We start from the raw sequence: 56,857 nt of genomic DNA, 5'->3' as shown, positions 1-56,857 counted from the left end.
GATGGCGAGCGGCAGCCCGTCCAGACGGCGGCAGATCTCCGCCACGGCCTCGGTGTCGGCGAGCACCGCGTCGGCGTCGGGTCGGACGGCCTTCGCACGCTCGGCGAACAGGCGGTGCGCCTGCTCCGGGACGAGGGGCTCGACCGGGCGCACCGACTCACCGGGGACGCCCAGGGGTTCACGGCTGGTCGCGAGGATCGTGAGCCCCGGGCAGTGGGTGAGGAGGGTCTCGGCGAGGGCGGCGGCCGCGCCGATGACATGTTCACAGTTGTCAAGGACCAGGAGCTCGCTGCGCGGGGCGCAGTGCTCGATCAGCAGGGCGACCGGGTCGGCCTGCGGGGTCGCCAGCTCGTTGGTCAGCAGCACGGTCTCGCGCAGACCGAGGGCGCTGACCACCGCGCCGGGCACCGCCTCCGGACGGTCGAGCGGTGCCAGCTCGACCAGCCATGCCTGCGGAAGCCCTGCGGCGGCCTCCTCGGCGAGGCGGGTCTTTCCGGAGCCGCCCGGTCCGGTGAGCGTGACCAGGCGGGCCCTGTGTACATCGGAACGAATGGCTTCGAGTTCGGGTTCCCGGCCGACGAAGGACGTCAGACGGGGGCGGATGTTGCCGGTGCGCTCGGGGGGTTGAGCGGGGGTGGTCCGCACTCTGGGGGGCGCCGGTGCCTGCTGGGCCAGCAACGACCCGTGCAGGGCTCTGAGTTCCGGGCCCGGATCCGTGCCGAGGGTGTCGGCGAGGGTCCGGCGGGCGGACTCGTACGCGGCGAGGGCGTCGGCGGGGCGGCCGGTGTCGCGCAGGGCGCGGATGAGGAGGGCGTGCAGGGGTTCGTCCAGCGGGTGGGCCGCGGTGAGTTCCGTCAGCTCCGGTACGACGTCCTGGGCGCGGCCGAGGTCGAGGGCGGCGGCGGCCCGGGCGCGGGTCGCCGCCAGGCGCAGGGCGTCCGGACGGGCGGCCGCGGTGTGGTCCGGAAGGTCGGCGAGGGCGGGGCCGTGCCAGAGGGCGAGGGCCTCGGTGAGGGTGCGGTGGGCGGTGGTCGGGTCGCCGGCGGTGAGGGCCTTGGTGCCGGCGTCGACGAGGTGCTCGAAGACGTACAGGTCCACGTCCTCCTCGGTCGCCTCCAGGCGGTAGCCGCCGGGGGTGGAGCCGACGGCCTGCTTGCCGAGGGCGCGGCGGAGGCGGCCGATCAGGGCCTGGAGGGCGGCGGGGGCGTCGTGCGGTGGGTCGTCCGCCCAGATCTCCTCGATCAGGGCCTCGGGGGTGGTGGTGCGGCCTGGGCGGAGGGCCAGGGCGGTGAGGAGCGTGCGGAGGCGCCGGCCGCCGATGGGTACGGGGGTGCCCTGGTCGTCCGCTGCTTGGGTTACGCCCAGGATTCTGTACCGCACCTGGTCATTGTCGCGGGGGGTGCGGGGTGGGGCGACGGGGTTTCGGTGAGCGGTGCTGGATCGTTGCCCTGTGCCGCGGCGGGGGCAGCTGCGGTGGTGCGACTCCCTGGGGGCGCGGGGAACTGCACGACCAGCCACAGCGGCCCCGCGGACGGCAGCGGCGAATTCGCACCCTCGCGTCCCCGCTCAAGCGCCGGAGGCCAGCGCTCCGCGCCTCGGCTGGATCCCGGAGGGCACCGCGCGGGCGCGGGCCGGGGTCCCCGTCCAGCAGGTGCCCCGGCGGGAGAGGAGGCGGTGGAGCCAGAGTTCGAGGGAGACGAGGTCGGCCAGGCCGTCCAGGGGGAGGGGGTCGCCGGCGGCGGCGCCGTGCAGCGCCTTGCGGATGACATGCGCCTCCACCAGGCCGGCGTCGGCCAGCAGGGGCGTGGAGAAGAGGTCCAGCAGGGGGCCGGCCGCCACCCTCAGGCCCGCGCGTGCGGCTGCCGCCGAGGAGGCGTGCGAGGGGGCGCCCCAGCCGGGCGGGAGGTCGGTGACGCCGGCGCCCTCCAGGACCGTACGGAGGATGGCGGCGCGGGCGCCGGGCTGGACGCGCAGGGCTTCGGGCAGGGCGCGGCAGGCGCGGACGACCTGGTTGTCGAGGAACGGCGCGTGCAGGCGCTGGGAGCGGATCTCGGCGGCCTGTTCCAGGACGCGCAGGTCGGCGGCGTGGCGGGCGAGGGCGGCACGCGCGCGGTAGTCGCCGGGACGCTGGACGCCGGTTGCCGAGCGGTCCGCCTCCGACTGGAGAAGAACCGATACTTCGGCCAGTGCCTCCCCCGTCAGCCAGCGGGCCGCCGGTCCGGCTCCGGCCCAGGCCAGCTGGGCGAGGGAGGCGCCGACCGCCCCCTTGGGCTCGTCGAAGCGGCGCCGCATCAGCCGCTCGGCCAGCACCTCCAGGCCGGTCCGGTAGGGCGTGCGGGCGAGGCGGCGGGCGGCGCCGTACACGCGCGCGGGGACCATCACCGAGCCGTCGGCCTTGGCGAGCGCGGCGACCGGGCGGACCAGGTGGCGCCGTTTGCGGTCCATGAGGAGGTCGGCGAGGCGGGCGGGGTGGGCGTCCAGGACCTGCCGGGCGCCGTGGCCGGTGAAGTGGTCGGCGCTGCCGGCGGCGAGCCGGGCGCGGTGCCGGGCGGCCATGACCAGCGAGGGGCCCGGTTCGTCGGTGAGGGGGCCGTCGAGGTCGGCGTACGGCAGGGTCTCCTCGGCGCCGGTGACCACCATGTGGTGCAGGCGGGGGTTGGCGGCGAGGGCTCCGGCGCGTTCGAGTTCGGCCTCGCGGCCGGCCACGGTCAGGTCGTTGAAGGTGACGGCGACGAGCCGTTCGCCCGCGCCGGTGCCGTGGCCGAGGAGCGTGCCGGGTCTGCCGGGCAGCCCGGCGGCCAGCAGCGCGAGGGTGCCCGAGGCGGGGCCGCCGGACAGGTCGGCGCCGATGCCGGGCCCGGGCATCCCGCGCCGGGCCCGCCGCTCGGCCGGGCCCATGCCGGGCACCGGCCCGGGGTCGAGGCCGGGTGCGTGCCGCGGTGCCGACAGCCGGGTGCGGACCGCCTCCACGAGGGCGTCGCGTACGGCGTCCACGGCGCGCTCGGGGTCGGCGGGCGCGGCGGCCACGGCGAGGGAGGCGACCGGCTCGTACCCGGCGATCTCACGCGCCCCGGCGCGCAGCACGAGCGCGTGCCCCGGCGGAACGCGCCGCACGCCCTCGTACGGGGTGCTGTCGCGCACCGCGGCCGGTACCTCGGGGGCGGCGAGCAGGGCGGCCAGATGGGTGAAGTCGAGGTTGGCCTCGATGAGGTCGGCGAGGGGGAGCGCGGCGGTGGCGTAGGCGGTGCCGCCGGCCCACGGGGTGTGGAACACCGGCCGGGCGCCCGCGAGATCGCCGCAGACGGTGATGCGGCGGCCGACCTTGACGACCGCGGTGTAACTGCCCGGCCAGGCCGTCAGATGGCGCAGTGCGCCCCCGCGCGCGGTGAACAGGCCGCGTCTGAGCTCCTCGTCGGTGGCGCCGCAGAGGCCGAGGACGGCGATGTGGCTGTCCGCGTCGGCCCGCACCACGCGCACCTCGTCCGGGCGCCAGTCGCCGACGGCCCACAGCGGATCCGGGTCGCCCCACAGGAGGTGGGAGCCGACCGGGTGCAGGGTCTCGCCGTCGTAACCGGTGGCGCCCGCGGTGCCGGTCCCGGTGACGCCCGCGGCGGTGCTGCTCCAACCCACCAACCACCGCATCGACGCCTCCACAGGCTGTGGACAACAGTGCCCCGTACGAACCGGATCCCCATGCTGCCACGAAGGGCGCGCTGTGGAGGGGCGGCGGCACCGGCTTCGATCGAGGGACTCGCATGGGCGGCCGAGACGGGTGCGACTCGAATGCGCCCCCTGCACGCTCCCCCAAGACGCCCTTCGCGCCGTCAAGTTGCGTGGTCGGAGCGGATGTCCACCGCGAGAGACAGGGGTGATTTTCAGCCAAATACGCAGAGCGAAGCGGGAGATGCGCACGCTCCGTACAGGACTGCGCGGCATGCGGCGGCGCGGACACGCGCACAGTCCGGGAGGCGGGCATCGCCTCCCGGACCGGTCCGCCACCCGCGGGGATGAAGGTGGCGGTGTCCCCCAGCCCACTGGATCCAGTACAGCGGGCCGACCCACGCAAGAGCCATGGAACCGCTCCCCCGGTGGCCGGAGAAGAGCGCACGGACGGGCGCACGGCCACACGTGCGGGGGCACGGGGCGACAGGCCGTGCACGGTGCGTACAGGGCCGTACTTCCGTACGGACCACAATCCCGCCATCCGGAACAATGCCCCTTAACGCTTGGGATGCGGCGAACTACGCTGGGTTTACGAATGCCGCATGGTTATGCCAGCGCGGCAGCCGTCTGTGTCGAGGGGTGGCGCATGTCCAGGGAGCAACGCGGGCCGAACGAAAAGCTCGGCACCGTTCTCGCCCTCGCGGGAATCAGCAACGCAGGACTCGCACGACGCGTCAACGACCTTGGCGCCCAACGCGGGTTGACTCTTCGCTACGACAAGACCTCCGTGGCGCGCTGGGTGTCGAAGGGGATGGTGCCGCAGGGTGCGGCGCCGCACCTCATCGCGGCCGCCATCGGACAGAAGCTCGGCCGCCCGGTGCCGCTCCACGAGATCGGCCTGGCGGACGCGGATCCCGCGCCCGAAGTGGGCCTCGCCTTCCCCAGAGACGTAGGACAGGCGGTGAAGTCGGCGACGGAGCTGTACCGTCTCGACCTCGCCGGACGCCGGGCCGGCTCGGGCGGCATCTGGCAGTCCCTCGCCGGATCGTTCGCAGTGAGCGCATACGCAACGCCCGCCTCACGATGGCTGATAACCCCCGCCGACAGCTCGGTCGCGCGGGAGGCGGGCTCCGCCGAGGGCTCCGGCGCACCGATCAAAGTCGGCCACAGCGATGTGCGCAAGCTGCGGGAGGCCGCCGAGGACGCCAGGCGGTGGGACTCCAAGTACGGCGGCGGGGACTGGCGTTCGTCGATGGTGCCGGAGTGCCTGCGGGTGGAGGCGGCGCCGCTGCTGCTCGGCTCCTACTCCGACGAGGTGGGCCGCGCCCTGTTCGGCGCCTCCGCCGAACTCACCCGGCTCGCCGGGTGGATGGCCTTCGACACCGGCCAGCAGGAGGCCGCGCAGCGGTACTACATCCAGGCACTGCGGCTCGCGCGCGCGGCGGCGGACGTCCCCCTGGGGGGCTACGTCCTGGCCTCCATGTCGCTGCAGGCGACGTACCGCGGCTTCGGCGACGAGGGGGTCGATCTGGCGCAGGCCGCGCTGGAGCGGAACCGGGGCCTGGCGACCGCCCGCACGATGAGCTTCTTCCGGCTGGTGGAAGCGCGGGCACACGCGCGTGCGGGAGACGCGCAGGCGGCCGGCGCGGCGCTCAAGGCGGCGGAGGGATGGCTTGAACGGTCCCGCGAGGGCGACAACGATCCTTCTTGGCTCGGTTTCTATGGCTATGACCGGTTCGCCGCCGATGCCGCGGAGTGCTACCGGGATCTGAAGGCGCCCCGGCAGGTGCGGCGGTTCACCGAACAGGCGCTGTCGAAGCCGACGGAGGAGTTCGTACGGTCGCACGGGCTGCGGCTGGTGGTGTCGGCCGTCGCCGAGCTGGAGTCCGGGAACCTCGACGCCGCCTGTGAGCAGGGGGTGCGGGCCGTGGAGGTGGCCGGGCGGATCTCGTCGGCCCGGACCACCGAGTATGTGAAGGACCTGCTGCACCGGCTGGAGCCGTACGGGGACGAGCCGCGGGTGGTGGAGCTGCGGGAGAGGGCCCGGCCGCTGCTGATGGCACCAGCATGACAACCGTCACCACCTGCGTTTGAAGGCATTGTCAGTGGCGCAGTGCACTATCGGGAGTGGAGGTGGTGCTCGGTGCCAGTCGGGGCGTACGACTGTGATGTGCTCGTGGTCGGTGGGGGGATCGTCGGGCTGTCCACCGCGTATGCGATCACCCGGGCCGCGCCGGGCACGCGGGTCACCGTGCTGGAGAAGGAGCCGGGTCCGGCCCGGCACCAGACGGGGCGCAACAGCGGGGTCATCCACAGCGGGATCTACTACCGCCCCGGCTCGCTCAAGGCGCGGTACGCGGTGCGGGGCGCCGCCGAGATGGTGAAGTTCTGCGCCGAGTACGGCATCGCGCACGCCGTCACCGGCAAGCTGATCGTCGCCACGGAGCGGGAGGAGCTGCCCCGGCTGCACGCGCTCGTGCAGCGAGGGCGCGAGAACGGGATCCCGGTGCGGGAGCTGGGCGCCGCCCAGATCGGGGAGTACGAGCCCGAGGTGCGGGGCCTGGCCGCCATACACGTCGGGACCACCGGCGTGTGCGACTTCGTCGGGGTCGCCCGGCAGCTCGCGCGGGCCTCAGGGGCCGAGATCCGGTACGGCGCGCGGGTCGTACGGGTCGACCGGCGGCCGGAACGCGGTGTGGCCGTGCTCACCTCGGCCGGGGATGTCGTACGCGCGCGTGTGCTGGTGAACTGCGCCGGGCTGTACTGCGACGAGGTGGCCCGGCTGACCGGGGACGAGCCCGAGGTGCGGATCGTGCCGTTCCGCGGGGAGTACTACGAGCTGGCGCGGCCGGAGCTGGTGCGGGGGCTGGTGTATCCGGTGCCGGATCCGGCGTTCCCGTTCCTCGGGGTGCATCTGACCCGCGGGATCGACGGAAGTGTCCACATCGGTCCCAACGCGGTGCCGGCGCTGGCCCGGGAGGGGTACGGCTGGGGAGTCGTACGGCCCCGGGAGCTGGCCGGGACGGTCGCGTGGCCGGGGTCGTGGGCGATCGCCCGGCGGCACTGGAGATACGGCGCGGGGGAGCTGCGCCGCTCGCTGTCGAAGGGGGCGTTCCTGGAGGCGGTGCGCAGGTTGCTGCCCGGGGTGGAGGCGGACGACCTGGTGCGGGCCCCCGCCGGGGTGCGGGCGCAGGCGGTGCTGCGGGACGGGACGCTGGTGGACGACTTCCTCATCCGGGAGGGAAGCCGGGCGGTGCACGTGCTGAACGCCCCGTCTCCGGCGGCCACCGCTTCTCTGCCGATCGGGCGGGAGGTCGGGCGCCGGGTGCTGGACATGCTCGGGAGGGCGACCTCGTAGGCCCCGTAAAATCGGAAGCACTGTGTCTGACTCGCTGAACCTCCCCGAAGCCCCCTCGCCGGCCCCCCACACCCCCGGCGTCTCCGTCCGGCATACCCGGGGCAAGGGGGAGCCGCGGTTTCCGGACGGGCCCAAGGCCGATCCCGCCGGGTCGCACTTCGAGCGGCGGATCCGGAGTTTCCAGCCGCGGCGCAGCCGGGTGACCGCCGGGCAGGCGGACGCGCTGCAGCGGCTGTGGCCCAAGTGGGGGCTCGACATCGACGGGCAGCAGGTCATCGACCTCGGCGAGCTGTTCGGGAACGACCATCCCGTGGTGCTGGAGATCGGGTTCGGGATGGGCGAGGCCACCGCGCAGATGGCCGCCGCCGACCCGGACACCAACATCCTCGCCGTCGACGTGCACACCCCGGGGCAGGGCAATCTGCTGGGCCTCGCCGACCGGAACGGCCTGTCCAACGTCCGGGTGGGCAACGGGGACGCGATCATCCTGCTCAGGGAGATGCTCGCCGCCGACGCGCTCGACGGGCTGCGGGTGTACTTCCCGGACCCCTGGCCCAAGAAGCGGCACCACAAGCGGCGGCTCATCCAGCCCGAGTTCCTGACGCTCGCCGCGACCCGGCTCAGGCCCGGTGCGATCGTGCACTGCGCGACCGACTGGGAGCCGTACGCCGAGCAGATGCTGGAGGTGCTCACCGCGCACCCCGCCTTCGAGAACACGCGGGCGGACGGCGGTTTCGCACCGCGCCCCGGGTACCGGCCGCTGACCCGTTTCGAGGGACAGGGACTGGACAAGGGACATGTCGTGAACGATCTGCTCTTCCGGCGCGTACCGCACGGCCAGGACCGCTAGCGCGTACCGCACCGGGGCCGGTAAACGCTCCAGCCCCTCGCCCCGCCACCGTTAGGGTCGATGCCGTGGCCACCAGTCCTCCGTTTCCCACGTATCCCCCGGGCCCCGACGGCCTTGTGCTCCGCCATCCGCACTGGTGGCAGCGCAGGTGGGTGCGGTACGGGGCACTGATCACCCTGCTGGCGCTGTCCGGGCTGGTCATCCTCGCGCTGGTGCGCAGACAGACCGGCACGGAGGGGTTTCTCGTCGGGCTGGGACTGGCCGTGCTGCCCGTGCCGTGGCTCGTGGCCGCCTTCCGGTGGCTGGACCGGGTGGCGCCGGGGCCCTGGCGGAACCTGGTCTTCGCCTTCGCCTGGGGGGCCTGCGCGGCGGCGCTGATAGCCATCGTCGCCAACAGCTTCGCGACCAGGTGGATAGCCACCGCCACCGCCGATCCCGCCAGTGCCGACACCCTGGGCGCCACCGTGATAGCGCCCATCGTGGAGGAGTCCGCCAAGGCCGCCGCCGTACTGCTCGTCTTCCTCTTCCGCAGACGTGACTTCACCGGGATCGTGGACGGGGTGGTGATAGCCGGGATCACCGCCACCGGGTTCGCGTTCACCGAGAACATCCTCTACCTGGGTACGGCCTTCGGGACCGACCAGCTCAGCGGCGGTCGCGGCATCGCCTCCGTCACCGCCGCCACCTTCTTCGTGCGCATCGTGATGTCCCCGTTCGCGCACCCCCTGTTCACCACCCTCACCGGCATCGGCTTCGGCGCCGCCGCGCTCTCCGCGGAGCGCCAGCACGCCCGGCGGGTGCTGACGCCGCTCGGCGGTCTGCTGCTCGCGATGAGCATGCACGCCTTCTGGAACGGCTCCTCCACCTTCGGCGAGTTCGGGTTCTTCGCCGTCTACGGCGGCTTCATGGTGCCCGTGTTCGGGTTGCTGACCTGGCTGGCGATCTGGACGCGGCAGCGGGAGCTGCGGACCGTGCGGGCGGAGCTGCCGGCGTATGTGCTGGCCGGGTGGCTGGGGCCCGCCGAGCCGTTCGCGCTCGGGTCGATGCGGGCGCGGCGGGCGGCCCGTGACTACGCCCGCCACCACGCCGGGCGGCCCGCGGCGCAGGCCGTGGCGCAGTACGAGGCGTACGCGACGTCGCTGGCGTCGCTGCGGCACCGGGGGCGCAAGGGGAAGGGCGGGGCCGACTTCGTCGTACGGGAGCGGGAGCTGCTGGACGAACTGTGGAAGCGCAGGGAGTCGGCCCGGCCGGCTCTGGAGTACGCGGCGAGGGCGACTGCTCCGGCGCCGGTCCACTGGGCTCCGCAGTTCGGTTATCCGGCGGTGCCGTATCCCGCGTACCACCCGTACCGGTCGTAGACCTTCGGGTGGCGGAGGGTTCGGCACCGCCGTGGGAGCTATGCCGACGCTTCCGTCAGCTTCGTCAGCTCCGCGTCCGTCAGCTTCAGGTCCGCCACCCCCAGCAGCGCCGGGAGCTGCTCCACCGTGCGGGCCGAGGCGATCGGGGCCGTGATCGTCGGCTGGGCGGCCAGCCAGGCGAGGGCGACCGTGGCGACGGGGGCCGCGTGGGCGGCGGCGACCTCGTCCAGGGCCGCCAGGACCTTCTGGCCGTGCTCGGAGTCGGCGTACTGCTGGGCGCGGCCGGCGCGGGCGCTGTCGACCTTGGTGCCGGGGCGGTACTTGCCGGTCAGGAAGCCCGAGGCGAGGGAGTAGTACGGCACCGCGGACAGCCCCTGCTTGGCTGCCAGGTCCTGCAGCGGGCCCTCGTACGTGTCGCGGGAGACGAGGTTGTAGTGCGGCTGGAGGGCGACATAGCGGGCCAGGCCCTCGCGGTCGGAGAAGTCCAGGGAGGCCTGCAGCCGTTCGGGACTGATGTTGGAGGCGGCGATGTGCCGGACCTTGCCCGCCCTCACCAGTTCGTCCAGCGCGCCGATGATCTCCTCGACCGGCACCTCGGGCTTGTCGTAGTGGGTGTAGTAGAGGTCGATGTAGTCGGTGTCCAGGCGGCGCAGGGAGGCGTCGGCGGCGGCCTTGATGGTGGCCGCGGACAGTCCCTGGTACTCGGGGTGCTGGCTGACCTTGGTGGCGATGACGACGTCGGCGCGGTTGCCGCGGGCCTTGGTCCACTTGCCGATGATCGTCTCGGACTCGCCGCCCTTGTTGCCCTCGATCCAGGCGGAGTAGACGTCGGCGGTGTCGATGAAGTTGCCGCCGGCGGCCGTGTAGGCGTCGAGGACGGCGAAGGAGGTCTTCTCGTCGGCGGTCCAGCCGAAGACGTTGCCGCCCAGGGAGAGCGGGAAGACCTCAAGGTCGGAGGAACCGAGTGTGCGCAGAGAAGTCATGCTCTACGTCAACACCGGCGGTGGGTGATCGCATTCCGCCGCCGGTGTCCAGGATCCCGCGAAAGGAGAGGTCAGGGGTTGAGGCCCTTGTCCCGCAGCCACGGCGCCGGGTCGATGCCGGCGGCCTGGCCGTCCGGGTGGACCTCCAGGTGCAGGTGCGGGCCGGTGACGTTGCCGGTGGCGCCGATGCGGCCGATGACCTCGCCGGTGGAGACCTTCTGGCCGACCCTGACGTTGATCGAGGACTGGTGGCAGAACCACAGCTCGGTGCCGTCGTCCAGGGTGAGGACCGTGCGGTAGCCGTAGGCGCCGGCCCAGCCGGCCTGGGTGATCGTGCCGCCGTGGATGGCCTTGATGAGGGTGCCGGTGGGGGCGGCGAAGTCGAGGCCGGTGTGGTAGCCGGAGGACCACATGGCGCCGGGCTGGCCGAAGGTGCCGGTGATCGTGTACGAGACGACGGGCAGCTGGTACTGCTTGGCCAGCTCGGCCAGGCGCTTGGCCTCGGCCGCCTTCTTGGCGTCGGCCTCCGCCTTCTCCTTGGCCGCGGCGGCCTTGGCGGCGGCGTCCTGCTCCGCCTTGGCCGCGGCGTCGGCGGTCTGCTTCTCGGCGGCGGCGAGCGCGGCGACGGTGGCCTTGCTGTCGGCCTTGCTCTGCTGCTGCTCGGCCTGGGCCATGATCCGGTTGCGCAGCGCCTCGCCCGCGTCGGAGTCCTTGCCGTCGGCCGAGGTCACGCCGACGTTGCTGAGCGCGGAGGGGTCCGTCCGGGGCGCGTCGGAGGAGTCGTCGCCGAAGAGGTGGCCGACGGAGTCCAGGTCCGGCAGGGATATGGAGACCGGCGGCTTGCCGGTGTTGGCGCTGGCCATGCCGCCCGCGCCGACCGCGGCCAGCACGCCGACGCCGAGGACGGTGGAGCTGCGCGCGAAGCCGCCGCGCTGCTTGGCGACACGGTGCCGGCCGCGGACCGGGGCGACGGAGTCCTCGGTGGGGTTCCACTCCTCCCAGGGGCCCTCTTCGGCACGGTGGGCGCCGTAGCCGAAGGTCTCGGGCTCGGTCGGCGCGGGTGTGAACGGGGCTTCTGGGGCAGGCCGGTTGGACGCCACGGGGGCGTGCTCCTTTCCTTCCTCCGCCTACCGGGTTAGCTGACGGGTTCGGAGCAGGAAGGTCTCCTACGCGCGTATACCGGCTGCGGCATTCGCACGATTCACCCCAAAGTGGTGGTTCCCCGGTTCCCTCGCGGGATTCGGCGCGTGCGCACGGAGCCGTCTCTTGTGACGGCTGGGACGACCGCGCTGCGTTATCGAACGTTAATAGACCTGCTGGTCACTTTCCAAGCCATCCGGCTTGATCATTAACGATTTCGGCCGTGGACTTACCGGTCAGGAGCGCCGCGAAACGGGCGAGTTGACCGGTGTTCAGGAGTCTCGGCGTTTTTGATGGTGACTCAGATGTTATGCGGAGGGCTGCCATCCGGTCACCGTCCGTGCAGATGATCAACGGACCCGGAAACGCGGTGTGCGCACCACCCCGCGCATGGGGTACTCTGGAGTCACAACGACGCGGGGTGGAGCAGCTCGGTAGCTCGCTGGGCTCATAACCCAGAGGTCGCAGGTTCAAATCCTGTCCCCGCTACTGAAGGCCCAGGGCCGGAATCCAGTGGATTCCGGCCCTGGGTGTTTTCAGCGCCCCAGCAGATGCGCGTTCGGCGCCTGGGCGGGTCCCGCCAGCTCCGGCAGTACGACCACCTGTGCACCCGCCTCGACGAGGACCCCCGTACCGTCGGCCGACGAAACGAACGTGTCCGGCTCCCGCCACGCGGTGACCACCCTGCGCACCCCCGCCCGCAGAATGAGCTCGGCGCAGGGCGCCGGCCGGGAGGACCGCCGGGCACAGGGTTCCAGGCTGCTGTAGACCGTTGCGCCGGCCAGCCGCGGATCCGCCGGGTCGACCTTCGCCAGCGCCGCCTCCTCCGCGTGGACCACGGGGTCGGCACCCTCCCGGGAATGGCCCCGCGCCAGCTCCGTACCGTCGGCGGCGACCACGACCGCGCCGACGCTGAACGCCGTCTCCGAGGGCGGGCACAGCGCGGCCAGGTCGCAGGCGGTGCGCAGCCAGTGGCGGTCGGCGGCGGCGGGGACCGGGCCGGTGCCGGGGGCCGTGGGCTCGTAGCGCATGAGGACCACGTCCTCGATGCGGCGGGTCTCGGTGAGGCGCAGCCGGCCGGGCTGGTAGGCGCCCGGGCCGAACAGGCGGGGAGCGGCCGGGTCGCCGACGAACAGCGGCGCGAGGACCAGCTGGAGTTCGTCCGCGAGGCCCAGCTGCAGCAGCTGGGTGTGGACCGTGCCGCCGCCCTCCACCATCAGGCGGCGTACGCCGCGCACGTCGTGCAGATGGGCCAGCAGGGCGTGCCAGTCGAGGCCGGGGCCGAGCGGGACGACGCCGGCGGTGCCGCCGAGGAGGCGGGCGGCGCGTTCGGCGCCCTGGTCGGTCGTGTAGACGAGTTTGTCGCCGCCGGTGTGCCAGAAGCGGGCGTCGGGGTCGAGGTCGCCGGTGGCGGTGACGGTGACCTTCAGCGGGTACTCCGGCCTGCCCCCGGCCACCCGGGCCGCGCGGCGCTCGGCGGAGTTGACCAGCAGCCGCGGGTTGTCGGCGCGGATCGTGCCGGCGCCGACCAGGATCGCGTCGACGGAGGCCCGGACGGCGTCGACCCGGTCGAAGTCGGCCGGACTGGACAGCAGGAGCCGGTCGGGGCCGGTGTCGTCCAGGTAGCCGTCGAGGGAGACGGCGGCGGACAGCAGCACATAGGGGTACGACATCGGCGCGCTCTCCCTGCGAAGTGGCTCTTGGTTCAAGTTTGAAACAAACTTACACTGGCGGCATGACGACCCGCTGGCTCACTCCCGAGGAGCAGCGCGCCTGGCGCGCCTACCTGGCCGCCGCCCGGCTCCTGGACGACGCGATCGACCGGAACCTGCAGCAGACGGCCGGCATGCCGCATCTGTTCTACTCCGTGCTGGCCAACCTCTCCGAGGCGCCCGAGCGGCGGCTGCGCATGACCGATCTCGCCGCGACACTGAAGATCACGCGCAGTCGGCTGACCTATGCGGTGAGCCGCCTTGAGCGGGACGGGCTGGTGCGCCGCGAGGACTGCCCCTGGGACCGGCGAAGCAGCATCGCCGTGCTGACGGACGAGGGGCTGGCCGTGCTGGAGCGTACGGCGCCCGGACACGTGGAGACGGTGCGCGCCACCCTGTTCGACCGGCTCACGCCGGAGCAGGTGGGGCAGCTGGAGGAGATCTGCGCCGGGATCGCGCGCGGGCTGCAGGGCGACGACACCGAGCCCGGGGCGGCGGAGGACGTGCCCTGGCGGCGCCGGTCGTCCTGTTCCTCGTCGACCCCGCCGGCATCCTCCGGGTCCCGTCCGGCACCCGGAAACTGATTGCTTTAAGTTTTAAGCATGAGGTAGGGTCCCCGCACGTACCGCTGCTTCAAATCTGAAGCACCTGCCCCGGAGGGATCCGCATGCCCGACCCCACCGCCGCCACGCCGCGCGCCCGCGTCCGGGTACCGCTGCGCTTCCACGACGGCTACAGCGTCGACGCCGAACTCGTCACCTTCCACGGCCTGGCCGACGGCCAGGAGCATGTCGCCGTCGTCCTCGGCGACCCCGGCCCGGTCCCGCTGGTGCGCCTGCACTCCGAGTGCCTGACCGGCGACGTCTTCGGCTCGGCCCGCTGCGACTGCGGACCCCAGCTGCGCGAGGCGGTCGAGCGCATCGCCGCCACCGGTGGCGTCCTGCTCTACCTCCGCCAGGAGGGCCGCGGCATCGGCCTCTACAACAAGCTCGACGCGTACGCGCTGCAGGACCAGGGCCTGGACACCTACGAGGCGAACGCCGCGCTCGGCCTGCCGGAGGACGCCCGCGACTACACCGCCGCCGCGCAGATGCTCACCGCCCTCGGCATCGGCGAACTGGACCTGCTCTCCAACAACCCCGACAAGGCCGAGCAGTTGCGCGCGCTGGGTGTCCTCGTACGGGACCGGGTGCCGACCGGTGTCTTCACCACGGCCCACAACGTCCGCTACCTGCGCGCGAAGGTCCTCCAGACCCGCCACACCCTGCCCCTGGCCGAACTGACGGAGCTGACGGCGGGCTGACGCTCAGCTCCGGCGGCGGCCCGGGAGGCGGAGGGCCGGCAGGGCCGCCAGGGCCAGCAGGGCCGCCGCGACGGTGTACGCGGTGCGGAAGCCGGCCGGGTGCAGGCCCGCCGCGCCCAGCACCACCGACAGCACCGCCGTGCCGACGGAGGCGCCCAGCTGGGAGTTGATGCTCAGCGCGGTGCTCGCCGCGGGCAGCCGCTCCCCGGGCAGCTCCCGGCTCGCGGTGGTCATCGCCGGCATCAGCACCATGCCGGTGCCGACGCCCATCACCATGGACGACGTGACCATCCGCCAGGACGCGACCCCGGGTATCCCGGACTGCCAGGCCAGCAGCGCCATCCCGAGGGCGGCCACCGCGATGCCGGCCGGGATCAGCCGGCGCGGCGCCACCCGGTCGATCCGGCGTGCCGCGATCTGCATCGTCGTACCGACGACGAGGCCGACCGGCATGCCGAGCAGTCCGGTCGACGTGGCGCTCAGGCCCCGCTCCTGCTGCCAGTACAGCGGGCCGAGCAGCATCGACCCGAAGTAGCCGCAGGTGAAGAGCGCGAGCGTGCCGGCGCCGGCGGCGAAGGTGCGGTCGCGCAGCAGCCGCAGGTCCAGCAGCGGTGCGGAGGCGGTGAGCGACCGCCGTACGAAGGCCGCCGCGAGGGCCGCGCCGGTGAGCGTCGGCACGAGGACGCCGGGCGCGGTGAAGTCGCCGCGCTCACCGCCCCGGGCCAGGCCGTACAGGAGCAGGGCGAGGCCGGGCGAGAGCATCAGCAGGCCGGGGAGGTCGAGACGGGCGGCGGTCCTCGCGGGCCCGGGCGCCGGCGCGTCCGACGGCAGCAGGCGCAGCGCGAGGGCCAGGGCCAGGGCGCCCACGGGCAGGTTCACCAGGAAGATCCAGTGCCAGGAGGCGGTGTCGACCAGCCAGCCGCCGAGCACCGGCCCGGCCACCGGCCCGACCAGGATGGGCAGCCCGCCCACGGCCATCGCGCGGCCGAGCCGGCTGCGGTCGGCGGCGCGCATCACCATCGTCATGCCGACCGGCTGCAGCAGCCCGCCGCCGAGCCCCTGCACCGCCCGGAAGGCGATGAGGCTGCCCGCGTCCCAGGCGCACGCGGCGAGCAGCGAACCGAGCGTGAAGAGGGTGAGCGCGGTCAGGTAGGTGCGCTTGGCGCCGATCCGGGCCATGGCCCAGGCGGCGGCCGGGATGACGGCGGCCAGCGCGAGCGTGTACGCGGTGGCGGCCCACTGGATGGTCTGCAGCGAGGCGCCGAAGGACTGTGAGAGCCGGCGCAGCGCGACGTTGACGATCGTCATGTCGAGCACCGCCATCACGGAGCCGATGACGGTGACGGCCAGGGTGCGGTTCAGGGCCGTGGCCGGGTCCGGTACCGGACGGGCCGGTGCCACGGCGGGCGCGGTCGTACGCATCTCCCCCACCTCTCTTCCCGGCCGCCGTCAGCCCGCGTACGGGCGCTCGGCCCGCGCGGCCCGCAACGCCCGCCCCCACCAGGTGAGTTGGCCGAGCATGCCCTTGGCGGCACCGGCGCACACGGCCGCGTCCCGCGGGGTGCCGTCCGCCCCGAGCCCGGACCAGGGACCGTGCAGGCTGACCGAGTCGCGCACGGTGGTCGCGTGCAGTTCGGCGAAGACCAGCCGGAGTTGCTCGACCGCGCGCAGCCCGCCGCCGAGGCCGCCGTACGAGACGAAGCCCACCGGCTTGGCGTGCCACTGGCTGTGGTGCCAGTCGACGAAGTTCTTCAGGGACGCCGGGAAGCTGTGGTTGTACTCGGGCGTGACGACGACGAACGCGTCGGCGGCGGCGAGCCGTGGTGAGACCTCCCGCAGCGCGGCGGCGGCCTCGGGACTCGGCCTGCCGCCCCAGTCGGGCAGCACCAGCGGCAGCTCGACCTCGGCGAGGTCGATGACGTCGAAGTGCAGGCCCTCGTCGCCGGCGGCGAGGCCGAGGAACCAGTCGGCGACGGCCCGGCCCTGCCGGCCCTCCCGGACACTGCCCACGACGACGGCGACGCGCAGCGGTGCCTCGTGGTCGGTGACGGACGCTTCGGCGACAGACGCTTCGGTGACAGACACAGGTATCCCCCTTATCCGGTGGCGGTCGCCCGGTGCGACCTCCCCGGACAGCAAAGTACAACGCACGTTGTAGAAAGTGCAACGCTCGTTGTAGTTCCGGTAGGGTGACTGGTCTGAGGAGGCTGGTGTGGGCGAAACGAACGAGTCCTGGACGGCGCAGGCGCGGCGCGAGGTCTCACCGCGCAAGCTGGCGAAGCAGATGGCGATCGCGGGCGCGTCCTGCACGCTCTTCGGCCGCGAGGGCTACGCACGCGCCTCGGTCGACGCGCTGGCCGCCGAGGCCGGCGTCTCCACGCGCACGCTCTACAACCACTTCCCCGGCGGCAAGGCACAGCTCTTCCAGGCCGTGGTCACCTGGACGTCCAACGAGGTCCGCGACGCCCAACTGGCCCGCCTGCGCGCCGTACTGGACCCGGAGCGGCCGCCGCGCGCCGAGGACCTCGAACGCGACCTGGTCGCCCTGGCCCGCGCGTTCGCCGACCTCATGACCGACTACCCGAACCACTTCGCGCTGGTCCGCCACATCCACGCCGAGGCCGACCATGTGCCACCGGAGGTCCTCAAGGCCTGGTACGAGGCGGGCCCGGCACCGGTCGGCCGGGCCGTCGCCGACGCGATGACCCAGCTCGCGGACGCCGGCCTGCTCGACCTGCACGGCGACGCGGCGATGGGCGCCGGGCACTTCATGTCCCTGACCACCCATACGATCGTCCAGTTCACCCACTACGGCGTCCACCCTCTCCCGCCGGCGGAGACGGACCGTCTGATCAGGGGCGGGGTGGCGGCGTTCCTTCGGGCCTACCGTGCGTGACGCGACCGGTCGGCCCCGCGACACGCGCGATTCACCCTGACGGACGCGTGGCGGCCCGGACAGGCCGGCCGTGACGGCGAGCCCGTCGGCGGCCGGATCCGTTCGCTTTATATTCACGGCACGAAATTTCCCGGGTACTCGCATTTTCGCCAATTGCTGTCATCGGACCCGACGGATACTGCTTCCGGGCCACAAAAACACCCGAATGCCGCACACCCCCGCCACCCGAGGAGCTCGTTAGGCGGTCGTGACACTGACTGAGAGGCTCGCGGCCGGGAATCTTCGCTCGGCGCTCACACTTCAGGCGGAACACGACGAAGGGGAGGGGTACTTTGACGGATGTTCGGATCTTCTCGATGAGTTCCTGAGGAGAATCACCCAGCTGGAAACCGAGTATCTGCAGGCGATGGTGGGGCTATAGGACTTACCTCATGGACAGGATTCAGGACGAAGACATCTTCAGCGACTCCGAGTTCAGCACGATCGAGATAGAGTGGGACCCGGTCGAAGAGCTGGCCCAGATGCTGTCCGCGGCGTCCGGCGCGAATCCCGAGCCGAGCCCGCCGCACGAACGGTCCAGCCACAGACGGAACCGGCGGCGGATCCGCACGGAAACCCGCTCGCCCGAGAACAATCGCAGCGCTCACGTCACCCTCTTGATCGCGACGATCTCGGTGTGCGCAATCTGCATGTTGGGCTGGTCGTTTTCCTATTCATACACCCAGCTCCGCGCCACCGCTTCTTCCGTACTGCCGATGAGACTGGCCCAGTGGTGGCCGCTGACGGTGTACGGGCCGTGGCTCGTGGCGGCCCTGTCCATTCTGCGGGCCACCGTGCAGAGTCGGAGTGCGCGCAGATCGTGGGGTGTGCTGCTCGGCGCCTCCGCCATGGCCGTCGCCCTGTGCGTCAGTCATTCATCACATTCACCGCTTTCACTGATCATCTTCGGAATTCCACCGATCACCGCGCTGGTGTGTTTCTGGGAGATCGTCGGACAGGTCTCGTCCAAGGTGTCCAAGCCCCGGCACGCCGCACACAGTCGGCGGAACTCCAAGCCGCAAGGGCCGACGTTCGACACTCCCTGAAGTACGGCGTCCGGACCGGCCGCGGTCGGTCCGGACGCCGCCCACGGTCACCGACCGTGTTCGTTCGACATGCGGAGCGTGCAGGTCTACGCGAGCCTGGGCTCACCCCCAAGACACCTGTCTTGCCGGAGGACCCAGAAAGGACCATTCGCCATGCGACACATCTCCGCCCTCTTCGTCGCCGCGCTCCTCGCGGCACTTGCGATCCCCGCCGGTACCGCTGCGGCCGCCGACGGCCACATCTGCGATACCCACACGATTAGCTCGCTGTGCTGGCGGTAACCCCTTCTTGAACGTGGACAGGCCGTCGACCGCGGAGGTCACGGCCTGTTCGCGTGCGTGACGGAGGCGGCGCCGCATCCTCGTCGCCCATCCCCGCGGGTGCGACCGGAACCCGGCGACACTCGGCTGCGTGGCCCGGGGGAATTCGGCGGTCATCAGCATCAACGGCCGGTCCAGGTCGGTGGTGACCGTCGGCGGGCAGCCCGGCCGAAGTCGACGGACGGCGCCGGTACGCGGGGGGAGCCGAACTTCCGTACCTCCACGAGGCGTTGCCCGAACCCGCTCTGGGCGACGTCGTACGCCCCGATCCCCACCAGCCCCAGGACAGCGAGGTTCGCCGCCGCCCTGGGCCACCGATAGACCATCACCGCCGGCTCGATCCCGGTGCCCGGCGGCGCGGACTGCCCCAGTTCGAGGCCGAGCAGGTCGCGCGCCGAGGCGAGCGGATGGTGGCCGGCACCGCGCAGACCGCGGTCCCGGGAACAAGGCAGCGCCCGAGCCGACCGAAGCCGACTCAGGCGCTGCGTAGCAGGTCAGAGGGGGTAACCCCTCCCCCGCGGCCCGTAGGCCCTGTGGGACTCGAACCCACAACCAATGGATTAAAAGTCCACTGCTCTGCCAATTGAGCTAAGGGCCCACGCGATGTTGCCTGTCCGAGCATAGCCGGACGAGGCCGAGTCTCCGATCGGGTATCGGTGACCCGGCCGCGTCAGGTGGGGTTCGGAACGGGAAGAGGGGGCCGGATGGTCACTTTTCGACCAGTGCCGGAGCGGCGGCCCGCTCCCCGCCGAGGAACCAGTGGCGGGCCGAGGCCAGCCACCAGGCCGCGGCGAAGCCGAGGACGACCAGGACGGCGACGGGGGCGTAGTTGAAGGTCTTCCAGGTGACCGGGGAGACCTGCGGGAGCATGAAGAGGATCGTGATCACGACCACCCAGGCCACCGATACGACGCCGGTCGGGACCGACCAGCGGCCCAGGTGCCACGGCCCGCGTTCGAAGGCGGCGCCCCGGCGCAGGCGCAGGAAGGTCGGGATGACGTACGCGATGTAGAGGCCGATGACCGCGATCGACGTCACCGCCGCGTACGCCGTCGAGTTGATCAGATAGGGCAGGCCGAGAGCCAGGGCGCCCAGTGCGGCCAGCCAGACCGCCGCCACGGGGGTGCGGGTGCGCGGGCTGACCGTGCGCCAGACACGGGAGAACGGCAGCGCGCCGTCGCGCGAAAAGGCGTAGATCATGCGGCTGTTGGCCGTCACCGACGCCATGCCGCAGAAGAGCTGGGCGCCGATCACGACCAGGAGCAGGAGTTTGCCCGTCGTCGCTCCCAGGGCGTCCAGGAGGATCTGGGCCGGGGGCGCGCCCGTCGGGGACGTCAGTTCGCCGTCGTACGACTGGATCGCGAACGTGAAGCCCAGGAGGAGGACGAAGCCCGCTATCCAGGACGTCCAGATCGAGCGGACGATGCCTTTCGGGCCCGCCGTGGACGCGTCGTGGGTCTCCTCGGTCATGTGGGCGGAGGCGTCGTAGCCGGTGAAGGTGTACTGCGCCATGAGGAGGCCGAGGAGGACGACGTACGGGCCGCTGCCCCAGCCGGTCTCGTTGACGAAGCGGGTGAACACGAAGGACGTCGACTGGTGGTGGTCGGGGACGAACGCCAGCGCGCCGACGATCACCGCCACGCCCAGTACGTGCCACCACACGCTCACGCTGTTCAGGAACGCCACGATGCGCACACCGAAGGTGTTCAGCAGGCCGTGGAGGACGAGGATCGCCGCGAACAGCAGGACCGTGCGGACCGGTGTCACCGCGTAGTCGAACTGGAGGTTCAGGTACGCGCCCAGGAAGGAAGCCGCGCCGAAGTCGATGCCCGCGGTCACCGCGACCTGGCCCAGGACGTTGAACCAGCCGGTGAACCAGGCCCAGGCCGCCGCCGAGCGGGGTGGGGCGAGGCGGTGGGCCCAGAAGTACAGGCCGGCCGAGGTGGGGTACGCCGAGCAGATTTCGGCCATCGAGAGGCCGACGAACAGGGTCAGCAGGCCCACCGCCACCCAGCCCCAGGTGATCACCGCGGGGCCGCCGGTGGTCATGCCGAAGAGATAGAGGGTCAGGCAGCCGGACAGCACCGAGATGATCGTGAAGGAGACGGCGTAGTTGGAGAACGCCGACATCCGGCGGGCGAGGACCTGGGTGTAGCCGAGCTGGGCCAGCCGCTCCTCGTCCGAGAGGCCGTGGGTCCCGTTCGCTCTCGCGTCTTCTGTCATGCCCCCAGCAATTCCCTCAGTGGGGGCGTGACATGCGTCACCCGGTGACTGAAAAGGGCCCGTACGACCGGAGTCGTACGGGCCCTCGTCGGGTCACTCGGCGTCAGCCGTGTGCGTTTCGTCAGCCGTTGCGCTTCCAGCGCGGCTTGTCCTCGCGGCGGCCGAACGAGCCGTTGCCGCGGTGGTCGTCACGGCGGCCGTAGGGGCGCTCGTGGCCGCCGGAGCGGAAGCCCGGGCGGTCGTCGCGGCGGTCGCGGTTGAACGGACGGTCGCTGCCCCGGTGCCCACCGCGCTCGTCCCGGCGGAAGCCGCCCCGGTCGTCACGGCGCTCGAAGGTGCGGCCACCGCGGTCACCACGGTCGTTGCGGTCGCCCCGGTCGTTGCGGTCACGGTCGAACGGGCGACGGTCGTCACGGCGCTCGAAGCCACGGCCACCGCGGTCGTCACGGCGCTCGAAACCGGCACGGTCGTCACGGCGCTCGAAGGTGCGGCCACCGCGGTCACCACGGTCGTTGCGGTCGCCCCGGTCGTTGCGGTCGCGGTCGAACGGGCGACGGTCGTCACGGCGCTCGAAACCACGGCCACCGCGGTCGTCACGGCGGTCGAAGGAACGGTCGCGGTCGAACGGACGGCGGTCGTCACGCCGCTCGAAACCACGGCCACCCCGCTCGCCCCGGTCGCCGCGCTCGAAGCCACGCTCGCCGCGGTCGTCACGGCGGTCGAAACCGCGACGCTCCCGGCGCTCGTACGGCGCCGAAGCCGCCGGGCGCTCCTCGCGCTCGGTCTCGCGCTCCGCCGGCTCCTGGGCCACGGCGAGCTCCTCGGCCGCCGTCGCCTGCGCCTGGGCCACCGCGGCCTCGGGGTCCTCGCCGCGCTCGCGGGCGACCCGGGCCACCAGCCGGTCGGACTCCTCACGCAGCTCGGTCGCACGGCGCTGGGCGCGCTCCAGCTGCTTGGTGAGCTGGGCGACCTCGCGCTCGGCCTGCTGGGCGGCGTTGGCGGCGGACTCGGCCTGGACCTCGGTCATGGAGCGGGCGCCGGTGATCTCGGCGACCTCCGGGTCGAAGGCGGCGCCGCCCTGGATGATGTGGCGGGCCGCGTCGACGCCGGCGTCCTCCATCAGGCGGAAGATCTGGCGCCGCTGGTGCGGCAGGGAGAGGGAGACGACCGTGCCGGTACGGCCCGCACGGGCGGTACGGCCGGCGCGGTGCAGGTAGTCCTTGTGGTCGCCGGCCGGGTCCACGTTCAGGACCAGGTCGATGCCGTCGACGTGGATGCCGCGCGCGGCGACGTCCGTCGCGACCAGGACGTTGACGTAACCGTCCTTGAAGTCGGCCAGGGTGCGGGTGCGGGCGCCCTGGGTCATGCCGCCGTGCAGCGCGTCGGCCTTCACACCGGCCTCGCGCAGCTGCTCGGCGACGCGGTCGGCGCCCAGCTGGGTGCGGACGAAGATGATCGTGCGGCCCTTGCGGGAGGCGATCGCGGCGGTGACCGGCGCCTTGTCCTTGGGCTTCACGATGAGGATGTGGTGCGACATGGTCGTCACCGCGCCCTGGGCCGCGTCCACCTCGTGCAGGACGGGCTCGTTCAGGTAGCGGTCGACGAGGGTCTTGATCTCGTTCTCCATCGTGGCGGAGAAGAGCATGCGCTGGCCGCCCGCCGGGACCTGGTCGAGCAGCTCGGTGACCTCGGGCAGGAAGCCGAGGTCGGACATCTGGTCGGCCTCGTCCAGGACGGCGATCTGCACGTCCTCCAGGGAGCAGGCGCCGCGGTTGATGATGTCGCGCAGACGGCCCGGGGTGGCGACGAGGATGTCGACGCCGCGCTCCAGGGCGTAGATCTGGTTGCCCATGGAGGTGCCGCCGCAGACGACCTTCATCTTCAGGCCGACGACGTCGCCGTACGGCTGGAGGGCGTCGGCGACCTGCATGGCCAGTTCGCGGGTCGGGGTGAGGATGACCGCGCGGGGGCGCTTCTTCTCGGTGCGGCCGCCGGCCAGCTGGGCCAGGGTCGGCAGACCGAAGGAGAGCGTCTTGCCGGAGCCGGTGCGGCCCCGGCCGAGGATGTCCTTGCCGTCCAGGGCGTCCGGGATGGTCGCGGCCTGGATCGGGAAGGGGGTGGTCACACCGTTCTGCGCCAGCTTGCGCACGACGCCCTCGGGGAGGCCGAGGTCGGCGAAGGTGGTCTGGGGGGTCTGGGTCTGGGGGGTGTCAGCGGCCTCGGGGGCCTCGGTGACCTCGGTCGTCACGTCGACGAGCTCGTTCTCGATCTCGATCTCGTTCTCGGACACGACGATCTGGTCAGTACTGGACACGGACATGCGAATGCGAAACCTTCCGGAGTCTCTTCGGCACGCGCCCGTCAACTCCGTGATTCGCTCACGACCGCCTCAATGCGGTCCGCCACGGCAAAGGAGAGTACGCGCCACACGGCGCGCTCTGTGATGGCGCCGGGCAAATGGGATCAAACGATCTACCACCATACGCACTCACCACCCCTGAAGGCAAACCGAGTCTCATCGTCGCAGGTCAGCCTGGCAAGCACGGTTCCACTCAGCACCGTCGCTCACGCCGGTGCGCCAGCCGTGGGCGCCGGCTCGCGCTGGACGAGCTGCGGTCCGGTCCCCTCGTGCGCCGAGGAGGACGGCTCGGCCGACGGCGGCTCGGACGTCGGCGGGGGCGGGGTGGGGGACGGGGGCGGCTCGGGCGGGGCGGAGGTGACCGGCGGAGCCGACGGGGCCTTGGTCGGCTGCGGGTCCACGGGCTCTGGGGTCTTCGGCGGTTTCGCGGGGGCCGCGGGGGAGCTGTCCTCGCCGGAGGGGGTCGCCGACGCGGAGGCCCGCTTCTCCGGCTTCGCCCTGCCCCCGTGCCCGTGCTTGCCGTCGACCGCCGCGCCGTTGTGGCCGAGGCCGCCGGCGTCGACCACCGGGCCGCCGTCGGGCGCCTTGCCGCCGTGCTGCCCCGCCGAGTGCGAGGGCCTGGCCGGGCCCGCGGCGTCACCCACGTTCACACAGCCGGCGGCAGCGGCGAGGGCCAGCACCGTGACGGTGAGCCGGACGGGTACGGGCAAGGGGCGCACGGCGGCCACCTCCGAGGCGAGGAAAGGAGTCAACCTCCCCAACTCCCGCTACCCACAAGAGGACACGCGCCGCACCCGCATCCCCGCACGCGTCACCGCTCAGCCACAGCGTCCACGCCCACTCCACACCCGTCCACGCCCACGCCCGGCCCCATCCCTCCGCTCACCCATAGCCGAGGGTGTGCAGCCGGGCGTCGTCGATGCCGAAGTGGTGGGCGATCTCGTGCACCACGGTCACCTCCACCTCCGCGACGACGTCCGCGCGGCTGGTGCACATTCTCAGCGTGGGTCCGCGGTAGACGGTGATCCGGTCCGGCAGCACCCCCGCGTACCACTCGCCGCGTTCCGTGAGCGGCGTCCCCTCGTACAGCCCGAGCAGCTCGGGGTCGTCGGCGGGCGGTTCGTCCTCCACGAACACCGCCACGTTGTCCATGAGCCGCGTCAGCTCCGGCGGGATCCGGTCGAGCGCCTCGGCGACCAGTTCCTCGAACTCCTCGCGCGTCATCTCCAGCACACGGTCATTGTCCGGTACGAGGCGCTCGCGGGAGCGTCCCCGACGGGCCGGGAGAGGCCCGTACGGGGCCGACAGGCGCCCGTATGTCCGCATATCCACGCAGGGCCGCGGGCATACGGCACCAATGGTCCGCGTCCCGGTCGCAGCCCTCCGCACGATGACGAACCGCATGACGAGCCGCATGACGAACCGCATGACGAAGACGAACCGCGTGCCCGCCGCCTGCCGCCGCAGCCGCCCCCTGTCCGTCCCGGATCCCGCCCCCGGCCCCCGCCCCTGGCTCAGCGCCCTCGGCCTGACGGCCGTCGTCCTGCTCGGCGCCTGGCTGGGCCTGCTGATCGTGGGGAACGTACGGGCCCCGGTCGGCCCCATGGACACGACGATGGCGCTGCGCCCGTCCCTCACCGGCGGCACGAGGATCAACATCTCGCCGCTGGGCGCGCTCTCCCTGGACAGCCATGTGGCACCGGTCCGCCTGGACGTGAACGTGGACCAGCTCGACCCGCTCCGCTCCCAGGCCCTGGTCGACCACCCGGAGCGGATCTCCGGCCTCCAGGACGAGGTCGCCCAGGACGTCGAGCACGGCACGCTGGACCTGGCCGTACGCTCCTGTGCCGCCGTGGTCGCCGGCGCCATGGCCCTCGGCCTCGCCGTCTACCGCAGCCCCCGCAGGGCCCTCGCGGCCGGCGGCCTCGCCCTGGCCCTGCTGGCGGCGTCCGGGGCGAGCGCGTACGCCACCTGGAACCCGAAGTCGATCCTGGAGCCGAAGTTCTCCGGGCTGCTCAGCTCCGCGCCGCAGGTGGTCGGCAACGCGCGCAGCATCGTCACCGATTTCGACGTCTACCAGCAGGAGCTGGCCCGCCTGGTGACGAACGTGACGAAGCTCTACGACGTCACCTCCACGCTCCCGGCCTACCAGCCGGATCCCTCCACCATCCGGGTCCTGCACGTCTCGGACATCCATCTCAACCCGGCGAGCTGGAAGATCATCTCCTCGCTGGTGGCGCAGTACAGGGTGAACGTGATCGTCGACTCCGGCGACACGATGGACCACGGTTCGGCGGCGGAGAACGGCTTTCTGGACCCGATCAGGGACCTGGGCGTGCCGTACGTCTGGGTGCGCGGCAACCACGACTCCCGGACCACCCAGCGCTATCTGGAGCGGATGAAGAACGTGCACGTCCTGGACGACGGCCGGGCCCGGACCGTCGCGGGCCTGCGCTTCGCGGGCATCGGCGACCCCCAGTTCACCCCCGACCGCTCGGTGGTGCCCGGCGGAGACGCGGCCGAGCGACTGGCCGGCGACCGGCTGGCCAGCGCCCTGCGCGACCAGCGGGCGGCCGGGAAGCCGGTCGACGTCGCGATCGCGCACGAGCCGGTCGCGGCCCGCGAGACGGACGGCGAGGTGCCGCTGGTGCTGTGCGGCCATCTGCACCACGAAGGCGACGAGAGGCTCCCCTACGGCACCCGGCTGCGCATGGAGGGCTCCACGGGGGGAAGCGGGCTGCGGGCGGTGCAGGGCAAGTACCCCGCTCCCATCGAGGCCTCGATCCTCTACTTCGACCGCGACAGCCGCCGCCTGCAGGCCTGGGACGCGATCAAGCTGGGCGGGCTGGGCGAGACGACGGCCGAGGTCAGCCGCCACCTGGCCGACGAAGCCCTCGGCCATCGGCACCACCGCGAGCGACCAGGCACCACACCCGCCCCGACGCCCCCTTCACGCACCTCTCCCGCGCCCTCGCCGTAAACCGTTTTGGCGATACTCCCCGCCATCCCATATGCTTCTCACGTCCCCGACGCGCTGAGAAGCGCCCAGGCGGGCCGATAGCCCTCATCGTCTAGCGGCCTAGGACGCCGCCCTTTCAAGGCGGTAGCACGGGTTCGAATCCCGTTGGGGGCACGTAACACCGTGTGCGACACTGTTGCACACACGCTTGGTCCTGTGGAGCAGTTTGGAGTGCTCGCCACCCTGTCAAGGTGGAGGCCGCGGGTTCAAATCCCGTCAGGACCGCTGGTGTTTCACGTGAAACACCGTGGCTGGGTAGCTCAGTTGGTACGAGCGTCCGCCTGAAAAGCGGAAGGTCGCCGGTTCGACCCCGGCCCCAGCCACAGCCAGAAGGCCCCGTTCAGCGAACGGGGCCTTCGTCGTACTGACCGTGCTGGTCTGCAGGAGGATCCGTGGCAGATGACTTCCGGGGGTTCGACATCGCTCGGCGCGGATACGACCGCGCCCAGGTGGACGCCTATCTGACCCGGCTGACCTCGGGTACGGCACCCGAGGCGACGCCGCCCGTCTTCGAGATCGTCCGGCGCGGATACGACCGGGTGCAGGTGGACGCGCGGATCGCACAGCTGCTGAACGGGGGAACGGGCAGATGAGCCAGGATCAGGCCGCCGCTCTGCCGGCCGACACCCAGCTGGAGAAGGTCCGCGCGCGTTACGGGCTGCTCGCAGTCGTGATCAGCAATCTCGCGATCGTCGCCGTCGCGCTCTTCGGGGTGTGGCGGCTCGGCGGGGACAAGTCCGTGATCGTCGGCATCCTGACCGCCGCGTTCACCGCCATGAGCAGCATGACGACCGCCTACCTGGGCATCAAGGCCGTTTCCAACACGGCGAGGTCGATCGCGCTCGGCCGGCAGAACGCGGCGCTCGCCTCCGCACCGCCGGTCTCCGCACCGCCGGTCTCCGCACCACCGGCCGCGGCACCGCCGGCCGCCGGGCCGCCCGGCCAGCCCGCCCCCTAGGCGACGCGGCAAATCGTTCGCGTGTTTTTCGGACGGGGTGAGATCCTGGGTCGCGTATGTCTACGCATCCCGCCCCCGCCCTCGGCACCCTCGCCCCCCGTCTGACCGGACTGTCGCTGCGCGACGCGCACCGGCTCGGTCGGCGGCTTGAGGGCGCGCGCAAGATCCGCAAGCCGGAGGCCCGCGCCGCCGTCCTCGTCGAGATCGAGGCCGAGATCGGCCGGGCCGAGGAACGGATCGGTGAGCGGCGTGCCCGCGTGCCCGCCGTCACGTACCCCGAGCAGCTGCCGGTCAGCCAGAAGAAGGACGAGATCGCGGCGGCCATCCGCGATCACCAGGTCGTCATCGTCGCCGGTGAGACCGGTTCCGGAAAGACCACGCAGATCCCGAAGATCTGTATGGAGCTGGGCCGTGGCGTACGCGGCATGATCGGGCACACCCAGCCCCGTCGTATCGCCGCCCGGACCGTGGCCGAGCGGGTCGCGGAGGAGCTGAGGACGCCGCTCGGCGAGGCCGTCGGCTGGAAGGTGCGGTTCACCGACCAGGTGAACCCGGACGCCACGTTCATCAAGCTGATGACGGACGGCATCCTGCTCGCCGAGATCCAGACCGACCGCGAGCTGCGCGCCTACGACACGATCATCATCGACGAGGCCCACGAGCGGTCCCTCAACATCGACTTCCTGCTCGGTTATCTGGCCCAGCTGCTGCCCAAGCGGCCGGACCTCAAGGTCGTCATCACCTCGGCGACCATCGACCCGGAGCGCTTCTCGCGGCACTTCGGCGACGCGCCGATCGTCGAGGTCAGCGGCCGGACGTATCCGGTGGAGGTGCGCTACCGGCCCCTCCTGGAGGAGGAGAGCGACGACGCCGACCGGGACCAGATCACCGCGATCTGCGAGGCGGTCGAGGAACTCCAGGCCGAGGGCCAGGGCGACATCCTCGTCTTCCTCTCCGGCGAGCGGGAGATCCGGGACACGGCGGACGCGCTGGAGAAGAAGAAGTACAGGTTCACGGAGATCCTGCCGCTGTACGCCCGGCTGTCCCACGCCGAGCAGCACCGCGTGTTCCAGCCGCACACCGGGCGCAGGATCGTTCTGGCCACCAACGTCGCCGAGACCTCCCTCACCGTCCCCGGCATCAAGTACGTCATCGACCCCGGCTTCGCCCGGATCAGCCGCTACAGCCACCGCACCAAGGTCCAGCGGCTGCCCATCGAGCCGATCTCGCAGGCCAGCGCCAACCAGCGCAAGGGCCGCTGCGGGCGGACGAGCGACGGCATCTGCATCCGGCTGTACAGCGAGGACGACTTCCTGGCCCGCCCGGAGTTCACGGACGCCGAGATCCTCCGTACGAACCTCGCCTCCGTCATCCTGCAGATGACCGCGGCCGGCCTCGGCGACATCGAGAAGTTCCCGTTCATCGACCCGCCGGACCACCGCAACATCCGCGACGGCGTCCAGCTGCTCCAGGAACTGGGCGCGCTGGACCCGGCCCAGAAGGACGTGCGCAAGCGGCTCACCGACACCGGCCGCAAGCTCGCCCAGCTGCCCGTCGACCCGCGCCTGGCCCGCATGGTCCTGGAGGCGGACAGGAACGACTGCGTCCGCGAGGTCATGGTCATCGCCGCCGCGCTGTCCATCCAGGACCCGCGCGAGCGCCCGGCCGACAAGCAGACCCAGGCCGACCAGCAGCACGCCCGCTTCAAGGACGAGACCAGCGACTTCCTCGCCTACCTCAACCTGTGGCGGTACGTCCGCGAGCAGCAGAAGGAGCGCGGCTCCAGCTCCTTCCGCCGGATGTGCAAGCAGGAGTACCTGAACTTCCTGCGCATTCGCGAATGGCAGGACATCTACACCCAGCTGCGGACGGTCGCCAAGCAGATGGGGATCCACGTCAACGAGGGGGACGCCCCGGCCGACCGCGTCCACGTCTCGCTCCTCGCCGGCCTGCTCTCCCACATCGGGATGAAGGACGTACGGGACGGCAACAAGAACGAGTACCTGGGCGCCCGCAACGCCAAGTTCGCGATCTTCCCGGGCTCGGCGCTGTTCAAGAAGCAGCCGAAGTTCGTGATGTCGGCCGAGCTGGTCGAGACGAGCCGGCTCTGGGCGCGGGTCAACGCCAAGATCGAGCCCGAGTGGGTCGAGCCACTGGCCGGACACCTGCTCAAGCGGACGTACAGCGAACCGCACTGGGAGAAGGACCAGGCGGCCGTGATGGCGTACGAGAAGGTCACGCTGTACGGCGTCCCGATCGTCGCCCAGCGGAAGGTCAACTACGGCCGGATCGACCCGGAGACGAGCCGCGAGCTGTTCATCCGCAACGCGCTCGTGGAGGGCGACTGGCGCACGCACCACAAGTTCTTCGCCGACAACCGCAAACTCCTCAGTGAGGTCGAGGAGCTGGAGCACCGCGCCCGGCGCCGGGACATCGTCGTCGACGACGACACGCTCTTCGACTTCTACGACCAGCGGGTGCCCGAACACGTCGTGTCCGGCGCGCACTTCGACTCCTGGTGGAAACGGAAGCGGCACGAGCAGCCGGACTTCCTGGACTTCGAGCGGGAGATGCTCATCCGGGAGTCGGCGGAGGCGGTGACGAAGGCCGACTATCCGGACTCCTGGCAGCAGGGGCAGCTCACGTTCCGGGTGACGTACCAGTTCGAGCCGGGCGCGGACGCGGACGGTGTGACGGTCCACATCCCGCTCCAGGTGCTCAACCAGGTCACGTACGAGGGTTTCGACTGGCAGATCCCGGGCCTGCGCGAGGAGGTCGTGACGGAGCTGATCCGCTCCCTGCCCAAGCCGATCCGCCGCCACTACGTGCCCGCGCCGAACTACGCGAGGGCGTTCCTGCAGAAGGCGGTGCCGTTGCAGGAGCCGCTGACGGTCACCATGGCCCGCGAGCTCAAGCGGATGGTCGGCGTGCCCTTCGAGGCGGACGACTTCGACTGGTCGAGGCTCCCCGACCACCTCAGGATCACCTTCCGGATCGTCGACGAGCGGCGACGGAAGCTGGCCGAGGACAAGGACCTGGAGGCGCTGAAGCTGCGCCTGAAGCCGAAGGCCCGCAAGGCCCTCAGCCAGGCGGCAGCGGCGACGGCCTCCCGTGAGGGCGGTGAGTCCCTGGAGCGCAAGGGCCTGACCGACTGGACGATCGGCACGCTGACCCGGGTCTTCGAGACCCGCCGCGCCGGCCAGCCGGTCAAGGCGTACCCGGCGCTGGTGGACGACGGCGACACGGTCTCCGTACGGCTCTTCGACACGGAGGCCGAACAGGCCGAGGCCATGTGGAAGGGCATCCGCCGTCTGATCCTGCGGAACATCCCGGTGAACCCGGCGAAGTTCGCGTCGGACAAGCTGACGAACGCCCAGAAGCTGGCGCTCTCCGCGAACCCGCACGGTTCCGTCCAGGCGCTGTTCGACGACTGCGCGATGGCGGCGGCCGACAAGCTGATCGCGGACTTCGGCGGCCCGGTGTGGGACGAGGAGTCGTACCGGAAGCTCTACGACAAGGTGCGCGCCGAGATCGTCGACACGACGGTCCGCGCGGTCGCCCAGGTGCAGCAGGTCCTCGCGGCCTGGCAGGCCTGTGAGCGCCGTCTGAAGGCCGTGCGCAGCCCCACGCTCCTCGCAAACCTGACGGACGTCCGCAAGCAGCTGGACGCCCTGGTGAAGCCCGGTTTCGTGACGTGGGCGGGCATACGACGCCTCCCCGACCTCATGCGCTATCTGGTGGCCGCCGACCGGCGCCTGCAGCAGATGCCGACGGGCGTCCAGCGGGACACCACCCGCATGGAGAAGGTCCACGAGATGCAGGACGAGTACGCCTGGCTCCTGGAGCAGCTGCCCCAGGGCAGCCCGGTGCCGCAGCAGGTCCTGGACATCCGCTGGATGATCGAGGAACTCCGGGTCAGCTATTTCGCCCACGCGCTGGGCACCGCGTACCCCGTCTCCGACAAGCGGATCGTGAAGGCGATCGACGCGGCCGTACCGTAACCGATCGCGTACAGGGGGTGAGTTCGACCAGGCGGCCCCACCTCCTGTACAGTCTCTTCTCGCAGCGCAACGCAGCAAGCCAAGCGCCGCGAAACCTGGTCCTGTGGAGCAGTTTGGAGTGCTCGCCACCCTGTCAAGGTGGAGGCCGCGGGTTCAAATCCCGTCAGGACCGCAGCAAGGAAAGGCCCTCATCCCATCGGATGGGGGCCTTCCGCGTATCCGGGGACCGCGCCGGGCAGCAGCCCCCACCCGCCGGACGCGAGCTTCCCTCACGGCCTCGGGGCCTCAAGGGCCCGCATGGGCGGCGTACGCGGGCCCCTTCGCGTGTCACCGACCCTTCGGGGCCGACCGGCGCTGACAGCCCGTCCAAGGGGCCGTCAGCGCCCAAGGTGGCGCCTGCCGGTCTCGCGGGCGGCGGTACGGGCGGTGGGGTACCGGCTGGGCCGGCGGAGCCCCCTGCCCTTGACGGCGGCACAGTGCACCGGTACCCAGGGACCAGGGCCCGTTCCCCTGTGCGGTCCGCGGAGGTGGCGTATGGCGGCATCGGCCAGGCACGAGACGCGGGCACTGCTGAGGGCGCACCTGTCGGCCGCCTCGTCCTACGGGCATCTCACCCGCCACTGCCCCATCTGCCACCACCTGCTGCGGCTGGCCATGGACGCCGGCCCCCGGGCCGCGGAACCGGGCGACGAGGAAGCCGAGAGCGACAGCCCCCGCAGCGCATGACCCACGCGGCCCAACACCCCGCCCTGCGTGGGACGCTGGAACGGGCCGCTCCACTAGCGCACACGTGCCGCCGGCAACAACCGCCGGGCCGTGTGACGGGAGTCACCGCATGAGTTTTTGAAAGGCCGGTACTTAACCCTGCCCTACAACTGGTCAATTTAATATGTGCAATTGCACCGACCCCGCGGGTCATGCACAGCGGTTCCGACAGCGCCGCCCAGACTCCGACAAGGCCGCTCACGGCGGTCCGGCCGGTACCCGGCCGGCGCACAAAAAAGATCGCGCTGGACCCGGCGGAGTCCAGCGCGATCTACGACGCACCCTGTGTCGCTGCCTACAACGTTCTCTTCGGCCTGGGCGAGGGTCCTGTTGGGGCAGGTCCCGCGTCGCTTGGAGCTAGCGTTCCGGGCGCCTCGGCGGGTTGGGGGACCAGCCGTATTGCCCGGTTATGCGATGGTTCAGGCCTCGCTGCGCTGCTGCGGGATGCCCGCGAGCAGAGCGCGGACCTCGGCCTCGCGGTAGCGGCGGTGCCCGCCGAGCGTACGGATGGACGTGAGCTTGCCGGCCTTCGCCCACCGCGTGACCGTCTTGGGGTCGACGCGGAACATGGTGGCGACCTCAGCCGGGGTCAGCAGCGGCTCGGCATCAGGGGTGCGAGCGGTCATGAGCGGCCTCCTCGGGAGAACCGAACCTTCTCGGTTCTTTCCTCTAAATTCTGCACCTTGACCCGCGTTGCCCGAAATGGCGGACGCGAGTCGAGTCGGTTATAGGACGAACGGCTTGTCCTCGGCACTACAACTACACCATCCGTCCAGCCGCGTCGGCCAAACCGATGGAATTGCCCTCCCAGGTGTTCATCAGCGACGGATGCCGATGGACCATGCCATAGCGGACAGTCACGCCACTGTGACGATCAGTCACAGGGCGATCAGGAGTCACCAGACCCCCCAAAGCGTGCAATGCTGAGAATCCGCCCACAGTGGAGCATAGTTGGACGGACGGAGCCCTCCCCGGACTCCTTGTCCTATTTTGGCATGAGGGGCGGCACTTAGGGCAAGGCTCTTGTACGTGCCGTCCGTCACCCTTGAGACAAAAGTCCAGATCGGGACCAACGCCCCGTCAGATGAGCAAGTGCCGTAGACCGTACGTCGTTCGACGCCGTTCGAGCCGTGACGTACGTCACTCGGTTACGTCACTCAGTTCGCCGAACGCCGGTCCCGTACCGCCCGCCACCGCTCCACGAGCCGCACATAGACCTCTCCGGCCGCCGCCCCGTCACCCCGGCGCAGCGCCTCGATGCCCTCGGCCACCTCCGCCGCCGAGTGGTCGCCCTCCAGCTCGCCGGCCGGCAGGACGTGCACCAGGCCGCCGTAGTCCAGCTCCACCAGCGAGCGCGGGTGGAACTCCTCCAGCCAGCGGCCGACGTCCAGCAGGCCGTCGATCAGCGGGCCCTCCTCGACGGTGTCCCTCAGCGTGCGCAGGCCCCGCGCCACCCGGCGCCGGGCCTGCACCATGGGCGTGCGGTAGCGCAGCAGCGGCGGCACCTCCCCGGTGCCCTTGTCGTACCGCCGCTCCTCGTCGGAGACCAGCACGAACCAGTTCAGCGGCACCTGCCAGGTCGCCGTACGGATCCACGGGCGGGCGTCGGGGTTGCGGGCGAGCCAGCGCTCGTAGTCCTGGGCCGCCTGGCCGCGTACGACCGGGGGCAGCACCGCGTCCAGGACCGCCGCCGGAAGCTCCTCCGCCAGCTCGCCGAGCGCCTGCCAGCCGCGCAGCCGGGTCCGCCAGGGGCACACGCAGACCACGCCGTCGACCTCCGCCACGAACGCGTCGCCGCTCTCGTGCACCGGTACCGCGACCGGCGGGGTCGGCAGCAAGTCCGCCAGGGAACGGCGCAGTTCGTCCTGGTAGGAGGGGCGGTCGGGGCGGCGGGCGTAGCGCGCCCAGTGGCTGCGCTCCGGCTCCGGGAAGGCGGCCAGCGGCTCGTACACGCGCAGGTACGCGGCATAGGGGACGACCACGGAGGACACCTTCGGCACGCCTGCTCCCTCCCCATCGGGCCCCGCTCGAAAACCGCTGCAAAACCACTGCAAATCGTGCCACGGTCATGCGTGCACAAGAGGCCCGGGAGAGTGATCCTGAACACTGCACGGATGGTGGTCGCGCCAAGGCTCTACGCTCATGCCACGGCACCCCGCCACCTGTACGGGGTCCGACCCCACTCGCCGCTCTTTACACAGGAGTCACCACAGTGACCGACGTAATTGGCGCACCTGCTGATGTCCTGCACACCCTGTTCCAGTCGGACCAGGGCGGCCATGAGCAGGTCGTGCTCTGCCAGGACCGCGCGACCGGCCTGAAAGCCGTGATCGCCATCCACTCCACCGCCCTGGGCCCGGCCCTCGGCGGCACGCGCTTCTACCCCTACGCGACCGAGGCCGAGGCCGTCGCCGACGCCCTCAACCTCGCCCGCGGCATGTCGTACAAGAACGCCATGGCCGGCCTCGACCACGGCGGCGGCAAGGCCGTGATCATCGGCGACCCGGAGCGCGACAAGACCGAGGAACTGCTCCTCGCCTACGGCCGCATGGTCGCCTCGCTCGGCGGTCGCTACGTCACCGCGTGCGACGTCGGCACCTACGTCGCCGACATGGACGTCGTGGCCCGCGAGTGCCGCTGGACCACCGGCCGCTCCCCCGAGAACGGCGGCGCCGGCGACTCCTCCGTGCTCACCGCCTACGGCGTCTACCAGGGCATGCGCGCCTCCGCCCAGCACCTGTGGGGCGACCCCTCGCTGCGCGGCCGCAAGGTCGGCATCGCCGGCGTCGGCAAGGTCGGCCACCACCTGGTCAAGCACCTGCGCGACGAGGGCGCCGAGGTCGTCGTCACGGACGTGCGCGCGGACGCCGTGCAGCGGATCCTGGAGCAGTACCCGGCCGGCGTGACGGCGGTCGCGGACACCGAGGCGCTGATCCGGGTGGAGGGGCTGGACATCTACGCCCCCTGCGCGCTCGGCGGCGCCCTGAACGACGACTCCGTCCCGGTGCTCACCGCCAGGGTGGTCTGCGGCGCGGCCAACAACCAGCTCGCGCACCCGGGCGTCGAGAAGGACCTCGCCGACCGCGGGATCCTCTACGCGCCGGACTACGTGGTGAACGCCGGCGGGGTCATCCAGGTGGCCGACGAACTGCACGGGTTCGACTTCGACCGGTGCAAGGCCAAGGCGGCGAAGATCTTCGACACCACGCTGGCCATATTCGCACGTGCGAAGGAAGACGGGATTCCGCCGGCCGCCGCGGCCGACCGGATCGCCGAGCAGCGGATGGCCGAGGCGCGCGCCGGACACGCCGCGCAGTGACCCGGTCGCACAGGTGAGCGGTACCCGTCGGCGGGAACTTCGAGAGAACTCTCACTTCCACCGGCGGGTCGTTCCCCGATAAGTGGTTAAAATCGCCACTGACCAGCGAGGACGGGGCGCCTCGAAGGTCCTGGGCACACGCGCGTGCTGCGGGCGACGTACCGTATGGGCGCGGGCTCAGGTACCGTGGAAGCCCTACGGACCGGCCTCTCCGCGGAGGGTCCGTTCCAGATCATGAACGCGTGTCAGACTCTGGGGCCATCAAGCCCCGTCACCGAGGGGGTCGAGCCATGGGGCGCGGCCGGGCCAAGGCCAAGCAGACGAAGGTCGCCCGCCAGCTGAAGTACAACAGCGGTGGGACTGACCTGTCACGGCTGGCCAGTGAACTGGGCGCATCGACTTCGAGCCAGCCGCCGAACAGCGAGCCGTTCGAGGACGATGAGAATGAAGAGGACGATCTTTATTCTCGTTACGCCGACCTCTATGAGGACGACGACGAGGATGAGGACGACAGTCCCTCACAACATCGTCGCGGCGCTTGACCTTGCACTGAGCACTCGCCCGGTCGGTGGCACTGCCACCGACCGGCTTCTGTGCTACCCGCAGGTTCAGCCGGCGTAGTCGCCGACCATTTCCGCGCCGGTCTCCTTCTCGCCCCGCTCGGTGATCTCGCCGGCGACCCATGCGTCGACCCCGCGGTCGGCCAGGGTCGCGAGGGCCACCTCGGTGGACTCCTCGGGGACGATCGCCATCATGCCGACGCCCATGTTGAGGGTCTTCTCCAGCTCCAGGCGCTCGACGTTCCCGGTCTTCCCGACCAGGTCGAAGATCGCGCCCGGGGTCCAGGTGGAGCGGTCGACGGTCGCGTGCAGCCCGTCCGGGATGACGCGGGCCAGGTTGGCCGCGAGTCCGCCGCCGGTGATGTGCGAGAAGGCGTGCACATCCGTGGTGCGGGTCAGGGCGAGGCAGTCCAGCGAGTAGATCTTCGTGGGCTCCAGCAGTTCCTCGCCCAGGGTGCGGCCGAGCTCCGCGATCTCCGTCTCCAGGGCCAGGCCCGCCGTGTTCAGCAGGACGTGGCGGACCAGGGAGTACCCGTTGGAGTGAAGCCCGGAGGACGCCATGGCGATCACCGCGTCACCCTTGCGGATGCGATCCGCGCCGAGCAGCCGGTCGGCCTCCACAACGCCCGTACCGGCGCCGGCGACGTCGAAGTCGTCCTCGCCCAGCAGGCCCGGGTGCTCGGCCGTCTCACCGCCCACCAGGGCGCACCCGGCGAGCACACAGCCCTCCGCGATGCCCTTCACGATGGCGGCGACACGCTCGGGGTGGACCTTGCCGACGCAGATGTAGTCGGTCATGAACAGCGGCTCGGCGCCGCACACCACGATGTCGTCCATGACCATGGCGACCAGGTCGTGGCCGATGGTGTCGTAGACGCCCATACGGCGCGCGATGTCGACCTTCGTGCCGACGCCGTCCGTGGCGGAGGCGAGCAGCGGGCGCTCGTAGCGCTTGAGGGCGGAGGCGTCGAAGAGCCCGGCGAAGCCGCCGAGGCCGCCGAGGACCTCGGGGCGCTGGGTCTTCTTCACCCACTCCTTCATGAGTTCCACGGCGCGGTCGCCCGCCTCGATGTCGACGCCCGCCGCTGCGTAGCTGGCACCAGTGTTCTCAGACATGACTGTGAGAGCTTTCGTGTCGTACTGCAGGGTGTTACGGGCGGCGGATCGCGTCGGCCGCGGCCGTGGCGGCGGGACCGGCCGCCAGCTCGGTCTCCAGCAGCTGCTTGCCGAGCAGCTCCGGGTCCGGCAGCTCCATCGGGTACTCGCCGTCGAAGCAGGCGCGGCACAGGTTCGGCTTGGCGATGGTGGTCGCCTCGATCATGCCGTCGATGGAGATGTAGGCGAGCGAGTCGGCGCCGAGGCTGGTGCCGATCTCCTCGATGGTCATGCCGTTGGCGATCAGTTCCGCGCGCGTGGCGAAGTCGATGCCGAAGAAGCAGGGCCACTTCACGGGGGGAGAGGAGATCCGGATGTGGACCTCCGCCGCGCCGGCCTCCCGCAGCATCCGCACCAGGGCCCGCTGGGTGTTGCCGCGCACGATCGAGTCGTCGACGACGACCAGGCGCTTGCCCTTGATGACTTCCTTCAGCGGGTTCAGCTTCAGGCGGATACCCAGCTGGCGGATGGTCTGGGACGGCTGGATGAACGTACGGCCGACGTACGCGTTCTTCACGAGACCCGCGCCGAAGGGGATGCCGGAGGCCTCCGCGTAGCCGATGGCGGCCGGGGTGCCGGATTCCGGGGTCGCTATGACGAGGTCGGCCTCGACGGGCGCTTCCTTGGCGAGCCGACGCCCCATCTCCACACGGGAGAGGTACACGTTCCGGCCGGCGATGTCGGTGTCCGGGCGGGCCAGGTACACATACTCGAAGACACAGCCCTTGGGCTTCGCTTCTGCGAATCGGGAGCTGCGCAGGCCGTTCTCGTCGATGGCGACGAACTCGCCCGGCTCGATCTCGCGCACGAAGCTGGCGCCGCAGATGTCGAGGGCGGCGGACTCGGAGGCGACCACCCAGCCGCGCTCCAGGCGGCCGAGGACCAGCGGGCGGATGCCCTGCGGGTCACGGGCGGCGTAGAGGGTGCCCTCGTCCATGAAGACGAGCGAGAAGGCGCCCCGCACCTTCGGCAGGACCTGGTGGGCGGCCTGCTCGATGGTGAGCGGCTTGCCGTCCTCGTCGACCTGGGCGGCGAGCAGCGCCGTCAGCAGGTCGGTGTCGTTGGTCGCCGCGACCCGGGTGGAGCGGCTGTTGTTGTCGTTCGGCAGCTCGGCGACCATCTCGGCGAGCTGCGCCGTGTTGACCAGGTTGCCGTTGTGGCCGAGCGCGATCGAGCCGTGCGCGGTGGCGCGGAACGTCGGCTGGGCGTTCTCCCACACGGAGGCGCCGGTGGTCGAGTAGCGGGCGTGTCCGACCGCGATATGACCCTGGAGGGAACCGAGCGAGGTCTCGTCGAAGACCTGGGAGACCAGGCCCATGTCCTTGAAGACGAGGATCTGGGAGCCGTTGCTGACCGCGATTCCCGCGGATTCCTGACCCCGGTGCTGGAGGGCGTAGAGCCCGAAGTACGTGAGCTTTGCGACCTCTTCACCCGGAGCCCAGACACCGAAGACGCCGCAAGCGTCCTGGGGGCCCTTCTCGCCGGGAAGCAGATCGTGATTGAGTCGACCGTCACCACGTGGCACGCCACCGAGTGTAGGCGAGGTCGACCACTGGTCCGAATTGGGGATACGTGGCCCTGACCGTTGCAGCGGGCGCGATCACCTTGTCGGTTTCCGCGTCTTCGCAGGTCAACGCGGTGCCTTTGGTGCCTGCGCGACCATCGGGAGCCTGCCCCGCGGCGGTCTCCGATGCTTTTCGCCCGATGCGCGAGTGAGGCGTCGCACATCATTCGGGCGCGCTGCGGCTGAGGTGGATGCGGTCGCCGTCGCCGTCGGTGAGCGTCAGCGTGCCGTCGTCGGTCTTGGCGACGAGGGTGCCGGTGGTGAGCGCGCGGGCGAGGGCGCGCTCGAAGTCCATGCGCTCCGGGGAACAGGCCATCCTGGTCGTGCGCAGGTCACCGAGGGTGATCCGGTCGCCGTGCACGGTGGCCCGGGCGCTGAACTGGTTGCAGCCCAGGTTGCCGGCCGCCCTGCCGTCCTCGTCGATGCGGAGGCGGGCGACGGCGGGCGCGTGCCGGGCCGTGCCGCCGACGGTGAGGCTGTCGACCCGCCATTCGATGCCGGTCACCGGTGACTGCTGGAGGCCCACCGGACCACTGTCCGCCTTTCCGATGCCACAGGCCACCGTGAGCGGGACGAACACGGCGGCCGCCGTCAGGGTCATGCGCTGCTTGTACCGGTTCATACGGGTTCGACGGACCAGCGGTACGACCGGTTCCGCCTCCGGCTCTACGACACCGGTTCCGCCTCCGGCTCTACGACCTGAGCGGCCTCTACGACATGACCGGCCGCTACGACATGACCGGCAGCAGTCCCCCGATGTCCGCCCGCTCCCCGCTGGCGCTCACCTTGGCCTCCTCAAGGGCGTCCTTCCAGGCCAGGCGCCCGGTGGCGAGCCGGAGCCAGGTCAGCGGGTCGGTCTCGACCACGTTGGGCGGCGTACCACGGGTGTGCCGGGGCCCTTCGACGCACTGCACCACGGCGTACGGTGGCACGCGCACCTCGGTGGAGCCGCCGGGCGCCTTGACGGCGAGGGCGTCGGCGAGCAGCCGGGTGGCGGCGGCCAGGGCCTGACGGTCGTACGGCACGTCCAGGCCGGGCACGGCGGCGTTCAGGTCGTCGGTGTGGACGACGAGTTCCACGGTGCGGGTGACCAGGTAGTCGTCGAGGACCATCGCGCCGGTGCGGGCCGCCAGCAGCCGGGTGCCCGGGGTGTCCGCCAGCTTCTGCCGGAGGCGTTCCCCGGTGCGCGCGTAGAGGGCGTCGAGGTCGGGGTTGTCCTCGGCGAGGCGCCGGGTGCCGTCGGAGATGTCCGCGGCGCGTTCGGCGGTGGCGAAGGGCCACTGCAGCAGGGTCAGCTCGGGCTTGGCCGGCTCCTCGCGCTCGATATTGCGGCTGACGGTCTCCACGGCCATCGTCACGTGTGCCGCCAGGTCCCGCACGGTCCACTCGCCGAGCCGGGTGGGCAGCGCGAGCTGCTCCTGGGTCAGGCCGCCAACGGCCTCCCGGACATGTCCGAACTGGGCGAGGACCGCGGCGCGGGTCCTGGCCGGGTCATAGCTGCGGGCGCGCTTCTTGGCCGGTGGCATGGCGGTGAGCCTATGCCTTGACGGCGTAGTCCTTCAGGCCGTTTTCGACCAGTCCGAAGGCGTGCCGGGCACGCTCGGCGGCGTCGGCGGCCACCTGGTCGACGGTCTCGCCGGCATCGATCCGGCGGTGGTGCTCCTCGATCAGGGCGTTGCGGGCGGCGGTGAGCGTGGCGGCGGTGATCAGGGCCAGAGTGGCGTCGCCGGTCTCCTCGGTGAGCAGGTCGGCCAGTTCGCGGCCGCCCTTCTCGGACTCGACGAAGGCGCGTTCCCGCAGGACCGGCGTGGCCATGATGACCGCGCGGATCCGGCGGGCGAACGGCTCGCCGTGCAGGCCGACCGCGGGATCGCGCCGCTCCACCATCTCCAGGAACTGCCGGCGCACGGCCGCCACCGCGGACTCGCCGGGCGCACGGTCGCGCACGGCCCGGGCGGCGTCGGAGAAGTGCTCCACCATCGGCTTGAAGACCAGTTCCTCCTTGCTGCCGAAGTAGTTGAAGACGGTCATCTTCGACACCTCGGCGGCGTCGGCGATCTCCTGGACGGAGACGTTGTCGAAGCCCCGCTCGGCGAACAGTCCGACCGCCACCCGGTAGATCCGCATCGCCGTCTGCTGCTTCTTCCGCTCGCGCAGACCCATCGCCTCAGCCATGCGGACAGCTTACCAAGGCGAAATTTATCTCTGGCATAAATATCATCCTGGATAAAACATTGACTGAGTCCATGAATACCGGGCATGGTGCTGCCCATGACCGAGACACAGCGCAAGATCGGCCTGTTCGTCTGCCTGATCACGATCGTCCTGGCCGTCCTGGACACCCAGATCGTGTCCGCCGTCACCGTTCCGATCGTCCGGGACCTAGACCCCGGCCACGGGATCGACAAGATCCCCTGGCTGCTCAGCGCCTTCTCACTGGCCTCGGCCGCGATGCTCCCGCTCTACGGCAGACTGTGCGACACCCTCGGCGCCAAGCCGGTCTTCCTCGGCGCGCTCGGCGCCTTCCTGAGCGGCTCGGCGCTGTGCGGCGCCGCCCCGTCGATCGGCTGGCTGATCGCGTCCCGGGCCGTGCAGGGCGTCGGCGCGGGCGGGCTGATGAGCGTGACGATGGTCGTGATAGCCCAACTCGCAGCACCCGGCCGGAACAACACCAAGGGCGCGGGCACCGGCGGGATCGTCGCGGGCGGCGGCATCGCCGTGGGGCCCTGGGTCGGCGGCTTGCTCGCCGACCACACGAGCTGGCGCTGGGCGTTCTACGTCAACCTGCCCCTCGGCATCGCCGCCCTGGCCACCGGGGCGGTCGTACTGAAGCTCCCCCGGCCCACCACCGGCCGAGCGATCGACTTCACCGGCGCCGCCCTCGCCGCGGCCTTCTCCACCGCCCTGCTGCTGGTCACCGAGTGGGGCGGCAAACAGTACGCCTGGACGTCCCCCCAGATCATCGGCCTCACCCTGGCCTCCGCCGCCACCCTCGGACTCTTCCTGCGCCGCCAGTTCACCGCCGCCGAGCCCATCCTGCCGCCCGCACTGTTCCGCATCCGCGAACTGCGCCTGGGCTTCGCGATCCAGGGTCTGATGGGCGCGGCGATGACGGGCGCGATCTACTGCGTCCTGGTCTACCTCCAGCTCGTCCGCGGCACCACCAGCTCCTCCGCAGGCCTGTATCTGATTCCCATGGCGGCGGGCATCATGGCGGTAGGCCTCGCCACCGGGCGGCTCACCGCCCGCGGCTGGTCCGAGCGAACGTTCGTGGTCAGCGGATCCCTGGTCGGCACGGCCGCCTACCTACTGCTGGCCACGACCGGCACCCACACCTCCGTATGGCAGCTGCGGGCGGCGATGCTCCTCATCGGCCTCGGCTTCGGCCAACTCCTCGGCCAGCTCATCCAGTTGGTGCAGCAGGAGGCACCGCGCCACCAGCTCGGCGTCGCCACCACCGCGATCCGCTTCTTCCAGACCCTCGGCGGAGCCCTGGGCGCCACCCTCTTCGGCACCCTCCTCAGCCGCCTCTACGACGGCCCCGGCGACGTCGGCTCCCTCGCCGCCCTGCACGGAGCGGACCGCGCGACGGGCGTGACGGCGTACGTCTCCGCACTGGACGTGGTCTTCCTGTGTGGGGCGGCACTGATGGCGCTGTGCCTACTCCTCGCCCTACGCCTACCGAAGCCCCGGCTGACGCGAGGGGAGAAGCGCGCCGGGGTGGAAGTGGGGATGGGAGCGCGGTGAGTGAATGAGTGAGTGCCGCGCGCGGAGCCGGTGCCAGAGCCGGTGCCAGAGCCGGCCAAGGGCCGGGATGCACTCCCCTTGGTGCGAAGTGACCGTGGGGCCGCCCGCTTCTTCGCCAGTGTCGGGCTTCCGCGAGCCGCGTCAAGGGCGCTGCGCGTCGCCTTCGGCGATGGCCCTCCGGGCCACCCTTGACCCACCTCACTCCAGCCCGGGGAAGAAGCGAGCGAGCAGCCCAGACAAAGTGGCCGCCTCACCGGTACCGGCCCCTTGGGTCAGCTGCGTTGGCGCCCTGGGTTGGGGGGCGCGGCCGCGCAGTGGCGGCACGCCGGGCGAGCCAAGCGGCTCACCGCCGGTGGAGAGCGGCGCGGCCGGGCAGTGGCGGCACGCCGGGCCGGTTCAGCGGCATACCGCCGGTGGGAGGGCGGGCTCGGGAGTCCGGGCGCGCCCGGAAGGTCACCGGGGTTGGGAGGGCCGACGGAGGGCTGCCACACGGGAAGCGGAGGTCTGCCGCAGAGCCAGCGAGGGATACGGGAGGCCACAGGCGCCTCACCTGCCACAGGGCCCCCGGCGCCGGTGGTAATTGGCAGATTTGGGCCACGCCCAGCCGACCCCCGGGCTCCCCAGCTGGCCCAGAGCATCCCATCACCTCGACCGCTTGGGACGAATGTGCCAATCAGCCTGGAGCGGCTCGGCGAACGGGGCAGTGAGGGCGCGCCCCGCCCACCCGGCCTGCCACCGCTGCGCGAGCGCGTCCCACCACCCACCGGCCGCAAGCCGCTAGACCCACCCGGCGTGCCGCCACCCCGCGACCGCGTACCAGCCACCGCCCGTTCGCCGCCAAACCGCCCGGCCTGCGCGCAAGGCGCGAACGCGTACCAGCCACCGCCCGTTCGCCGCCAAACCGCCCGGCGTGCGGGCGAGGCGCGACCGCGCTCCGGCGGTGACGGCGTGGACGCAGCCGACTCGGGGGGCGACGCCGGCTGGGGCACCGCCTTTCCGGGCCGCTCGCTCGCTTCTTCCGCGGGCTGGAGCGAGGTGGGTCAAGGGTGGCCCGGAGGGCCATCGCCGGAGGCGACGCGCAGCGCCCTTGACGCGGCTCGCGGAAGCCCGACACTGGCCGGAGAAGCGGGCGGCCCCACGGTCACTTGCGAACGCCGTCCAGGAGATTCGCCCAGGCCGCCGGTGCGAAGGCGAGGGGCCGCTCCGAAAGCGCCCACCCCGGTCCGCTGACGTCCGACGAGACGAGAAGCCCCCGCCCGGGGACGCCAATCCGGGCGGGGGCTTCACCCACGTGGCTACGCCAGCAGCGCCGGGATCGTCTCCTCGTGTGCCTTCCGGAGCTCCTCCAGCGTGAGCGTGAACTCGCCCTGGATCTCCACGGCCGTGCCGTCCACGACACCGATCCGGGTGGCCGGCAGGCCCCGCGCACCGCACATGTCGTTGAAGCGGACCTCCTCCGAGCGCGGGACGGCGACGATCGCGCGGCCGGCCGACTCGGAGAGGAGGAAGGTGAAGGCGTCGAGGCCGTCGGGTACGACCAGACGCGCGCCCTTGCCGCCGAGCAGCGCGGACTCCACGACCGCCTGGATCAGACCGCCGTCGGACAGGTCGTGCGCGGAGTCGATCATGCCGTCGCGGGAGGCGGAGACCAGGATCTCGGCCAGCAGGCGCTCCCGCTCCAGGTCCACGGCCGGGGGCAGGCCGCCGAGGTGGTCGTGGATCACCTGGGACCACGCCGAGCCGCCGAACTCCTCACGGGTGTCACCGAGGAGGTAGATCAGCTGGCCCTCCTCCTGGAAGGCGACCGGCGTGCGGCGGGCGACGTCGTCGATCACGCCCAGGACCGCCACGACCGGCGTCGGATGGATCGCCGCCTCGCCCGTCTGGTTGTAGAGGGAGACGTTGCCGCCGGTCACCGGGGTGCCCAGCTGCTGGCAGGCGTCCGCCAGGCCGCGCACGGCCTCCGCGAACTGCCACATGACCGCCGGGTCCTCCGGTGAGCCGAAGTTCAGGCAGTCCGACACCGCGAGCGGCTTCGCGCCCGTCGTCGCCACGTTCCGGTACGCCTCCGCCAGGGCCAGCTGCGCGCCCGTGTACGGGTCGAGCTTGGCGTAGCGGCCGTTGCCGTCGGTCGCGATGGCGACGCCGAGGCCGGTCTCCTCGTCGATGCGGATCATGCCGGAGTCCTCCGGCTGGGCGAGGACGGTGTTGCCCTGCACGAAGTGGTCGTACTGGGACGTGATCCACTTCTTGGACGCCTGGTTGGGGGAACCGACCAGCTTCAGGACCTGGTCCTTCAGCTCCTCGCTCGACGACGGCCTCGGCAGCTTGTTCGCGTCGTCCGCCTGCAGGGCGTCCTGCCAGGACGGGCGCGCGTACGGGCGCTCGTACACCGGGCCCTCGTGGGCGACCGTGCGCGGGTCGACGTCGACGATCTTGCCGCCGTGCCAGTAGATCTCCAGGCGGTCGCCGTCCGTCACCTCACCGATGACCGTGGCGATCACGTCCCACTTGGCGCAGATCTCCAGGAAGCGGTCGACCTTCTCCGGCTCCACGACCGCGCACATGCGTTCCTGCGACTCGCTCATGAGGATCTCCTCAGGAGACAGGGTCGAGTCGCGCAGGGGGACGTCGTCCAGCGTCACGCGCATACCGCCGGAGCCGTTGGACGCCAGCTCGGACGTGGCGCAGGACAGGCCCGCGGCGCCCAGGTCCTGGATGCCGACGACCAGCTTCTCCCGGAAGGCCTCCAGGGTGCACTCGATGAGGAGCTTCTCCTGGAAGGGGTCGCCGACCTGGACCGCCGGGCGCTTGGAGGGCTTGGCGTCGTCGAAGGTCTCGCTCGCCAGGATCGACGCGCCGCCGATGCCGTCGCCGCCGGTCCGGGCGCCGTAGAGGATGACCTTGTTGCCCGCGCCGGACGCCTTCGCGAGGTGGATGTCCTCGTGTCGCATCACGCCGATGGCACCGGCGTTGACCAGCGGGTTTCCCTGGTAGCAGGCGTCGAAGACGACCTCGCCGCCGATGTTGGGCAGGCCCAGGCAGTTGCCGTAGCCGCCGATGCCCGCGACCACGCCGGGCAGGACGCGCTTGGTGTCGGGGTGGTCGGCGGCGCCGAAGCGCAGGGGGTCGACCACGGCCACCGGCCGCGCACCCATCGCGATGATGTCGCGGACGATGCCGCCGACGCCGGTGGCCGCGCCCTGGTAGGGCTCGACGTACGACGGGTGGTTGTGCGACTCGACCTTGAAGGTGACCGCGTAACCCTGGCCGACGTCGACGACACCCGCGTTCTCGCCGATGCCCACCAGCAGCGCGTCGCTCTGCGGTGCCTTCTCGCCGAACTGGCGCAGGTGGACCTTGGAGGACTTGTACGAGCAGTGCTCGGACCACATGACGGAGTACATGGCGAGTTCGGCACCGGTGGGCCGGCGGCCGAGGATCTCGACCACGCGCTCGTACTCGTCCTTCTTCAGGCCGAGTTCGGCCCAGGGCAGCTCGACGTCGGGGGTCGCGGCCGCGTGCTCGACCGTGTCCAGAGGCGTCCGGCTCATGCGTTGACCAGCTTCTTGAGGATCGAGGTGAAGAAGGGGAGACCGTCGGTGCGGCCCGTGCCGATGAGCGGCTCCACGGCGTGCTCGGGGTGCGGCATGAGGCCTACGACGTTCCCGGCCTCGTTGGTGATGCCGGCAATGTCCCGCAGCGAGCCGTTGGGGTTGAAGTCCAGGTACCGGAAGACGACCCGGCCCTCGGCCTCCAGCTTGTCGAGCGTGTACTCGTCGGCGACGTACCGGCCGTCCATGTTCTTCAGCGGGATGTGGATCTCCTGGCCCTGGCGGTAGTCGCCGGTCCAGGACGTCCCCGCGTTCTCCACCCGCAGCTTCTGGTCGCGGCAGATGAAGTGGAGGTGGTCGTTGCCGAGCATCGCGCCCGGGAGGAGGTGGGCCTCGGTGAGGACCTGGAAGCCGTTGCAGATGCCGAGGACCGGCAGGCCGGCCTTCGCCTGCTCGATGACGGGCTCCATCACCGGCGAGAACCGGGAGATGGCCCCGGCCCGCAGATAGTCGCCGTAGGAGAAACCGCCGGGGAGGACCACGGCGTCGACCTGCTTGAGGTCCTTGTCCTTGTGCCACAGGGCGACCGGTTCGGCGCCCGCGAGGCGGATCGCGCGCTGGGTGTCCCGGTCGTCGAGGCTGCCCGGGAAAGTGACGACGCCAATACGAGCGGTCACTTCGCCGCCTCCGCGACTTCTTCCACCTTGACGGTGAAGTCCTCGATCACCGTGTTGGCGAGGAAGGATTCCGCAAGATCGTGGATGCGGGCGAGCGCGGCCTCGTCAACGGGCCCGTCAACTTCCAGTTCGAAACGCTTTCCCTGACGTACGTCCGAGATCCCTTCGAAACCCAGACGCGGCAGCGCACGCTGGACCGCCTGGCCCTGGGGGTCGAGGATCTCCGGCTTGAGCATGACGTCGACTACGACGCGTGCCACTGGCACTCCCGGTGTGTGGTGCTGAGCAGGTTCCTTCAGACTACCCGCACAAAATTTCTACGCGAGTAGAGTTGTAGGAAACTACGTGAGGCGGATCACGATCGGGTGTCGAAGCCGGACCACCGTGAAAAGTTCTGGGAAAGTTCGACAGTCCGCCCCGTCTGCCTATTGTGTTCGGACACGCGGGCGGATTTAGTCGGGCTTCACTTTGCATTGCCAGGCACTGTACAAATGAATTGGCAATAGCCGATACTCGGCACGTCATCGCTGTTGAGCTGTATCGACGTGCCGCACGAAGGGACCGATATTCGTGGCGCAAAAGGTCGTGGTCACGCTCTTTGACGACATCGACGGCTCGGAAGCGGCGGAAACGATCGCCTTCGGACTCGACGGCAAGTCGTACGAGATCGACCTGAACGAAACCAACGCCAAGAAACTGCGCAAGGCGCTCGCGCCCTACGTCGAGGCGGGCCGCAAGCGGTCGCGCTCCGGCAAGGCGTACAAGCAGACGGAGGTCGCCCCCGACCCGGCGGCCGTCCGCGCCTGGGCCCAGGCCAACAAGATGGACGTCCCGGCCCGCGGACGCATCCCCAAGAAGGTCTACGAGGCCTTCAGCGCCGCGCAGTGAAGCCCGCGAAGGGGCAGCCCTCAGGGCCCGTCAGCGGACCCTGAGGGCTGTGCGCCCGGGCATACCGGGCGACCGGGGGGAGCCGACTTGCGCAACCCCCCTGTTGATCAGCTAATGTCTGGAGCACGCCGAGGGGCGAGGCCGAAAGGGCCAAAGCCCCGAGGATCGTGCGGGTGTAGTTCAGTAGCAGAACATCCCCCTTCCAGGGGGAAGGCGCAGTGTGCGATTCCTGTCACCCGCTCTGGCACCGGTCACAACCACTTGTGTGGATCAGGTAGGCTGGTGCTCGCACCGATCGGTGGGAGCCGGTCGGGAGCAGTGCGGACGTAGCTCAGTTGGTAGAGCGCAACCTTGCCAAGGTTGAGGTCGCGAGTTCGAGCCTCGTCGTCCGCTCCAGGGAAAACCCCGGTCATCGCGACCGGGGTTTTTTGTGCGCGGGCGCCTCTGACATTTGTCATGCCGAGCGATGACAGCGCGCACTGCCACCCCGGCCCGGGCGCCGGGACGCTGGCTTCATGCACTACGACGAACACGAACACGTGATTGAGGTCACCGACCTCAGGCGCGTCTACGGGGGCGGGTTCGAGGCCGTACGCGGAATCAGTTTCACCGTGGCCCGCGGGGAGGTCTTCGCCCTGCTCGGCACCAACGGGGCGGGCAAGACGTCGACGGTCGAACTGCTGGAGGGCCTCGCGGCACCCGCCGGGGGCCGGGTGCGCATCCTCGGCCACGATCCCTACCGGGAGCGGGCGGCCGTACGCCCCCGCACCGGCGTGATGCTCCAGGAGGGCGGCTTCCCGGCCGAACTGACCGTCGCCGAGACCGCCAGGATGTGGGCGGGGTGCACGAGCGGGGCACGGCCGGAGGCCGAGGTGCTGGAGCTGGTCGGGCTGGCCGGCAAACACCGGGTGCGGGTCAAACAGCTCTCCGGCGGTGAGCGGCGGCGGCTCGACCTGGCGCTCGCCCTGCTCGGCGATCCCGAGGTGCTCTTCCTCGACGAGCCGACGACCGGGCTCGACGCGGAAGGCCGCCGGGACACCTGGGAGTTGGTGCGCAGGCTGCGCGACGCGGGCACGACCGTGCTGCTCACCACGCACTACCTGGAGGAGGCCGAGGGTCTCGCCGACCGGCTCGCCATCCTGCACGGGGGCCGGATCGCGGCCTCCGGAACCCCGGCCGAGGTCACCGCCGGCCGGCCGTCCCGGATGACCTTCGAACTCCCCGACGGCTACTTCCTCGGCGACCTGCCTCCCCTGGCCGACCTCGGCGTCTGCGACCACGAGAGCGACGGACGGGTCGTACGGCTGCGGACGACCCAGCTGCAGCGCACCGCGACCGGCGTCCTGACCTGGGCCGAGCGGACCGGCGTCGAACTGCGCGCCCTGGACATGCGCTCGGCGTCACTGGAGGAGGCGTTCCTGGGGATCGCCCGCGAGCACGCCCAGGAGGCGGCGGCGTGAACGGGCCCGAGACGCGCACAAGGAGGCACGGCGGGGTGAGCGGCACCGCAACGGAGACACGGGGCTGCGCTGCCGAAGCCGGAGCACCGGTCGGCGCCGAAGGCACCGCGGGACCGGGAGCCGCAGCCGGAGCGCGGGTCGGCGGTGCAGGCGGTGGCAAGGACGGGCCGCGAGGTGGAAACGGAGCGCGGGGGGACGCCGTACGCCGGGATGGGGGCGCCGCGTGCGACGGCGCCGGAAGCCGTGGTGGGAGCGAGAAGGAGGGGCGGGAGATGAGTGGTGTCCGGGTGGCGGGGCGGCCCGGTGTGGGCCGGCGGCTGGCGGCGCTGGGACGGGCGGAGCTCGCCCTGCTCGGCCGTAACCGCGGTGTCGTGTTCACCGCGCTCGCGGCGCCGCTGGTGGTGCCGTTCAGCATGCGGCCGGCCTTCGATCAGCTGGACCTGGAGAAGCGGGGACTGACCATCGGCGCCACCCTGCTGACGGCCGCCATCGGCTTCTCCTTCCTCTTCGCCGTGTACACCTCGCTGGTGAACGCCTACGTCGCCCGCCGCGAGGAACTCGTCCTCAAGCGGCTGCGCACCGGCGAGCTCTCCGACGCCGAGATCCTCACCGGCACCGCCCTGCCCGCGCTCGGCATCGGGCTCGCCCAGGCGCTGGTGCTGTGCGTCGGCTGCGTGGCCCTGCTGCACACCGGCACGCCCAGGGCGCCGTATCTGCTGTTGCCCGGGCTGCTGGCCGGATACCTGGTCAGTGCCGCGCTCGCCGCGCTCACCGCGTCCTTCACCCGGACCGTGGAGAGCGGCCAGGTCACCGCGCTGCCGCTGATGTTGCTGTCGATGATCGGCTCCGGGATCACGTTCCCCACGGAGCTCCTGCCGGACAAGCTGGCCACCGTCTGCGACCTGCTCCCGCTGTCCCCGGCGATCCGGCTCGTCCGCGGCGGCTGGACGGGGCAGTTGAGCACCGGCGAGGCACTCGGCGCCCTCGCGACCGCGTTGGCCTGGGTCTTCATCACGGTGTTTGCTGTACGACGGCGGTTCCGCTGGGAACCGCGGCGCTGAGTGCGGAAGCGACGGGGGACGAGGGGACGGGCGCATGGTGGGCCGGATACGAGGATGGCAGCAGCGGCACTGGGGGCGGCGCAGCAAGGCGGAACGCGTCGAGTTGCAGAGCCTGATCACCTGGTACACCAGCATCTGGGTGTTTCCGCTCTGCTGGCTGCTGCTTCCCCTCGTCGGCGGGCTGCACCGGCGGTCCGTGGCGGCGATGGTCCTCGCCGGGCTGCTCGTCGCCGTGAACCTGCTGCAGTGCGCGGCCGCTTGCCGGCTGATGCGGCCCGCGCTCGACCACTATCTCGGGCGTGCCGCACTCCGGCCGGCCGCCCAGCGGGGCGCCGCCGTCCTCCTCGGCCTGGCGGTCGCGCTGACCGCGGCGCTCCACGCCGTCGGCGGGACCGATCCGTCCACCGCCCGGCTCGCCCTCGGGGCGGTGCTCACCACCTTCGGGATGCTGTATGCGCTCACCGTGCCGATGCGGCGCTTCCTGGCCCGGTTCGGGTCCCTCTCGGTGCTGATCACGACCGTCTTCGCCGTCCCGCGTCCCACCGGTCTCGGGGTGGTCGCCACCGGCACCGTGACCGCCTTCGCCACCGGCTTCTCCCTGATCACCGGGCGCTGCGGCGCCTGGACCCTGTCCGTGCTCTGGGAGGCCGAACGGGCGCGGGAGATCGAGGCCCGGCTCGCCGTCGCCGAGGAGAGGCTGCGGTTCGGGCGGGATCTGCACGACGTGCTGGGCCGGAACCTGTCGGTGATCTCGCTCAAGAGCGAGCTGGCCGCCCAACTCGCCCGGCGCGGGCGGCCGGAGGCCGTGGAGCAGATGATCGAGGTGCAGCGCATCGCGCAGGAGTCCCAGCGGGAGGTGCGGGCCGTCGTACGCGGCTACCGGGAGGCCGATCTCGCGGCCGAACTCGCGGGTGCTCAGGGCGTGTTGACGGCGGCCGGGATCGACTGCGAGGTCAGCGCCGAGACCGCGGGGCTGCCCGGCGAGGTGCAGTCCGCGCTCGGCTGGGTGGTGCGCGAGGCGACCACCAACGTACTGCGGCACGGGGACGCCGGACGCTGCACGCTGTGCCTGCGGGTGCTTGAGGGGCGTGTGGTGCTGACGGTGGAGAACGACGGGCTGCCCGGAACCCCGCACGGGGGTGGGGGTTCCGGGCTCGCCGGGCTGCGGGAACGGCTCGCGGCCGTCGGCGGCACCCTGGAGGCGGGCGCGGTCCCGGAGTCACGGTTCCGGCTGGTGGCAGAGGTGCCACTGACACAGGAAGTGAGTGAAGTCACGTCATGAGCACCCCGGTACGGCTGTTGCTCGCGGACGACGAGCATCTGATCCGTGGCGCGCTGGCCGCACTGCTGGCGCTGGAGGACGATCTCCTCGTCGTCGCGGAGGCCGCCAGCGGACCCGAGGCGCTGGCGATGGCGCGCGCCCACGCACCCGATGTCGCCGTGCTGGATCTCCAGATGCCGGGCGCCGACGGTGTGAAGGTCGCCACATCCCTGCGGGCCGAACTGCCCGGCTGCCGGGTGCTGATCGTCACCGGTCACGGGCGGCCCGGCCATCTGAAGCGGGCACTCGCGGCCGGTGTGCGGGGATTCGTCCCGAAGACGGTCAGCGCGCAGCGGCTCGCCGAGATCATCCGGACCGTGCACGCCGGAAACCGTTACGTCGACCCGGAGTTGGCCGCCGACGCGATCTCCGCCGGGGACTCCCCGCTGACCGCGCGGGAGGCCGAGGTGCTGGAGCTGGCGGCCGACGGAGCACCGGTCGCGGAGATCGCCGAGCGGGCCGCGCTGTCCCCGGGGACCGTGCGGAACTACCTCTCCTCGGCCGTCACGAAGCTCGGTGCGGAAAACCGTCATGCGGCAGTGCGTCTCGCACGGGAGCGAGGTTGGGTATAGTTGCTCTCGCGCCACGGCGCAACGCGGACGTAGCTCAGTTGGTAGAGCGCAACCTTGCCAAGGTTGAGGTCGCGAGTTCGAGCCTCGTCGTCCGCTCGGGAGAAAGACCCCGGTCCACTGGACCGGGGTCTTTTCGTGTCGCCAGTGCCCCGGCAGGCAGCGTTCGCCCGTCAAGGAGCGGCGTCCGGTGCGTGCTCTCGGTGCGCCGGCCGGAAGTCCTCGTACTGGACGTACTCGGGCTTTCGGCCGGTGCGGCGAGTGGGGGCACCTCCCGCGCCCTTGAGGCAGCGGGGGAGCATGCATGGCGCCGCCAGGCAGACGGGAATGTGACGACAGCCCCTAGCTCCAGCTCAGGCCCGTGAGGCGCTCGTAGGCCTCCACGTACTTCTGCCGGGTCGCCGCCACGACCTCCTGCGGCAGCGGCGGCGGGGGCTGCTCGCTCCTGCGGTCCCAGCCGGACTCGGCCGAGGTCAGCCAGTTCCGCACGAACTGCTTGTCGTACGACGGCTGAGTGCGGCCCGGCTGCCACTGGTCGGCCGGCCAGAAGCGGGAGGAGTCCGGGGTGAGGACCTCGTCGGCGAGGACGAGGGAGTCCCCGTCGAAGCCGAACTCGAACTTGGTGTCGGCCAGGATGATCCCCCGCTCGCGGGCGATGTCCCGGGCGCGGGAGTACACGGCGAGCGTGGCCTGGCGCAGCTGGGCGGCGGTCTCGGCGCCGATCTGGCGGGCGACCTCCTCGTAGGAGACGTTCTCGTCGTGCTCGCCGACCTCGGCCTTGGTGGCCGGGGTGAAGATCGGGGCGGGGAGTTCGGAGCCGTCGACGAGGCCTTCGGGGAGGGCGAGACCGCAGACCGTACGGGACTCGTTGTACTCCAGCAGGCCCGAGCCGGTGAGGTAGCCGCGGGCCACGCACTCGACCGGGACCATCTTGAGGGACTTGCAGACCAGCGTGCGGCCCGCCCAGTCGGCGGGGGCGCCCTCGGGCAGCTCGGTGCTGATCACATGGTTGGCGGCCAGGTCGCGCAGCTGGTCGAACCACCACAGGGAGAGCTGGGTGAGGACGCGGCCCTTGTCGGGGATCTCCGTGGGCAGCACCCAGTCGTAGGCGGACATGCGGTCGCTGGCGACCATCACGAGGTCGCCCGCCTCGTTCTGGTACAGCTCGCGCACCTTTCCGGTGTGCAGGTGCACCAGGCCCGGAACCTGGATCGGCTCGGGCTTTTCTACGAATCCGGACACGGTTCCTCCCCGTGGTTCTGTCCAAGTGCCTCGATTCTCCCGTATGCGCTGGTCCACCGCGGCCGGGGGGTCGTCAGTCGCGTTTGCAGATGCGGTCCAGCAGGTTCGCCGTGGCGCGCTGGATGCGGGGGTCCACATGGCCGGGGCGGTCCAGGGCCGGGGACCAGGCGAAGGTGCCGGAGGCGAAGACCCAGGCGCCGGAGGGGGCCCGGTAGAGGGAGGTCTCCTGGTGGCGCAGGGCGCCCTCGCTGTCGGTGTACGGGGAGTGGGCGAGCAGGATGCGCTCCTCGTGCTCGGGCAGCGGGGTGCGCGGGAAGTACCGGTCGGCCTCGCCCGCCACCAGGCCCGCGATCTCGTCGCCCTCGTGCGCGCCCGTCGCCTCCCACAGCCAGTGGCCGGCGTTGCGCACGATCAGCGGGTGCGGTTCGGGTACGCGGCCCGCGTACTGGATGCCGACCAGTTGCTGCTCGGGCCGGTCGATCTCGCGCCACAGCACCGGCTTTCCGGGGCCCTTGCGCTTGCGGCAGGTCAGCAGCCGGTCCGGTACGCCGGACGGGGACGGGCCCAGCTCCACCTGCCAGTACATGGTGTTGGCGGAGAGGAAGACCAGCGAGGTGCCCCGGTCGCGGGCGTCCTCGACGGCCCGGCGCATCGGTGCCGACCAGTACTCGTCGTGGCCGGGGAAGACCAGGCCCCGGTAGCGGCTGGGGTCGACGCGGCCGGCGTGCAGGTCGCGGGCCTCGGCGTAGGCGAGGTCGTAGCCGTAGCGCTCGGCCCAGCGGATGAAGTCGTAGGCGTGCCCGACGTGCAGGGGCAGGCCGGCGCCCGCGTAGGGGCGGTCGAAGGAGACCGTGGTCGCCGCGTCGGCCTCGCCGAGCAGCCGGCCCTGCTCGTCCCAGGCGTGGTAGAGGCTGGCGCCGGTGCGGCCGTCCTCCGGGTACAGGTTGTACGCCTGCCAGGTGATGTCCGGCAGCAGCAGGAGCAGGTCGGCGGGGTGGTCGTCGCGGACCGTGAACGGTACGTGGGAGCGGTAGCCGTCGGCGGTGGTGAGGACGGCCACATAGGCGCCGATGTGCCAGTGGGAGGGCACCTGGAGGCGCCAGGACAGCCACCAGTGGTGGCAGGAGACCGTGCGGTCCGCGGCCAGCGGCGGGAGCTGGACGATGCCGGACAGCCGCGGGCTGGTGGTGATCTTGGAGGCGCCGTCGCCGCCGTAGTGGCCGATCCGGTAGACGTCGACGCCGAACTCCTGGGGCGGATCGACGGTGACGTGGAAGTCGATCGCCTCGCCGGGCCTGACCGCGCCGGTGGAGGTGAAGCCCTTGATCTGGCGGTGCACGTCGTCGGCCGCGCGGAGGCCGGTGCCGCCCGCGCGCGGCGCGGGCACCCGGGGCCTGCCGCCGGTGAGCTGCTGCGGGCTCGGGTCGACGTACCAGGGCACGACATGACCGGTGTCGTCGAAGTACGTCTCGCTGCCGCGCAGCCAGGGCACCGGGCCCTGGCCGAAAGGATCCGTGACGGCGTGCGCGAGCGCTCCGGACTCCCAGCGACGAATGTGGTCCGAGGCCATGGCCGTCCCCTCCCTCATGCCCCCGTGTCGTCCTGTCTCGGTGGTGCTCGCCGTGCTCGGTGGTACGCACCGGGCTCGGCCGTGCTGTCGTATGTCGCACGCCTTTGCCAGGTGCGTGGTCGTTCCCAGCACATCACATAACGCACGGGGTCGGTCACTACTCGTTGCGAATTGACCTGAACTGGAAGACACGGCTCCCGTTAAACGAGCCGTACGGGCTTTTCCGGGCGTATCCCGGACGCGGCCAGCCAGTCGCGCAGCGGGCCCGGGTCTCCCTCCTCGACCAGGCTGAGCACCCTGGGCGTGAGATCGGCGGCACGCTCGCCGCCCAGCAGCAGGGAGGGGCCGTCCAGCCAGTCCAGGGCGGGAACCGCGCCGGCGGTGTCGACGGCCGCGCAGCACACCATCGCCGTGACGTGGTCGGTGAGCAGGTCGCGGGGGGTGCGCGGGGGCTGCAGCGGGAACAGCGGCAGCCCGTCGTCGTCCCACAGGGCGCTCTGGGGGCTCCGGCCGGTCGCGGTCGCGCCCCCTGACCCGCCGGACTCCTCACGGGCCAACGCGGCGGTGAGACCGGCGGCGAGGGCGGCGCTGCGTTCCCTGCCGGGGGCTTCGGCCGCCGGTTCCCCCTCGCCGTCGCGGGTTGCCCGCGGCGCGTCGGCGCGGGAGGCGTCCGCCTCGGCGTCGCCGTCAGCGGGACTGGGGTTGCCGCCGGCACCGCCCGGGCGGCTTTCGTGGGCGGGTGCGGGCGGCCCCTGTGGGGGGTGCTCGCCGTCGGCCGCTTGCGCGGCGTTCCGCGGGGGTCCCGGTGCCGCCGCTTCTGCGGCCGGCTCGGTGAGGTGGTCCAGGACGCGGGCCAGGGTGGGGCCGCCGGGGTCGGGGGCCGCGGGGTCGAGCGAGGGGCGGACGCCGAGGGAGTCCAGGACGCGGTGCAGACGGGCCGCGTCGACGCGCCAGGTGCGGTCCACGACCTCCTCCGGGTACGCCTGCCAGTCCACCGGCGCCCAGTCCGGGCCGGGCTCCGCGGGACCGCCGTGGAAGAGCCGCGCGGCGAGCAGCGAGGCGGCCTCGTCCATCGCGCCGGGCTCTTCCAGCAGGTCGCAGGCGGGGCGCTCGCCGAGCCGGGAGGTGAAGCCCTCGGCCAGGCGGTCGCGCCGGGACAGCTCGGTGAGCGCCGCCACCACGCCCGCGTCCAGCCCGGACGGCCAGCGGCCCATCCGCCAGGCGGGCAGCGCGACCCGGGTCAGCAGCCGGTCCCAGCCGGCGTAGGCGAGGCCGACCTGCTCCTGGGCGACGATCCTGACACCGTAGTCGACGGTCTGGGCCCGCTCGGCCGCCGCCGCGGCGACCCCGCGCTCCATCTGCGTGGCATGCTCCCGGCAGCCTCGCAGCAGCAGCCGGGCCACCCAGCCGAGGACCGCGCACACCCCCCGGGCCAGCGGGCAGCGGCCCGGCGTCGAGGCGACCGCGACCGCCGCGTCCAGACCGCGCACAAAGCGCCGGGCGGCCGCTATGTCCGGGTGCGCCGAGGGGCCCGTACCGGCGATGACCGGGGCGAGGACCGCGCGCAGCTCGCCGACGCGCATCCACCACAGGAACGGGGAGCCGATGACGAGTACCGGAGCCACCGGGACCCGGCGGCGGCCCGGGCCCGCTATCTCGTCGGGCGCCGGGCGCGGGGGCGGACCGTGGGCCGCGTGCGTACGGTCCTCCAGCCAGCTGTCGCAGTCCGGGGTGAGCGCTATGGCCGAGGGGGCCGGGACATCCAGCCGCTCGGCGAGGTCGCGCACCATCCGGTACAGGTCCGGGGCGGACCGCTCCGGGACGGGCACCGTCGGGCTGACGGCGGGGCGGGCCCGGGCCACGACCAGGGCGATGCCGGCGGCGGCCAGCAGCACCAGCACGGCGAGGACGCCCACGGCCCAGCGGGCGGCGTCCCAGCCCCGGCCGACGAAATAGCCGGCGGACACGCCGGTCAGCAGGATCACCGCGGCAGCCGCGGGCAGCAGGGCCACGCCCAGCGCGCGGCCCCGGACCCGCAGTACGGCGAGGGCCCGGGAACGCGCGGCCTGCGCGCCCGCCTCCGCACCGATTCCGGTCACGTGCGGACCTCACCCCCTCGCTGCCGATGCCGTGCCGACCTGGTGGTGCTCACTCCCCCACTGTGGCACCCGGCACT

General features: G+C 71.6%; 47 protein-coding genes, 9 tRNA genes and 1 riboswitch (1 of these 57 cut by a window edge). Of the genes, 31 read left to right on the top strand and 25 right to left on the bottom strand.

What is annotated here, in order from left to right; all coding sequences use genetic code 11:
- Both ABT171_RS31960 and ABT171_RS31955 read right to left on the bottom strand, forming a co-directional pair.
- Positions 1–1,380, bottom strand: partial view of an AfsR/SARP family transcriptional regulator gene (locus ABT171_RS31960; protein ID WP_351249880.1) — the 5' end (the start) only. Its footprint begins 1,956 nt before the window's first position; only the first 1,380 of its 3,336 coding nucleotides appear in the window; it begins with the start codon at positions 1,378–1,380; its stop codon lies off the left edge, out of view.
- 186 nt (positions 1,381–1,566) lie between these two features.
- Entirely contained in the window at positions 1,567–3,642 is a 2,076-nt protein-coding gene (locus tag ABT171_RS31955; protein ID WP_351249879.1) for an asparagine synthase-related protein, read from the bottom strand.
- Positions 3,643–4,309: 667 nt separating this feature from the next.
- On the opposite strand from ABT171_RS31955, the gene ABT171_RS31950 reads away from it, so the two are divergent.
- The 4 genes from ABT171_RS31950 (at position 4,310) to ABT171_RS31935 (ending at position 9,229) form a co-directional block, all read left to right on the top strand.
- Entirely contained in the window at positions 4,310–5,734 is a 1,425-nt protein-coding gene (locus ABT171_RS31950) for an NsdA family TPR-like regulatory protein (RefSeq protein WP_351249878.1), read from the top strand.
- A 72-nt stretch (positions 5,735–5,806) separates the two neighbouring features.
- A complete protein-coding gene (lhgD, locus tag ABT171_RS31945; RefSeq protein WP_351249877.1) occupies positions 5,807–7,021 on the top strand; it encodes an L-2-hydroxyglutarate dehydrogenase in 1,215 nt (404 codons plus the stop codon).
- Between the two features lie 22 nt (positions 7,022–7,043).
- Positions 7,044–7,871 (top strand): tRNA (guanosine(46)-N7)-methyltransferase TrmB, encoded by an 828-nt coding sequence (gene trmB / locus ABT171_RS31940; protein ID WP_351249876.1) that lies wholly within the window; start codon positions 7,044–7,046, stop codon positions 7,869–7,871.
- 65 nt (positions 7,872–7,936) lie between these two features.
- Positions 7,937–9,229 (top strand): PrsW family intramembrane metalloprotease, encoded by a 1,293-nt coding sequence (locus ABT171_RS31935; protein WP_351249875.1) that lies wholly within the window; start codon positions 7,937–7,939, stop codon positions 9,227–9,229.
- 38 nt (positions 9,230–9,267) lie between these two features.
- Here the strand turns inward: ABT171_RS31935 and ABT171_RS31930 are convergent, their stop codons facing one another.
- Both ABT171_RS31930 and ABT171_RS31925 read right to left on the bottom strand, forming a co-directional pair.
- Complete coding sequence (locus ABT171_RS31930; RefSeq protein ID WP_351249874.1) at positions 9,268–10,212, bottom strand: aldo/keto reductase; 945 nt, start codon at positions 10,210–10,212, stop codon at positions 9,268–9,270.
- A 71-nt stretch (positions 10,213–10,283) separates the two neighbouring features.
- Positions 10,284–11,312 (bottom strand): M23 family metallopeptidase, encoded by a 1,029-nt coding sequence (locus ABT171_RS31925; protein WP_351249873.1) that lies wholly within the window; start codon positions 11,310–11,312, stop codon positions 10,284–10,286.
- Positions 11,313–11,321: 9 nt separating this feature from the next.
- Positions 11,322–11,468, bottom strand: a riboswitch (cyclic di-AMP (ydaO/yuaA leader).
- 299 nt (positions 11,469–11,767) lie between these two features.
- Between ABT171_RS31925 and ABT171_RS31920 the strand changes: the two genes are divergently transcribed.
- A tRNA-Met gene (locus tag ABT171_RS31920) sits at positions 11,768–11,841 on the top strand.
- 47 nt (positions 11,842–11,888) lie between these two features.
- Here ABT171_RS31920 and ABT171_RS31915 read toward each other — a convergent pair.
- Positions 11,889–13,025 (bottom strand): dihydrofolate reductase family protein, encoded by a 1,137-nt coding sequence (locus ABT171_RS31915; protein ID WP_351249872.1) that lies wholly within the window; start codon positions 13,023–13,025, stop codon positions 11,889–11,891.
- Positions 13,026–13,087: 62 nt separating this feature from the next.
- Here ABT171_RS31915 and ABT171_RS31910 point away from each other — a divergent pair, with 62 nt between their 5' ends.
- Positions 13,088–13,648, top strand: a complete 561-nt coding sequence (locus ABT171_RS31910; protein WP_351249871.1) for a MarR family winged helix-turn-helix transcriptional regulator — start codon at positions 13,088–13,090, stop codon at positions 13,646–13,648.
- Positions 13,649–13,731: 83 nt separating this feature from the next.
- Positions 13,732–14,367, top strand: coding sequence for a GTP cyclohydrolase II (locus tag ABT171_RS31905; RefSeq protein WP_351249870.1), 636 nt, complete (start codon positions 13,732–13,734; stop codon positions 14,365–14,367).
- 3 nt (positions 14,368–14,370) lie between these two features.
- On the opposite strand, the gene ABT171_RS31900 is transcribed toward ABT171_RS31905, so the two are convergent.
- On the bottom strand, positions 14,371–15,789 hold the full coding sequence (locus ABT171_RS31900) for a DHA2 family efflux MFS transporter permease subunit (protein WP_351249869.1): 1,419 nt from the start codon (positions 15,787–15,789) through the stop codon (positions 14,371–14,373).
- A 27-nt stretch (positions 15,790–15,816) separates the two neighbouring features.
- Entirely contained in the window at positions 15,817–16,452 is a 636-nt protein-coding gene (locus ABT171_RS31895) for an NADPH-dependent FMN reductase (protein WP_351249868.1), read from the bottom strand.
- A 127-nt stretch (positions 16,453–16,579) separates the two neighbouring features.
- On the opposite strand from ABT171_RS31895, the gene ABT171_RS31890 reads away from it, so the two are divergent.
- From ABT171_RS31890 to ABT171_RS31875, 4 genes are all read left to right on the top strand, one after another.
- Positions 16,580–17,263 carry a TetR/AcrR family transcriptional regulator gene (locus tag ABT171_RS31890; protein WP_351249867.1) on the top strand — a complete coding sequence of 228 codons (684 nt, stop codon included), beginning with the start codon at positions 16,580–16,582 and terminating at the stop codon, positions 17,261–17,263.
- 247 nt (positions 17,264–17,510) lie between these two features.
- The gene (locus ABT171_RS31885) at positions 17,511–17,684 is read left to right on the top strand and encodes a hypothetical protein (RefSeq protein ID WP_351249866.1); all 174 of its coding nucleotides are present in this window, start codon (positions 17,511–17,513) and stop codon (positions 17,682–17,684) included.
- 10 nt (positions 17,685–17,694) lie between these two features.
- Positions 17,695–18,348: a DUF2637 domain-containing protein gene (locus ABT171_RS31880; protein WP_351249865.1), complete on the top strand. Its 654-nt coding sequence runs from the start codon at positions 17,695–17,697 to the stop codon at positions 18,346–18,348.
- Between the two features lie 153 nt (positions 18,349–18,501).
- Complete coding sequence (locus tag ABT171_RS31875; protein WP_351249864.1) at positions 18,502–18,630, top strand: hypothetical protein; 129 nt, start codon at positions 18,502–18,504, stop codon at positions 18,628–18,630.
- A 564-nt stretch (positions 18,631–19,194) separates the two neighbouring features.
- On the opposite strand, the gene ABT171_RS31870 is transcribed toward ABT171_RS31875, so the two are convergent.
- From ABT171_RS31870 to ABT171_RS31850, 5 genes are all read right to left on the bottom strand, one after another.
- Positions 19,195–19,267, bottom strand: a tRNA-Lys gene (locus ABT171_RS31870).
- Positions 19,268–19,377: 110 nt separating this feature from the next.
- On the bottom strand, positions 19,378–20,892 hold the full coding sequence (locus ABT171_RS31865) for an amino acid permease (protein ID WP_351249863.1): 1,515 nt from the start codon (positions 20,890–20,892) through the stop codon (positions 19,378–19,380).
- Positions 20,893–21,013: 121 nt separating this feature from the next.
- Complete coding sequence (locus tag ABT171_RS31860) at positions 21,014–23,212, bottom strand: DEAD/DEAH box helicase (RefSeq protein ID WP_351249862.1); 2,199 nt, start codon at positions 23,210–23,212, stop codon at positions 21,014–21,016.
- A 245-nt stretch (positions 23,213–23,457) separates the two neighbouring features.
- Positions 23,458–23,970, bottom strand: a complete 513-nt coding sequence (locus tag ABT171_RS31855; protein ID WP_351249861.1) for a hypothetical protein — start codon at positions 23,968–23,970, stop codon at positions 23,458–23,460.
- Positions 23,971–24,133: 163 nt separating this feature from the next.
- Positions 24,134–24,484 (bottom strand): metallopeptidase family protein, encoded by a 351-nt coding sequence (locus ABT171_RS31850; protein WP_351249860.1) that lies wholly within the window; start codon positions 24,482–24,484, stop codon positions 24,134–24,136.
- Between the two features lie 124 nt (positions 24,485–24,608).
- Here ABT171_RS31850 and ABT171_RS31845 point away from each other — a divergent pair, with 124 nt between their 5' ends.
- From ABT171_RS31845 to ABT171_RS31805, 9 genes are all read left to right on the top strand, one after another.
- Positions 24,609–26,231, top strand: coding sequence for a metallophosphoesterase family protein (locus ABT171_RS31845; protein WP_503077279.1), 1,623 nt, complete (start codon positions 24,609–24,611; stop codon positions 26,229–26,231).
- Between the two features lie 80 nt (positions 26,232–26,311).
- Positions 26,312–26,384: transfer RNA gene (locus tag ABT171_RS31840), tRNA-Glu, on the top strand.
- A gap of 36 nt (positions 26,385–26,420) precedes the next feature.
- Positions 26,421–26,495, top strand: a tRNA-Asp gene (locus ABT171_RS31835).
- 24 nt (positions 26,496–26,519) lie between these two features.
- A tRNA-Phe gene (locus ABT171_RS31830) sits at positions 26,520–26,593 on the top strand.
- Positions 26,594–26,662: 69 nt separating this feature from the next.
- The gene (locus ABT171_RS31825; RefSeq protein ID WP_351249858.1) at positions 26,663–26,863 is read left to right on the top strand and encodes a DivIVA domain-containing protein; all 201 of its coding nucleotides are present in this window, start codon (positions 26,663–26,665) and stop codon (positions 26,861–26,863) included.
- Positions 26,860–27,228, top strand: a complete 369-nt coding sequence (locus tag ABT171_RS31820) for a hypothetical protein (RefSeq protein ID WP_351249857.1) — start codon at positions 26,860–26,862, stop codon at positions 27,226–27,228. The genes ABT171_RS31825 and ABT171_RS31820 overlap by 4 nt, the downstream gene beginning before the upstream one ends.
- Before the next feature lie 56 nt (positions 27,229–27,284).
- Positions 27,285–31,229: an ATP-dependent RNA helicase HrpA gene (gene hrpA, locus ABT171_RS31815; protein WP_351249856.1), complete on the top strand. Its 3,945-nt coding sequence runs from the start codon at positions 27,285–27,287 to the stop codon at positions 31,227–31,229.
- Positions 31,230–31,326: 97 nt separating this feature from the next.
- Positions 31,327–31,401 (top strand) — tRNA-Asp (locus ABT171_RS31810).
- A 362-nt stretch (positions 31,402–31,763) separates the two neighbouring features.
- A complete protein-coding gene (locus ABT171_RS31805; protein ID WP_351249855.1) occupies positions 31,764–31,955 on the top strand; it encodes a DUF6274 family protein in 192 nt (63 codons plus the stop codon).
- Between the two features lie 458 nt (positions 31,956–32,413).
- On the opposite strand, the gene bldC is transcribed toward ABT171_RS31805, so the two are convergent.
- Both bldC and ABT171_RS31795 read right to left on the bottom strand, forming a co-directional pair.
- Complete coding sequence (gene bldC, locus ABT171_RS31800; RefSeq protein WP_003949541.1) at positions 32,414–32,620, bottom strand: developmental transcriptional regulator BldC; 207 nt, start codon at positions 32,618–32,620, stop codon at positions 32,414–32,416.
- Positions 32,621–33,151: 531 nt separating this feature from the next.
- Positions 33,152–33,994: a DUF8083 family protein gene (locus ABT171_RS31795; RefSeq protein WP_351249854.1), complete on the bottom strand. Its 843-nt coding sequence runs from the start codon at positions 33,992–33,994 to the stop codon at positions 33,152–33,154.
- 212 nt (positions 33,995–34,206) lie between these two features.
- Here ABT171_RS31795 and ABT171_RS31790 point away from each other — a divergent pair, with 212 nt between their 5' ends.
- Together ABT171_RS31790 and ABT171_RS31785 are read left to right on the top strand one after the other, a co-directional pair.
- A complete protein-coding gene (locus ABT171_RS31790) occupies positions 34,207–35,313 on the top strand; it encodes a Leu/Phe/Val dehydrogenase (protein WP_351249853.1) in 1,107 nt (368 codons plus the stop codon).
- Positions 35,314–35,603: 290 nt separating this feature from the next.
- On the top strand, positions 35,604–35,855 hold the full coding sequence (locus ABT171_RS31785) for a DUF3073 domain-containing protein (RefSeq protein ID WP_351249852.1): 252 nt from the start codon (positions 35,604–35,606) through the stop codon (positions 35,853–35,855).
- A 66-nt stretch (positions 35,856–35,921) separates the two neighbouring features.
- On the opposite strand, the gene purM is transcribed toward ABT171_RS31785, so the two are convergent.
- From purM to ABT171_RS31760, 5 genes are all read right to left on the bottom strand, one after another.
- Positions 35,922–36,989: a phosphoribosylformylglycinamidine cyclo-ligase gene (gene purM / locus ABT171_RS31780; protein WP_351249851.1), complete on the bottom strand. Its 1,068-nt coding sequence runs from the start codon at positions 36,987–36,989 to the stop codon at positions 35,922–35,924.
- A 34-nt stretch (positions 36,990–37,023) separates the two neighbouring features.
- Complete coding sequence (gene purF / locus ABT171_RS31775) at positions 37,024–38,553, bottom strand: amidophosphoribosyltransferase (protein ID WP_351249850.1); 1,530 nt, start codon at positions 38,551–38,553, stop codon at positions 37,024–37,026.
- Positions 38,554–38,755: 202 nt separating this feature from the next.
- The gene (locus ABT171_RS31770; protein WP_351249849.1) at positions 38,756–39,193 is read right to left on the bottom strand and encodes an META domain-containing protein; all 438 of its coding nucleotides are present in this window, start codon (positions 39,191–39,193) and stop codon (positions 38,756–38,758) included.
- Between the two features lie 127 nt (positions 39,194–39,320).
- Positions 39,321–40,118, bottom strand: a complete 798-nt coding sequence (locus tag ABT171_RS31765; protein ID WP_351249848.1) for a maleylpyruvate isomerase family mycothiol-dependent enzyme — start codon at positions 40,116–40,118, stop codon at positions 39,321–39,323.
- Positions 40,119–40,128: 10 nt separating this feature from the next.
- Positions 40,129–40,767, bottom strand: coding sequence for a TetR/AcrR family transcriptional regulator (locus ABT171_RS31760; protein ID WP_351249847.1), 639 nt, complete (start codon positions 40,765–40,767; stop codon positions 40,129–40,131).
- Between the two features lie 96 nt (positions 40,768–40,863).
- Here ABT171_RS31760 and ABT171_RS31755 point away from each other — a divergent pair, with 96 nt between their 5' ends.
- A complete protein-coding gene (locus tag ABT171_RS31755) occupies positions 40,864–42,339 on the top strand; it encodes an MFS transporter (protein WP_351249846.1) in 1,476 nt (491 codons plus the stop codon).
- A 1,295-nt stretch (positions 42,340–43,634) separates the two neighbouring features.
- On the opposite strand, the gene purL is transcribed toward ABT171_RS31755, so the two are convergent.
- From purL to purS, 3 genes are read right to left on the bottom strand one after another with little or no spacing between them, the layout of a single operon-like run.
- Positions 43,635–45,893, bottom strand: a complete 2,259-nt coding sequence (gene purL, locus ABT171_RS31750) for a phosphoribosylformylglycinamidine synthase subunit PurL (protein WP_351249845.1) — start codon at positions 45,891–45,893, stop codon at positions 43,635–43,637.
- Positions 45,890–46,570 carry a phosphoribosylformylglycinamidine synthase subunit PurQ gene (gene purQ, locus ABT171_RS31745; protein WP_351249844.1) on the bottom strand — a complete coding sequence of 227 codons (681 nt, stop codon included), beginning with the start codon at positions 46,568–46,570 and terminating at the stop codon, positions 45,890–45,892. The genes purL and purQ overlap by 4 nt, the downstream gene beginning before the upstream one ends.
- Positions 46,567–46,830 (bottom strand): phosphoribosylformylglycinamidine synthase subunit PurS, encoded by a 264-nt coding sequence (purS, locus tag ABT171_RS31740; RefSeq protein ID WP_015659417.1) that lies wholly within the window; start codon positions 46,828–46,830, stop codon positions 46,567–46,569. Before purS ends, purQ begins: the two co-directional genes overlap by 4 nt.
- Positions 46,831–47,140: 310 nt before the next feature.
- On the opposite strand from purS, the gene ABT171_RS31735 reads away from it, so the two are divergent.
- From ABT171_RS31735 to ABT171_RS31700, 8 genes are all read left to right on the top strand, one after another.
- Complete coding sequence (locus ABT171_RS31735; protein ID WP_031164632.1) at positions 47,141–47,458, top strand: histone-like nucleoid-structuring protein Lsr2; 318 nt, start codon at positions 47,141–47,143, stop codon at positions 47,456–47,458.
- A gap of 169 nt (positions 47,459–47,627) precedes the next feature.
- A tRNA-Gly gene (locus tag ABT171_RS31730) sits at positions 47,628–47,699 on the top strand.
- A 79-nt stretch (positions 47,700–47,778) separates the two neighbouring features.
- A tRNA-Gly gene (locus ABT171_RS31725) sits at positions 47,779–47,854 on the top strand.
- 119 nt (positions 47,855–47,973) lie between these two features.
- Positions 47,974–48,918 carry an ABC transporter ATP-binding protein gene (locus ABT171_RS31720; protein WP_351249843.1) on the top strand — a complete coding sequence of 315 codons (945 nt, stop codon included), beginning with the start codon at positions 47,974–47,976 and terminating at the stop codon, positions 48,916–48,918.
- Between the two features lie 272 nt (positions 48,919–49,190).
- Complete coding sequence (locus ABT171_RS31715) at positions 49,191–49,979, top strand: ABC transporter permease (protein ID WP_351249841.1); 789 nt, start codon at positions 49,191–49,193, stop codon at positions 49,977–49,979.
- 34 nt (positions 49,980–50,013) lie between these two features.
- Positions 50,014–51,261 carry a sensor histidine kinase gene (locus tag ABT171_RS31710; protein ID WP_351249839.1) on the top strand — a complete coding sequence of 416 codons (1,248 nt, stop codon included), beginning with the start codon at positions 50,014–50,016 and terminating at the stop codon, positions 51,259–51,261.
- On the top strand, positions 51,258–51,872 hold the full coding sequence (locus ABT171_RS31705) for a response regulator (protein ID WP_351249837.1): 615 nt from the start codon (positions 51,258–51,260) through the stop codon (positions 51,870–51,872). The genes ABT171_RS31710 and ABT171_RS31705 overlap by 4 nt, the downstream gene beginning before the upstream one ends.
- Positions 51,873–51,895: 23 nt before the next feature.
- Positions 51,896–51,968, top strand: a tRNA-Gly gene (locus tag ABT171_RS31700).
- Between the two features lie 243 nt (positions 51,969–52,211).
- Here the strand turns inward: ABT171_RS31700 and ABT171_RS31695 are convergent.
- From ABT171_RS31695 to ABT171_RS31685, 3 genes are all read right to left on the bottom strand, one after another.
- A complete protein-coding gene (locus ABT171_RS31695) occupies positions 52,212–53,111 on the bottom strand; it encodes a phosphoribosylaminoimidazolesuccinocarboxamide synthase (protein ID WP_351249835.1) in 900 nt (299 codons plus the stop codon).
- Between the two features lie 73 nt (positions 53,112–53,184).
- Positions 53,185–54,681 carry a N,N-dimethylformamidase beta subunit family domain-containing protein gene (locus tag ABT171_RS31690; protein ID WP_351249833.1) on the bottom strand — a complete coding sequence of 499 codons (1,497 nt, stop codon included), beginning with the start codon at positions 54,679–54,681 and terminating at the stop codon, positions 53,185–53,187.
- A gap of 200 nt (positions 54,682–54,881) precedes the next feature.
- Positions 54,882–56,780, bottom strand: a complete 1,899-nt coding sequence (locus ABT171_RS31685; protein WP_351249831.1) for a M48 family metalloprotease — start codon at positions 56,778–56,780, stop codon at positions 54,882–54,884.
- Positions 56,781–56,857: the final 77 nt, after the last annotated feature.

Origin of the sequence: Streptomyces sp. NPDC001851, from assembly GCF_040297165.1 — a bacterium.
In the GTDB taxonomy this organism is placed as follows: domain Bacteria; phylum Actinomycetota; class Actinomycetes; order Streptomycetales; family Streptomycetaceae; genus Streptomyces.
The sequence above is the reverse complement of the archived record's forward strand: the minus strand, read 5'-3'. Positions and strand labels throughout refer to the sequence as shown.

Excerpts from the sequence above, each read along its gene's own strand:
- ABT171_RS31875 (WP_351249864.1), top strand. The coding sequence starts at position 18,502 with ATGCGACACATCTCCGCCCTCTTCGTCGCCGCGCTCCTCGCGGCACTT.
- ABT171_RS31880 (WP_351249865.1), top strand. The coding sequence starts at position 17,695 with ATGGACAGGATTCAGGACGAAGACATCTTCAGCGACTCCGAGTTCAGC.
- ABT171_RS31720 (WP_351249843.1), top strand. The coding sequence starts at position 47,974 with ATGCACTACGACGAACACGAACACGTGATTGAGGTCACCGACCTCAGG.
- ABT171_RS31915 (WP_351249872.1), bottom strand. The coding sequence starts at position 13,025 with ATGTCGTACCCCTATGTGCTGCTGTCCGCCGCCGTCTCCCTCGACGGC.
- ABT171_RS31710 (WP_351249839.1), top strand. The coding sequence starts at position 50,014 with ATGGTGGGCCGGATACGAGGATGGCAGCAGCGGCACTGGGGGCGGCGC.
- ABT171_RS31930 (WP_351249874.1), bottom strand. The coding sequence starts at position 10,212 with ATGACTTCTCTGCGCACACTCGGTTCCTCCGACCTTGAGGTCTTCCCG.
- ABT171_RS31955 (WP_351249879.1), bottom strand. The coding sequence starts at position 3,642 with ATGCGGTGGTTGGTGGGTTGGAGCAGCACCGCCGCGGGCGTCACCGGG.
- bldC (WP_003949541.1), bottom strand. The coding sequence starts at position 32,620 with ATGACCGCTCGCACCCCTGATGCCGAGCCGCTGCTGACCCCGGCTGAG.
- ABT171_RS31785 (WP_351249852.1), top strand. The coding sequence starts at position 35,604 with ATGGGGCGCGGCCGGGCCAAGGCCAAGCAGACGAAGGTCGCCCGCCAG.
- ABT171_RS31805 (WP_351249855.1), top strand. The coding sequence starts at position 31,764 with ATGGCGGCATCGGCCAGGCACGAGACGCGGGCACTGCTGAGGGCGCAC.
- ABT171_RS31770 (WP_351249849.1), bottom strand. The coding sequence starts at position 39,193 with ATGACCCTGACGGCGGCCGCCGTGTTCGTCCCGCTCACGGTGGCCTGT.
- ABT171_RS31760 (WP_351249847.1), bottom strand. The coding sequence starts at position 40,767 with ATGGCTGAGGCGATGGGTCTGCGCGAGCGGAAGAAGCAGCAGACGGCG.
- ABT171_RS31845 (WP_503077279.1), top strand. The coding sequence starts at position 24,609 with ATGGTCCGCGTCCCGGTCGCAGCCCTCCGCACGATGACGAACCGCATG.
- ABT171_RS31905 (WP_351249870.1), top strand. The coding sequence starts at position 13,732 with ATGCCCGACCCCACCGCCGCCACGCCGCGCGCCCGCGTCCGGGTACCG.
- purL (WP_351249845.1), bottom strand. The coding sequence starts at position 45,893 with ATGAGCCGGACGCCTCTGGACACGGTCGAGCACGCGGCCGCGACCCCC.
- ABT171_RS31755 (WP_351249846.1), top strand. The coding sequence starts at position 40,864 with ATGACCGAGACACAGCGCAAGATCGGCCTGTTCGTCTGCCTGATCACG.
- ABT171_RS31950 (WP_351249878.1), top strand. The coding sequence starts at position 4,310 with ATGTCCAGGGAGCAACGCGGGCCGAACGAAAAGCTCGGCACCGTTCTC.
- ABT171_RS31690 (WP_351249833.1), bottom strand. The coding sequence starts at position 54,681 with ATGGCCTCGGACCACATTCGTCGCTGGGAGTCCGGAGCGCTCGCGCAC.
- ABT171_RS31910 (WP_351249871.1), top strand. The coding sequence starts at position 13,088 with ATGACGACCCGCTGGCTCACTCCCGAGGAGCAGCGCGCCTGGCGCGCC.
- ABT171_RS31860 (WP_351249862.1), bottom strand. The coding sequence starts at position 23,212 with ATGTCCGTGTCCAGTACTGACCAGATCGTCGTGTCCGAGAACGAGATC.
- ABT171_RS31865 (WP_351249863.1), bottom strand. The coding sequence starts at position 20,892 with ATGACAGAAGACGCGAGAGCGAACGGGACCCACGGCCTCTCGGACGAG.
- purM (WP_351249851.1), bottom strand. The coding sequence starts at position 36,989 with ATGTCTGAGAACACTGGTGCCAGCTACGCAGCGGCGGGCGTCGACATC.
- ABT171_RS31765 (WP_351249848.1), bottom strand. The coding sequence starts at position 40,118 with ATGCCACCGGCCAAGAAGCGCGCCCGCAGCTATGACCCGGCCAGGACC.
- hrpA (WP_351249856.1), top strand. The coding sequence starts at position 27,285 with ATGTCTACGCATCCCGCCCCCGCCCTCGGCACCCTCGCCCCCCGTCTG.
- ABT171_RS31900 (WP_351249869.1), bottom strand. The coding sequence starts at position 15,789 with ATGCGTACGACCGCGCCCGCCGTGGCACCGGCCCGTCCGGTACCGGAC.
- ABT171_RS31705 (WP_351249837.1), top strand. The coding sequence starts at position 51,258 with ATGAGCACCCCGGTACGGCTGTTGCTCGCGGACGACGAGCATCTGATC.
- ABT171_RS31715 (WP_351249841.1), top strand. The coding sequence starts at position 49,191 with ATGAGTGGTGTCCGGGTGGCGGGGCGGCCCGGTGTGGGCCGGCGGCTG.
- ABT171_RS31820 (WP_351249857.1), top strand. The coding sequence starts at position 26,860 with ATGAGCCAGGATCAGGCCGCCGCTCTGCCGGCCGACACCCAGCTGGAG.